Raw genomic sequence first — 57,671 nt, forward strand, 5'->3', positions numbered from 1 at the left:
CTTTGTAAGCATTAATTAAGTTTCGCCTATGTAAAACTGTCCACGTAAGAATTCGCTGTGTTTTACATATGCAGAACAGTCGTCGTATGCGCTATGGATGCTGCTAACCGGCCGATATTAACGCGGGATGAATAATCGCTTGATAGGAGCCGTCACTGCAAAGCTTTCCACCGTCGAGACCGATAAGTACCTTAGAGGCTTCAATCTGCGTATGATTATGGGTAATCACCACCTTATCCGGCTTGATGGCCAGCATGAACTGGGTGTTCCGATTAACGCCCCGGTAAGGCACAAGACGCATCCGGTCCTGCCAAATGAACTCTTCTTCACCCAAACCGCTTATGATTTGGTCAACGTCGGCTGACCGAATCCTTTGAAGCCATTCCACAGGTAGAACATCGCCCCATTCCGATACTTCCATCACCATCACTGGGGTACGTGTTAACGGATCATACAATTGATTTCCAGTATCAATTAGCCCTTTACAAGAGGCTGTATAATCTCCTACATGAATCGTAACCTCTGCTACAAAAGTCGTCAGCACCTCACGCTGCTTCGTACTTTGCAACACTGTTCTGAACCACCAAAGTAAAGGAATAAGTAACAAAAGAACAAAAAGTACACTGCCAATCTGAAATTGGAACATGGCCACTCCGGATTGGGTAAATACAATTCCCTTCATCACATCAGAGGAAGATGCAAGCACATAATGGATGCCAAACATACCGCCTGCGACAGCAAAATTTACTAAGAGGAACGTTCCGAGGTTTCTCAATAAATTTTGTAAAGAGCCGAACCCAAAAGCAGTCATAATCATCCCTATACAAAACATACATTTCACAGAAAATGTAAATAGAAATAAGGGTACCGGCAAGAACATAATGACGACATAGGAGGCTCCTAAGAACGACGAACCTACGATTCTCCACCACTTGAACGGTATTTTCCGTGTTTTGGCCGTTACGATCAGCATGGCCGCATCCATCAGAAAGTTCAGCAGGAAAATGAGATCCGCGTAGACGATCACAATGTCCTCACCTCCGTAATAGATGCCTTTTCAACCATTTTCCTGACGAAACTTTAAGGTTCTAAATCAGTATAGGGCAATCCTAGTTCAAAGTCTGTCTAAACTTGCTAGTAGGCTACTACTTTTTTTGTCAGTTGATGCGGCCTATTACGAACTAGAAAAGCCTTAGGAACAACAAAAAACCGAAGCCGCTACATGATGTAGGACTTCGGTCTCTTTACACATTTCGTGTAATTATTTGTCGTTATTCCGTCCGCGATTGCGCAGGAACGTCGGAATATCTAATTGATCGTTGGATGGCTGTGAGCCAAATGGCTTGAGGTTGTTCAATCGATTGTCCGAAGACACGGAAGACGATGATTGCGGTTGTTCTTGGTGACCGGTAACAGGACGCTTGGCAGGTTGACTCAGATTTGGTGATCTATGCTCGAACCCCGTAGCGATAACCGTTACTAGAATTTCGTCTTTGAGCTTATCATCAATTACCGCTCCGAAAATCATGTTCACTTCGATATCGGAAGCAGATGCCACGATATCCGCCGCTTCATTGACTTCGTACAAGCTTAGGTTCACACCGCCAGTGATGTTCATGAGAACCCCGCGAGCGCCTTCGATGGACGTTTCCAAGAGTGGTGAGGAAATCGCCTTTTTCGCTGCTTCTGCCGCACGGTTTTCGCCTGTTGCCACACCGATCCCCATAAGGGCAGAACCGCGTTCCGTCATGATCGTTTTCACATCGGCGAAGTCCAAGTTAATAAGTCCAGGAACCGCGATCAAGTCAGAGATCCCTTGAACACCTTGACGAAGTACGTTATCCGCCTCACGGAATGCTTCAAGCATTGGCGTCTTTTTATCTACGATTTCCAAAAGTCGATCATTTGGAATAATAATAAGCGTATCCACTTTCTCTTTCAGCGCAGCAATCCCTTGCTCAGCTTGCAGAGAACGTTTGCGTCCTTCAAACGTAAACGGACGTGTAACAACACCGACGGTTAAAGCTCCTACTTCTTTGGCGATTTCCGCAATAACCGGAGCAGCTCCTGTTCCGGTACCGCCACCCATTCCTGCAGTAACGAATACCATGTCAGCGCCGCGAAGCGTGTTCAGAATCATCTCCCTTGACTCTTCTGCCGCTTTCTTCCCTACATCCGGGTTCGCGCCTGCACCAAGACCGCGTGTCAGCTTGTCCCCGATTTGCAGTTTATGTACCGATTTCGCGAGGTGGAGAGCTTGGGCATCCGTATTAACTGTGATAAACTCAACGCCCTTTACGCCATTCTCGATCATTCGATTAACAGCATTACTACCGCCGCCACCAACACCGATGACTTTTATTTGAGCCAACTGTTCCATATCCATATCAAATTCAAACATGTGAGTCATATCCCCCTAACGTTGCGTTCACTATATAAATTCACTGAAAAAACTTTTAACACGTTCCATTAAACCAGGTTTTGTGCTTTCGGAGGATTTTTTTGTTGCAGCTTTTGGTGCCACTTTTTTCGTAAAGCCTGAATTCCGGTTTTTCATGTACTTGGAAACGAATTGAATGATACCAACACCACTTGTATAAGAAGGATCGCGCACACCGATGAAATCAGGAACGGCAATTCTTACAGATGTTGCAAGCTCAGCCTGCGCAATTGAGAGTACACCTGGCATACAAACAGTTCCACCCGTAAGCACATACCCACCGGCTAAATCGCCATATCCAAGACGATGCACTTCGGCACGGATCATTTGGAAAATTTCCTCAACGCGGGGTTCAATAATATTCGCGAGATCGACTTGCGAAAACTCTTTTTCCACATTGCTTCCCATTCTCGTCACCTTAAACATTTGATCGGGGGCTGAGTCTTCTACCGATGCGCAACCGTATTTCAGCTTTATTTTCTCTGCGATTTCGAGCTGAGTACGAAGGCCTATCGAGATATCATTGCTGATATACTCCCCGCCGATTTGAATCGTTGATGTGGCTATCAGATTCCCTTGTTCAAACACAGCGATCGTCGCTGCACCTGCACCTACATCAACCAGAACAGTTCCAACTGCTTTTTCATCCTTGGAAAGAGCCAACTGACCGGATGCAAGCGACATTAAGATGAGACCTGCAACTTTCAGTTCGGATTTTTCCACAACACGGATCAAATTATGTATCCCCGTTTTCGCGCCAGTGATAATCGTCGCTTCAACTTCTAAGCGGACGCCAATCATACCGCGAGGATCGTTAATGCCTTCTTGTCCATCAACTAAGTACTGCTTAGGTACGACTCCAATAATTTCACGCTCGGGAGGTAATGCGATAACTCTTGCCGCTTGAATTACACGATCAATATCCTCTTCCCCGATTTCACGGTCTTCATTGGAGACAGCTACAACACCATGACTCGATTGAAGAGCAATATGATTTCCTGAAATTCCTACGTAAACCTCGGAAATTTGTACGCCCACCATTCGTTCAGCATGATCAACCGCGCTCCGTATGGAATGTACTGTTTGATCAATGTCAACGATGGCGCCTTTACGAATACCCTCTGACTCGGCAGATCCCACACCTATTATATTAATGGTTCCGTTAACAACTTCCCCAATAATAGCTCGAACCTTGGATGTACCGATGTCTAAACTAACAATGATGTCATTGTTGCTCAAGCCCCTGGCACCTCCTATAACTTGGATAATAAAGTGTTTTCATTACAATTACTTAAATACGTATTCCACACAACCGCCATATTCCCTCTTTTTTCAACATTTTTTTTGCCGGCATTAAAGTCGTTTTTTTAAACAGTCAATTTTCATTAGAATACAAATATATCATGTCTAGTAATTGCACTTACATTTCTAGGGTTTAATAGGATTCTATTTAACCATAAAACTAATTTTAACATTAAATTTCATGATTGAGTAGCCCATTAAACCGTTTTTTTATCAGGAAGGACGCGCTGTTTCCTAGGGTGACGGTTTCGTCGTTGCTTTTGGAGTCGGCTTGGCGCCTGCTTTGTTAGGATCGGGCGTTGGACTCGCCGAGCTGTTTCCAGTTTTTTGCCCCGAAGCATTGTTCGTTTCACTGTTTGCATCTTCGTTAGGATCAAACGGAGCGTGATACTCTACTTCTAGCATTTTGATAACACCGCTAGTTATGTGATCCTCTTGTAAGCTTGCTATATAAGCAGGCAAATTGTCAATTTTCTCTGGCAGGTAGGCAATCGTGGTGTACACTTCAAATTGGGATCTCGTGTACAACTTAATTTTGTCGGGATACGGCTCAGACGGATCCGGCTTAATTTCTGAAATATCCGAGAGCGCGCTCTCCGGAATTTCACCCAGCACTTTGCAAAGCGCCGCCTTATTCGGATCGCCGTCCGTCCATCCCGTCAAAATGGGCATATCCAGTGGAATGCTGCTGCCAGCAGGCAATTCGATGACGGCACCGTCGGCAAGCACGGCCTGTTTCTTACCGTCAGCAGCTATTTGGAAGGCAACCTTTGGATATTCCTGTACCGTAATGTGTACAACACCAGGGAAATGCTTCTTCACCACCGCCGACTTAATCATTGGAAGCGAGGTAATACGCTGCTCGATCGACCGGGAACTGAAGGCAAAGAAACGGTCGCCAACAGCGATTTGACTGGCTTGTCCAATTGCTTCTGAGGCCATAAGCTCATTTCCTTCAACTTCAATGGCACTTATGCGGCTAAGCGAAGATTGAAAAAATAAAATGAATAAAATGATGATGAAAAAAATGAACAAAAAAATGAGCAGCTTCCGATTGGTACGCGCTCGTGGCTTTGGTACAGGCGGCAGAGCGGGCACATTGCGGTCGTCAGACAAGATGGGCACCACCTAATAGTTTCGAATGAAGGTTAAAATTTACAAACTTGTATGTAACCAATCAAATGAAACCGTGAATCCCCGCCTGTGTCCAGGAAGGGATGCGCGGCATTCATTTACTTGTTCAGCTTACTCACTTGGGACAGGTGATTGGCGATGCACAGAGGCTCCCAACCTTGACAACATATGTTCAATTCTATCATAGCCTCTATCAATATGATGAATTTGCTCAACGATCGTCGTACCGTGCGCAGCCAGACCGGCGATAACAAGCGCTGCGCCAGCACGTAAATCTGTCGCCTCTACTGTCGCTCCATACAGCCTCGGAACGCCTCGAATAAAGGCTGAACTCATATCCACACGGATATCTGCACCCATACGGGACAGTTCATCTACGTGTTTAAATCTACCTTCAAAGATCGTCTCTTTCATTACGCTCATACCATCTGCTAGAGATAACAGCACCATGACCTGAGATTGAAGATCGGTCGGAAAAGACGGATGCGGCGAAGTCACGATACGTTCCACGGCTTTCGGTCTTGTCGGACAGCTTACATGTATTATATCACCGTCCGTATTGATTTGAACACCTGCACGCTTAAGGACATGAATCACCGAGGTCAAATGGGCAGGGTTAACCTTCTCCAAGGTTATGTTCCCTTTCGTTGCAGCAGCGGCCACCATGAAGGTTCCGGCTACTATTCGATCGGGAATGATACGGTAGGTGCAAGGTGACAGAGTTGCCACACCCCGAATGGTAATGGTATCCGTACCTGCTCCGATAATGTCGGCGCCCATGGCGTTCAGAAAGTTTTGCAAATCCTGAATTTCCGGCTCCCTTGCCGCATTATAAATCGTTGTGATGCCTTCGGCTTTCACAGCAGCCATCATGATATTTTCCGTAGCTCCGACGCTCGGAAAGTCCAGGACGATTTCGCTGCCATGCAGCGATTCTGCTGTGCAAACAATTTTGTTTGCGAATTCTTCGATGCTGGCCCCCAGAGCCTGAAGCCCTTTCAGGTGCAAATCGATTTTACGTTCGCCGATCGCGCAGCCGCCGGGTTGATACACCGTGACACTGCCAAATCTAGCGAGCAGCGGACCCATAAGAAAGATGGAGGAACGCATCTGCCCCATCAATTCTTCAGGAATATGCGAGGAATTAGCTGTGGATGTTGTGATGGATACTGCATCCCCTTGCTGATCGGCACGACAGCCGAGCGCACGAAGAATGCGCAGCATCGTGTCGATATCGAGCAAATTGGGAACATTATGCAGAGTATGAGTGCCGCTAGCCAGCATGCAGGCTGCTAAGATTGGTAATGCGGCGTTTTTAGCGCCGTGTATCTGGATGGCTCCCGTGAGAGGTCTTCCACCTTCGATAACGAGCTTCTCCAAAGTTCCACCTCCGATTTACCTCTCACCCATCACCAAAACTTCCGGTACTAGCGATACTCCGTACTGTTTCTGTACGATCTGCTGTACTTCTGCGATGAGAGTGAGAACGTCCTCGGCTTTAGCATCTCCGGTGTTCACAATGAAATTGGCGTGCAGCGTGGAGATTTCCGCTCCACCAACACGTTTGCCTTTCAGGCCGGCCTCTTCGATGAGCTTTGCGGCGAATCCCCCATTGGGGTTGCGGAATACACTTCCAGCACAAGCTAATTGAAGCGGTTGCGTGCGGAGACGCCGATCCCGGTATGCCGCCATGGCTCCGGCGATTTCTTTACGTTCTCCAACCTGTAATTCAAAGACGGCTTCTGTGACGATGCCGGGTAGAGTGTGCAGAATGGAATGCCTGTAGGCATACTGCAAATCCTCCGCCTGCATCGTGACCAATTCCCCTGTGTCCAAGATGACTTCAGCCTGCTTGAGTATGCGTGACACATCAGACCCGTGAGCCCCTGCATTCATGTAGACGGCGCCTCCCACAGAACCGGGAATGCCCGAAGCAAACTCCAGTCCGGTTAAACCTTCTTTGGCCGCTAATACGGACAATTTAATGAACGAATAGGAGCCGCCGGCATAGACTGTTGCACCTTCAAAACGCAAAGTCTCCAGCGCAGAGCCAAGTTTGATAACTACCCCTCTAATGCCTTTGTCGCTGACAAGTAAGTTTGAGCCTCGACCGATGATCGTCCATGGTACTCCGCGTTGATGCAGGAAACGGATGACAGCAGCAACCTGCTCCTTCGTGTTTGGGAGGATAAGACAATCGGCCGGACCACCGATTTTCCAAGTTGTATAAGGGGCTAGTCGCTCATTCGTTCGAATCTCGCCAATATTTGCTGCACGTAAGTCGGATATTAACTGCTGCATGGGAAAACCTCCTTCACAGAACGTAGGGCGAAATTATTGGAACATCTGTTGAGAGCTCCTTAATTTCAAAAATACGGACCAAATTTGAAGATGGCCGGGCTTCAAGCTTTGGCGCCATATACAGCCTTAGGTGTCTGTCACGGTTATAGTATAGTTTATGTAAAATCGGATAGAGTGTGACAATCGCCTATTCGCTTTCGAAAAACTAACTCGATAAGCTATAGGTTTCAATCAGTTTGACGATCGATGCAACGGCATCGCTGCCGCTCTGCAACCGCATGGTGGTTTTGTAAGCTTCTCTGTTCGCATAGAGTGCCTCCAGTCGGGATAACAGCGTCTCAGCTGTTAGTTCCTCTTCCTGCAGGACATCCGCATAGCCGGCTTTCAGAAACGATTTGGCATTCAGGATTTGGTCGCCACGGCTAGCTTGGAGTGATAATGGAATAAGCAGCATGGGCTTCTCCAATACCAAAAACTCATAAATAGACGTAGCTCCCGCCCGAGATATAACAAGCTCCGTCATCGCGAGCACATCCGGAAGCTCATCATTTAGATACTCGTACTGCTTATATCCGCGCGTCGCTGCAAACTCAGCCGCAATGTTGCCTTTGCCGCATAAATGAACAATTTGAAATTGCTCGAGCAAGCGAGGCAAATTTTCTCTGACTGCTTGGTTGATGACCTGAGAGCCTAAGCTGCCCCCCATGATCAAAATGACTGGCTTCTGCTTATGAAAATCGCAAAGCTGATAGCCACGTAAAGCTTTTCCACTTGTAATATGTTCGCGAATCGGCAGACCTGTGAGAACCGCTTTTTCTTTTTGAACATGCTGTAAAGACTCTGGAAAGGTCACGCAAACCTTCGTTGCCAAAGGAATGGAAATTTTATTCGCCAGTCCAGGCGTCATGTCGGACTCATGAATAATGACAGGCACTTTGTTCATCCGGCTGCCCAAAACGACCGGGACGGAAACGAACCCGCCTTTCGAAAAGACGATGGCGGGCTTCAGACGACGGAGCAATCTATAAGATTCATACACACCTTTTAGTACTCGAAAAGGGTCTTTGAAATTTTTCAGATCAAAATATCGACGTAATTTCCCAGAAGATATCGGGTAAAAAGGAATACCCTCGCGCTCTATAATGTCCTTCTCGATGCCTGTAGCCGAGCCTATGTATTTAATTTCCCAACCTGACTCCTTCAGCTTATGCATGAGAGCAATGTTAGGTGTAACATGTCCTGCGGAGCCTCCTCCGGTAAAGACAATTGTTTTCATTCCCCTGTCACCTCGAATAACGGGATATATTGAGCAGGATGCCGACAGATGTCAGCATAAGCGTCAATGACGAGCCACCTGCACTTATGAATGGCAATGTGATGCCGGTAACCGGAAACATGCCGATTACAACACCGATATTAATAATAACTTGAACAGCAATCATTCCGATAATGCCGACAGCAATAAGACTGGCAAACGTGTCAGGCGCCGTGATGGCCGCACGCATCCCCCGCCATACAAGAATTGTAAACAGCAGAAGCACTAAGGTCCCGCCGATAAAACCAAGCTCTTCCGCAATGATGGAGAAAATGAAGTCGGTTTGCGGCTCAGGCAAATAGCTGTATTTCTGGCGGCTCATGCCTAGACCTAAGCCTACCAAGCCTCCAGGTCCGATCGCATATAGCGATTGAATAGACTGATAACCTGCGCCGAGAGGATCCTGCCAAGGATCTAAAAAAGCAGTAATCCGTTTTAAACGGTAAGGAGCGGCAATGATGAGTCCTATAAAACCAGCAACCCCTATCATACCTAGATATGAGAGATGAAGCAATCTTGCGCCTGAGATAAAGATGATTAATAGCGAAGCGCCAACAAGCACGGCTCCGGTTCCAAGGTCGGGCTGCAGCATAATCAGGCCGAAAGCAAGGCCCATAATCCCTAGAGGAGGCAATAACCCTTTAGAAAACTGGGTAATTTTGGACTGCTGCTCGGACAACATTTTAGCTAAATAAAGAATCATTCCCATCTTCATGAACTCCGACGGCTGAATACCGAAAGCGCCAATCCCTAACCAGCTTCTAGCTCCGCCGCGAACAACCCCGATGCCGGGAATTAACACGATAATCAACATGACGAAACAAATGATCAACGTAATTCGCGCTATCTTTTTCCAAACGAGATAATCGACATTCATCGTAAAAAACATCGCGACAATCCCTAAAACAGCAAAAATCAACTGTCTTTTCAGGTAGTACAGTGAATCGCCGAATTCGCGAAATGCAAGTACACTGCTCGCACTGTAAACCATAATAATGCCAATTGTCAAAAGCAGCAAGGTTGGAATAATAATCCAAATATCAGGAGCAGACCGTGATTTACCCATAACAGACACCTCTTTATGTGTTCTGGGCCACATCCAAAGGATGCTCCGCCAAGCAGGCAACGAAACGTCACCTGCCAGCAAACACATGTGGATAAGCCCTATTTAAAGGTTATGCACGGACTCCTTAAACATGCGTCCCCTGTCCTCATAGGAGGGGAACATATCCCAACTTGCGCAAGCCGGTGAAAGCAGGACGATATCCCCGGGTTCACTCATCTGCCAAGCAAGCTGAACGGCTTTATTAACGGCATCCGCTGCATCCTTAGCAGTATCGACGGTTTGAATGCAGCTAATCCCTGCCAGTTCGGCAATATGTGTAATTTTCTCTTTCGTTTGTCCCAGTGTAACAATGCCCTTAATACGTTCACGGAACGTAGGGAGCAGCTCCATATAGTCAGATCCCCGATCCAATCCTCCTGCGATCAGGACAAGCTTCTGGTCGAATGCTTCGATTGATTTGATGGAAGCCGCAGCATTGGTTGCTTTGGAGTTATTGTAAAAGGTAACACCATTCAGCTCTCTAACGAGCTCCAGACGGTGTTCTACGCCCTGAAAGCTTCTGAGCACATCTGCTATCGCACCAACCTCAACGCCTGCTGTGAGGGCTGCTGCAGCCGCAGCCAGTGCGTTCTCGACGTTGAAGCTGCCCGGAATTCCCATTTCTCTCGCCGGCATAATCGGCACAACTTCACCTTGTCCGTTCGCATAAACAAGCGTCTCTGACGGCTGATCGTAATACACGCCGTACGATAAAGTTTCTTTCATCGAGAACGGAAAAAGTTTCGCCCTCAGCGTAGGGAGGAGTGATTGACATACCGGATCGTCCCAATTGAGTATAGCCGTATCTTCCTCTGTTTGATTTTCAAACAGCTTTGCCTTCGAGGCAATATAGTCATCCATCGAACCATGATAGTCCAGATGAGTTTCATACAAATTTAATAACAGCGCGATTCTCGGACGGAATGATGTCGTTCCTTTCAGTTGAAAGGAGCTTAGCTCCACCACCATCCAATTGTCCGCTGTAACTTCGGGTGCCGCTTCCGTTAAAGCACGCCCGATATTACCCGCCACCACAGGAGACAACCCTGCTGAATCCAACATTAATCCTATAAGTGTCGTCGTTGTCGTCTTTCCGTTTGAACCGGTAATTCCAATAATCGGAGCTTCGCAGAACTGATATGCGACCTCAACCTCAGTAACGACTTCAATCCCTAGTTCCAATGCTTTGCGGATCGGCTCTACCGAGTACGGAATGCCAGGGTTTTTCACAACTAATGCGATGCCCTCATGCACCAAAGACTCCGGGTGAAACCCGCATACAACAGAAATACCCAGAGCCTCCAGTTCGTCGGCTTCAGGGCATGCGCTTCGCTCTTTTTTGTCATTGACTGTGACCAGGGCTCCATTTTGATGAAAAAGCTTAGCCGCAGCGACACCGCTGCGAGCCAAGCCCAGAACGACCACTTCAAGTCCACGATATTCACGCGGATGCTTCATGTTCTACAACACCTCATTCATATATAATCCGAGTACGGCAAGTACGAGACCTACGACCCAGAATGTAATAACGACACGCCACTCCGACCATCCGACCAGCTCAAAATGATGATGAATCGGACTCATTTTGAATACGCGCTTGCCTCTTGTCTTAAAGGATACCACTTGGATGACAACGGAGAGAATTTCGATCAGGAATACTCCGCCTACGACCGCTAAAAGCAGCTCCGCTTTGGTCAAAATCGCAACAGCCACCAAGCCGCCCCCGATACCAAGAGAGCCGGTATCTCCCATAAATACTTTAGCCGGATGCGCATTGAACACGAGGAATCCAAGTACAGCTCCCACCATTGCCGCTGAGAAAATCGCAGCCTCTGGTTGTGTATTGTTCATGGCAATCACCGTATACGCGCCAAAGGCAATCGCACTTGTCCCTGCCAATAAGCCATCCAATCCATCGGTAAAGTTGACCGCATTGGAAGCACCTAACATGAGAATCGCCATTAAAGGGAAATACAGCCAACCAGGATTGAAATGGAATTCCACAAATGGGATGTATAAGTCCGTGCTATGACCTTGCATCACAAGCAAGTAGCAAACAATAGCCGAAATCAAGAGCTGTCCGAACAGCTTTTGTTTGGCCGTAAGCCCTAGTGATCGCTTAAAAATAATTTTAATATAATCGTCCAGAAAACCTACAAGCCCATAGCCAAGTGAGGCGATTAGCAAGATCAATAGATCCGAATTTTTATCGGCAAAACGAAGCGTCGCCAAGGCGAGCGCAAGTAAAATAATGACGCCGCCCATAGTTGGTGTGCCTTGTTTTTTCAAGTGTCCCTGCGGGCCGTCCTCACGGATTTGTTGGCCAAATTTCATGCGCCGCAAAATCGGTATAAAAAGCGGCCCCATAATAAGCGCGAGCACGAATGCAACGCCCATCGTTAATAAAATTGCGTTTTCCACGTCGGTTCCCCCTGCTCGTTTCCGCCATTTCGAAAACGATCTACTGTTTCATAATAATTATTTTCACGCCTATCAGGCGAGTAAGGCATTCACAACTTGCTCAAGACGCATGCCGCGCGAGCCTTTCACGAGCACAAGATCCTCCGCTCGCGCTTCAGCGGCAAGCTCGCTCGCGAGGAGCTCTTTGTCCTCGAAGGCGCGCACGCGATCCTTCGGAAACCGTGCAGCCGCTTCCTCTGCGATGAAGCGGCCTAACCGCCCGAACGTGAAGACGCCGTCTACACGTTCCGGAGAGAGCATCGCGCCAATCTCGCGATGGAACTGCTCTTCGTGCTCGCCAAGCTCCAGCATGTCGCCGAGCACGAGAAACTTCCGACCGAAGCCGCTCAGCTGCTCGGTCAGCGTAATCGCCGCCCGCATCGAGGCCGGGCTGGCGTTATACGCATCGTTCAGCACGGTCAGCCCGGAGGCAGCCGTCAGCTTTTCGATGCGCATGCTTGTCATCTGCAGCGAGCGAAGCCCCGCTGCTACCGCTTCCGGCTGAACGCCGAAGGCTTCGCCGATGGCGATGGCCGCTAACGCGTTGATGACGTTATGCGTGCCGAGCAAGGGAATATACAATTCCGGGTAGCCCGGGGAATTAAGCTCGAAGTGCGCGCCGTCCGCATCCATTCGGATCGCGGTCGGGTACTTGGCATTGCTCTCGCCGTGTCCGAAGCGAAGGCGGTGAAGCCCCTCCGGCAGGCTGCGCTCCGCGAGAGCCTGTTCAATCAACGGCTCGTCGCCGTTGTACACAAGCAGGCTGCCACTCGGCATACCGCTTGCGATCTCCACCTTCGCACGGGCGATTTCTTCCCGAGAGCCCAGCTGGAGCATATGGGACTCACCGATCATGGTGATGATCGAGGCATCCGGCTCGGCCAAATCGCTGAGCAGCTCAATTTCGCCACGGCCGCTCATCCCCATTTCGACTACCGCGAATTCCGTCGTTTCTTCCAGCTGAAGCAGTGTAAGCGGTAATCCGATATGATTATTCAAGTTGCCTTTTGTTTTGTGCACCTTATACGTACTACCCAAAACGGCAGCGACTAAATCTTTGGTCGTCGTTTTCCCGTTACTGCCAGTAATGCCGATGATACGTACAGACAATTGCTGCCTATAGGCCTTGGCCAATTGCTGAAGAGCCGTGAGTGTATCCGTCACTCGGATATGAGGAACACCCGCTGGTGCCACTCCATGGTTATCCTGCCATAAAACAGCCGACGCACCTTTATGATAAGCTTCCTCTGCATACGCATGCCCGTCAAACGTTTCTCCAATCAGCGGGACAAAAAGACTGCCTGCCGGTATCGAGCGAGTATCCGTCGACACGCCTGCTATGCTCCCAGTGCCTTCTATCCCTAATACTTCACTCCCCAACATTTCGGCAATTTGTTGTAATGTTCGCTGGATCATCGTGTTCTCCCCTTTATCGCAGCCTTAGCCACCAAACGGTCGTCGAAATCATGCTTGACCCCCATGATATCCTGATACGTTTCGTGGCCTTTTCCCGCTATCAATATTACATCTTTGGGGCCTGCCCCATCAATAGCCTTTTGTATCGCTTTTTTGCGATCCGGGATCAATTCATACTTTTCCTCCGGATATTTGACCTCTGCCAGTCCGGGAACAATGTCCTGAAGAATCGCATCCGGATTCTCTGTACGAGGATTATCGGAAGTTACATATAGATGATCGCTATAGGCGGCCGTTACTTTTCCCATCAAAGGACGCTTCGTTCTGTCGCGATCCCCGCCGCAGCCAAACACAGTGATCACTTTACCTTCGGCAAACTCGCGGATCGTCGATAGTGCGTTCTCTAATCCATCCGGCGTGTGGGCATAGTCAACCAGAACCAAATAATCCTGGCCCTCGTCCACAACCTCCATCCGTCCGTCTACAACGGCTATACTCTCTAAGCTGCTCTGTATAGCCTGAAGCGGAATTCCTTCCGCCAAGGCTGCCGCGATAGACCCAAGAGCGTTGTAGACATTGAATTTCCCGACCAATTTCATCTGGAAGTACGCTTCGCCGGCAAAAGAAACCAGCTTGAACGCGGTACCTTTCGCTGTAATGCGAATGTCGATCGCCCGAACATCGCAAGCTTGCTCAATGCCGTATGTAATCACCTGTGCAGCCGTAAGTTTGTTGAACGTCTCCGATGCTGCATCATCCGCATTCAGGATCGCATATTGACGCTCCTTTGAATCACCGGAAAACCCGTTCCCCAACCTGGAGAAAAGGAGTCCTTTTGCAGCTGCATAAGCTTCCATCGTTTTGTGATAATCCAAATGATCCTGGGACAGGTTCGTAAAAATGCCCGAACGGAAATGAATTCCCTTCACCCGGCCAAGCTCCAACGCATGGCTGGACACTTCCATGATGCAATAATCCGTACCTGCCTCGCACATGCTGCGAAAGCTGCGCTGAAGATCGACGGATTCTTGGGTCGTCCGTTCCATCTCGGTATACGTATCCCCGATTTTCATTTGGATCGTCCCCATAAGACCTGTCGTAAACCCATGGTCACGCAATATTTTTTCTAGCAGATAAGTCGATGTCGTCTTGCCGTTGGTACCTGTAATTCCGATCAGCTTCAGTTCTTTGCTTGGATAACCATAGAAATGAGCAGACAACGCTGCCATCGCATATCTGGCATCCTTCACTACCAACTGCGGGACAGGCAAATCCAGCACTCTTTCAGTAACTAGCGCAGAAGCCCCAAGCGCAATCGCTTTTGGGGCGTAATCGTGACCGTCAACTGTAAGACCAGGGATGCACAAAAACAAATCACCTGGCTTTATTTTACGAGAGTCTGCTTCAATCCCCGTAATCTCTGTATTCGCATTTCCTTGTATATGGGTAATGAGCAGTGCGGAAGCAAGCTCCTGCAGTTTCATGAGCAACCCTCTCCTTAACATTTTTCCTATCTATTATGGACAATTTTATGCATATGGAAAAGCTAAACATGTCTTATTTGCTAATCTTTTTTTAAAGAGGATCGCAAATCCTCTACTGCGGCGGCTCATTGTTCGATAAAAAAATACGAATCGTTGAACCTTGATCGACCCGAGTGCCTGCTTTAGGCGCCTGGCTAATCACATATTTGCCATTGCCGGACTTTGCCAGCTTAAAATTCATGTTCAGATCTTCTAATATATCATCAACTGACGCTCCAACCAAGTCCGGCACCTCAACAACCGGCGTTTCCCCATACCGGTACTCTTTGTCGAGCTGCTGTTTATTCGGTTCCACCTTCATATAGCGCAAAGCGTCAGCCATCATATTCTTAACTAAAGGCGCTGCGATCAAGCCGCCGAATTGAATCCCTTTGGGATCATCCACAGCTGCGTAAATCACAATCTTCGGATTATCCGCCGGAGCAAAACCAATGAATGACACGATATGCTCATCCGGAGAATAACGGCCGTTGATTACTTTCTGAGCCGTTCCCGTTTTACCGCCGACCCTGTAGCCGTCAATAAAGGCATTGCGCCCTGTTCCTAACGCTACTACGCTTTCCAGCGCTTCGCGAACCTGTTTCGAGGTTCCTTCAGAAATAACGTTGCGTACCAATTCTGGCTGGGTCACGTTCACGACTTCTCCCGTGTCCGGATTCGAGAATGATTTGGCCACGTAGGGCTTAAACAGTTTACCGCCGTTGATCGCTGCGGATACAGCCGTAATTTGTTGAATCGGCGTCACCGATACCCCTTGACCGAACGCTGTCGTCGCCAGCTCCACCGGTCCAACCTGAGACGGCTTGAACATAATCCCGTTCTCTTCCCCGCCAAGGTCAATGCCTGTCTTTTTCCCAAAGCCAAACTTGGAAATATAATCAAAAAGCTTCTCCTTGCCAAGACGTTGGCCCATTACGACGAAACCGGGGTTACAGGAGTTTTGAACAACTTGGAGCATGGTTTCGCTACCATGACCGCCGCGCTTCCAGCAGCGCAATCTGGCTCCGCCAACCTCGATAAACCCTGGGTCATAGAAGGGTTCGTTCTTGAGATCAACTTTTTTCTCTTCCAGGGCTGCTGCCAGCGTGATGATTTTGAACGTCGAACCTGGCTCGTACGTCTTCCAAATCGGCAGATTCCGGTTGTACGTCTCAGCCGGAAAATTTTTATAGTTGCCTGGCTCATAGGTCGGTCTGCTGCCCATGGCCAAAATTTCTCCATTGTTCGGATCCATCATAATCGCAACGACATTTTGCGCTTGATACTGAACCATCGCTTGATCCAGTTCTCTTTCCATCACAGACTGCAGGTGACTGTCAATCGTCAGCTTTACGTTCAAACCATCCTTAGGACTCGTATACTTATCCGTCGTCCCTTTTAGCGGTCTGCCTGCTGCATCCGTCATATACGAGATATTGCCGGGAATGCCGGTCAATTGACTGTCGTATTTCGCTTCAATCCCTGTTAAGCCTTTATCTATGCCAGCAAAGCCTAGGATGTGTGCCGCTAAACTGCCGAACGGATAGTATCGTTTATTATCTTCCGCGACAACGACGCCCGGCAGATGCAGATTGCGGACTTCCTGAGCTTTTTCAATCGTTATTTTACGTCCGGACGGCTTGATATCGACTTGGGAAGTTTTTTTCGTAATTTGTTTATAAATATCATCTGCATTTCCTTGAAGCACTTCCGCAAGCTTCGCCGCTGTACTTTGAGGATCTTGAATTTGCACAGGAATCGCCACGATCGTAGGCGTGCTCATACTGTAAGTCAACGTGATCCCGTTGCGATCCTGTATTTCTCCTCTTTTCGGCGCAAACTCAATCTGTCTCCTCCAGCTATCCTCCGCTTTATTCGCCAAGTCTTGTCCAATCCATAGCTGGACGTAGGCTAATCGGAGAATAAGAGCAGTAAATATGACCGTGCCAGTGATGAGCGCAGTAAACAATCTGCGGCGAACAGTAACGTTAGAAGCACGCATGAACGTTCAATCTCCCTTCCCAAATAAGTCAGTCTCATTCCTAACATGACTATTCGGGACAAACAGGGGTTAGAACAAGCCCTTTGCTTATGGCGACTTTTTGGCTGTAGTTCGTTGTGTATCCGTCTTCCCATTCGGGGTTGACGTCGCAGCATCTGACGCTGACTGTGTTTGACCGCCAGCTGCAACGGCTTTATCGCTTAACGGCTTAAGCTGCAATGTCACGCTGCGTCCTTCACCTTCTCCGGTTGTCGCCTGATCGGAGACATAGCCTTCGCCAGTGGTTTGGCAATCCACTTTAAAAAAGGAACACGCTTCTACGGCATCCCGCAACGATCGACCTACTAAATTCGGAAGCGGCATATCGCTCACGTTTTGCATCGCAACATATATTCGTTGTGAGGACAAAATTTCAGTACCCGCTTTCGGGAATTGATCCACGACCTTCTCCCCTTTACCGAATACTTCCAAAGACAAACCGCTTTCTTTGGCCGCCGCTCTCGCGCTCTCTGCGGTGGTATCCACGAAATTAGGAACTTTTAACTTATTCGCTTCTTTGGTTACCATCTGCGTTTGCTTGCTTGATTTAACGCCCATATACTGCAGGGATTCACCGACAATATCTTTAAAAGCCGGCGCTAGCACCTGTCCGCCCAAATGATAGTTGCCGCCAAGATCCGGCTGATCGGCGATCAATGTAACGAGAATTTTAGGGTCTTCTACAGGTGCGTACCCGATGAATGAAATAACCCATGAATCGGTCGAATACGTTTTTTCTCCAGGAAGTACCAAGTTCGCTGTCCCCGTCTTACCGGCTACTCGGTAGTCCTCCATATAAGCCAGCTTACCTGTTCCAATGTCTTGGTCTGAAACAACTTGCTCCAAGTAGCCGCTAACTGTTTCTGCCGTCTTCTCACTAACGACTTGTCTGATCACTTGCGGTGCAAACGATTGAATCGTCTTCCCTGTTTTGGGATCGACGATATCCTTCACGATATGCGGCCACATTAATTTGCCGCCATTCGCCATTGCTGCGTAGGCTGCCGTTTGCTGAATGGCTGTAACTACGACTTTCCCTTGGCCATACGTTGCAGTAGCAAACTCAGACGGGTATTTCATATCTATGAGTCCCGATACTTCATTCGGCATATCGATATTCGTTTTTTCATTGAATCCAAATTTTTCAATATAACTCTTGAGCTTAGGTTGTGTGAGCTTCTCTAATCCTAGTTTCACGAAAGCTACGTTACTAGACCGCTTAAGTCCATCCAGGTAAGAAATTTTGCCCCAACCCACGCGATTGTGGTCATGAAGTTCTCTATCCTGTACGCGAATCATACCTGATTGGTACATCTCATTCGGATTGAATAAACCTTCTTCTACCGTTCCCGCTAATGTGACAATCTTAAACGTCGAACCTGGCTCATAGCGGGAGGCCACAGCATTATTTTTAAAATCACTTTGATCTTTGATGTTCCAGTACGTATTTGGATTAAAAGTCGGCGTATTCGCCATGCCTAATATTTCCATCGTTTTTGGGTCGACCGCTATCGCCGTTAAGCTTTTCGGGTGCCACTTATCATTCACTTTCGCCAGCGCGCTCTCCAGGTAAAATTGAATGTTCTTATCGATGGTCAGACGGACATTGCTCCCATCCTCCGCCGGTTTAAAATTGACTTTCGCGTCCGGAAGCTCCACTCCCTTGCCGTCCTTCTCATAGCTCAACATGCCAGGAACGCCTTTTAGCGTGTCATCCAGCTTCAACTCTAAGCCAAGCGCTGCTTTGCCTTCTTTGTTCGTATATCCGAGAATATGCGAAGCCAGCGTTTCTCCCGGATAATATCGTTTCTTTTCATCAACAATGCCTACTCCGATGTTCGTTTTGGACGATTTATTCAGCCTCGTTTGCATCGTCGCAATGAAATCGCGAACTTGATCCGCTTTTTCCTTGTCAATTTTCCAGCCCTCGTTGCGAATCTCAACATTGACGGCAAAATCACTACCATCCGGCTTCTTTCTAGTGGCGAGCTCACGAATCTTAGTTTCTAGCGCCGGTTTGGTCGCATCGGACTCTTTCAAAATATCGGCCAAACCTCGGGCGACATCATCAGCAACACGCAGTCCATCAATCATTTTGGGATTCAGCGTGACCGTGTAAGCAGTCCCTTCAACGGCTAGAACCTTATCATTACGGTCCATAATGGTCCCACGAACAGGTGCGATGACTCTGTCAGTCTCCCATTTTTTCTCGGCTTGCTCTAGCAACCACGATGCATCCACCACTTGAATCCAATAGACTTTAACCAAGAGGACAACAAAAAGAAGGGTAAAGAACCCTCCAATGAGTAAAGATCTCAGCTTAATTTTTTTTGTCATATCGATACCTGCCCGTTACGGTTTAGAAGCAACTTTAGTATTTTTACTGCTGTTCGTGCCTGTCTTGGCTTTTCCCGGAGCTACTAGACTTACCTGCTTCTCGTCTTGTAAATTAAACCCTAGGCGCACAGCTTCCTCTTTTAAACGATCTGGGCTTTGCAGTTTTTCTACTTCCTGCTTTAAAGCGCTGTTCTGAGCTTGAATCTCGCGAATTTCCCCCTGCATTTTCAAAATACTTGCATTCATTTGGTAGATTGACGCATATCGCCAAATAATCACACCTGCAACTATGACACAGAGGAGAACTGTAAACAGATACAGCATTTTCTCTTGGGCCGGCAGCGATTTGTTGCGATAAACAACCTTGGTTGTCTCTTTAATCTTCACCTTAGCTTTAGCCGCTGGAACAGAACGTTTCTGATCAAGAGCCAAATTCCCCTGGATATAAGATGGCATATCAATTTCCTCCTTTTGTGTCAAAGCTTTTCTGCAATACGCAGTTTGGCGGATCTTGCTCTCTGGTTCACCTCTAACTCGTGCTCACTTGGCATAATCGGTTTACGTGTTACTAACTTAAGATCACCGGATTTGTTGCAGACACACATTGGAAAAGCTGGCGGACATGTGCATTTTTCCACATTTTTGACGAAAAACTGCTTGCAGATGCGATCTTCCAAGGAATGGAAGGTGATAACCGCAACTCTGCCCTCCGGAGCCAGGCATCTCACTGATTGCTCCAGCGCCTCTTCAAAAGCGCCCAATTCATCATTAACGGCAATTCTTAATGCTTGAAAGCTTCTCTTAGCGGGGTGACCGCCTGTTCTTCTTGCTGCTGCAGGAATCCCTTCCTTAATCAACTCCACAAGTTCTCCCGTGGTTTCAATCGGACCTTTGGTACGAGCTTCAGCAATAACACCAGCAATTCGGCGCGAAAACTTCTCTTCCCCATATTCAAACAAAATTTTGGCGATTCGTTCAGGAGGCCACTCATTCACGATCGTTTTGGCGGTTAATTCCGTCGTACGATCCATTCTCATATCGAGCTCCGCATCTTGATGATACGAGAAGCCTCTTTCGCCGTCATCCAACTGTGGGGATGATACGCCAAGATCGAAGAGAATTCCGTCTACCTGCGGCTTCCCATCGCGTAGTGCTCTCGGCTCATTCATGAGTACATGCTCCAAATCTCTGAAATTGCTTTTCACGATTTTCACGCGATCCAGGTAAGGAGCCAATACGGTTTGAGCATTTGCTAGAGCGACATCGTCCTGGTCAAGTGCAATCAGTAGCCCATTAGCACCTAATTTAGATGCGATCAGGGAACTATGCCCCGCACCTCCCATCGTACAATCCACGTATACGCCATCCGGTTTTATATGTAAACCTTCAACTGATTCTTCCTTAAGTACCGTCACATGATGAAACATCTTGGTGTCCTCCTAAGAGCTTTGCTTTAGCAAAGCTTTCTTCGTAAGCATAGTCTTAGTTTTGCCTTGGCAAAACTGTCTTCGTAAGCAATCTATAAATCAAAATTAAAGTCGACGAGTTTCTCAGCTATTTCATTGAATGACTGTTCCGATTCATTGGCATAGCTTTCCCAAATTTGCTTGCTCCAAATCTCTACCCGGTTAGAAACACCGATAACCACACAATCTTTTTCAAGCTTGGCATGATCGACGAGATTGCCTGGAATGTTCGCTCGACCTTGCTTATCGAGGTCGCACTCCGTTGCCCCGGAGAAGAAAAAGCGAGTGAATGCGCGCGCATCTGATTTCATCAATGGCAGTGCTTTAAGCTTTTGTTCGAGTATCGCCCATTCGGAACGCGGATATACGAACAAGCACTGATCCAGACCGCGAGTGATAACGAAGGATTCGCCTAGGGCTTCACGAAATTTGGCCGGGATGATCATACGGCCCTTTTCGTCTATGCTATGTTGATATTCCCCCATGAACATAGCATGGTGCCCCCTTTCCCTCCACTTCCTACCACTTTTCACCACTTTTTAATGTTAATTCGCCAAAAACGAAATAAATCCTGCTTCTTGAGCAGGATTTGTGAAAAATTTTTCAATTATAGGTCTATTCTGCGTCTATTGTTCCTTGTTTCTCTTCATCAAGTGAGTTCAAAGAAGCATTTTGTTCTTTGATTTGATTTCTCATAGTCAGTAGTTGTTTGTTTCTCTTGCGCCTGTATACCCAAATAGGAACGCCGATTAACATAGCAATGACGATAACCGGGAAAGCTGCAGCCAGGAAAACAAGAACGCCTTGCAGGACAGCTACTAGTACATTTAGGCTAGAGTTCCACGCTTTCTGAAGCCGCTCACCTAGTGACAATTTACTCGGATCCGATAGAAGCGGCTTTTTATCCGTTTGTTGGTACATGCGAACTTCAACCGTGGAGTAAGCCACATTTTGATCCAAATACCTCATTCGGCCTTTGATCTGTTCGATCGCCTCCTGTACTTTGGATAACTCATTGGAGAAAGCAAGCAAATCGTCCGTCTTAGAGGCCTTCTCCATAAAGCCGAGCAATCTGGTTTCAACTAACTGCTTCGCTTTCAAACGCGAGCTGAGGTCCACATACTCCTCCGTCACATCCTGACCTTGAACGTTCCTTTGCAGCGATGGACTGATTTTCTCTAATCCGTCTAACAACGAAACAAAACCGTTCGCAGCCACTTTGATCGTATAGGTGCCGCCACGTTCCCCGGTATTGGCACTTTCCGAAAACTGCAGGATGTAAGCTCCGCTCAAGGCCACAAGATCGCGGAGCGCCGTTTGCGCCTTGCTGTAATCATCAACAGGCATGACTAAGTTAGCGCGATAAATGAGCTTCCGGTTAAAACCGGCCGCCTCATCGCTTCCTGTAGCCGGCATCACGGTCATCGTGGCATCCTTGCCATCTGCCGGCGTTTGAACAGTTGCGGAGCTAGCCTCTTTCCCTTTGGCATCACTAGATGCCTGTGCCTGAATCGCAGGAGCTGCCGCAGTCTGTCCATCAGCGCGAGTCGCATCCATCTTTGCGGTGTCGCTGGTTGTGCTCATTTTCAACTCGGAAGACGCACCCATTTCGCCTTTGGATGAGCTGCAGCCTGCCATGATGCAGCCCGCCACCATACATACAGCAAGCAGCAACGATACCTTTAGCACCCACTTTTTGACCCCCATCTCGCCATCCCCTTCGCTACCAAATATAGGTTATACATCCTATAAACGGAGGTCGCGAATGGAAAGTTGCAGGAAATGGGCCAAAACAAAAAAAGCCTACCGAACCACCAAAAGTGGTCCGATAGGCTTCTGATTCTTAATGCTCTGCCCAGCTGTCGAGGTATAGCTTTTGCTCTTCCGTTAATGCATCAATGCTAGTACCAAGTGATTCTAATTTGAATCTGGCTACTTGCTCATCCAATACGTAAGGCACATTAACAACGGTTTTACCTAATTTTTTGTATTCATCGTTCACATATTTCAGAGACATAGCTTGAAGTGCAAACGTCATATCCATAATTTCAGCCGGATGACCATCCCCAGCTGCCAGGTTGACAAGTCGGCCTTCAGCCAGCACATAAATTTTGCGACCATCCGTCAGTTGGTATTCTTCAATGTTGCGACGAACCGTGCGTTTGGATACGGATTGCGCTTCAAGCTCAGGCTTGTTGACTTCGACATCGAAATGTCCTGCATTCGAAAGAATTGCGCCATCTTTCATTACTTTGTAGTGCTCGCCGCGAATAACATCTCGGTTCCCCGTTACTGTCACGAAGAAGTCGCCTAATTTCGCCGCTTCAACCATCGGCATCACGGCAAAGCCATCCATGTACGCCTCAACGCCTTTGATCGCGTCAATTTCCGTAACAATAACATTTGCACCCAAGCCTTTGGCACGCATCGCTACACCTTTACCGCACCAGCCGTAGCCGACCACGACGACCGTTTTACCGGCAACAACCAAGTTCGTTGTACGGTTAATACCGTCCCAAACGGATTGGCCTGTACCGTAACGATTGTCAAACAAGTATTTGCAGAATGCATCATTCACAGCAACCATCGGGAATTCCAGTTTCCCTTCTTTTTCCATCGCTTTCAAACGAAGGATACCGGTTGTCGTTTCTTCTGCGCCGCCGCGAACTTGAACAGCCAGATCCTTACGCTCGGAGTGAAGAATGGATACCAAATCGCCGCCATCATCAATGATGAGATCAGGCTTAGTTTCAAGCGCTTTAATCAACAGTTCTTTGTATTCTTCCGGACTTGGATTGTATTTCGCAAAAACCGTAATGCCGTCTTCTACAAGCGCAGCACATACATCATCCTGGGTAGACAACGGATTACTGCCTGTAATTGTAACTTCCGCTCCACCAGCTTTCACTACTTTGGCCAGATAGGCTGTTTTTGCTTCAAGGTGCAACGAGATTGTTACTTTCAGTCCTTTAAAAGGCTGTTCCTTCTCAAATTGCTCGCGAATACGGTTCAAAACAGGCATATGCGCCTGGACCCAATCAATTTTCAAATGACCTTCAGGTGCCAATGCGATATCGGCAACAATACTTTTTTCTACAGTTGTCATGTCCAATTCCTCCTACAAATAATAAACACGGTGCAAACCATCAACAGGAATCGAATTCTCTAAAAGATCTTTCATCCAATCATTCCCATAACGATTCATATAAGCACACCCATTATACACTCTTTCCTGCGGCTTTGCTAACGGTAATATCGTTAGACGAATGCGTTCCAACTGCCTTAATGTCGCATCAAACTGTGTCTTATACGCATCTGATGCTTTATGCTGCAGAAATTCGATCTGCTCTAAAATTTTCACCAAGTTCGTATCGCCGAGCTTTCTTACCCCTGGATTGATCGCGGCCAACGATTCCACAAGCGGCGTATAGCTGTCACGGAACTCGGATTTCACTTGATCAAAGCGTTCATTTAACCGTAGTGTATCCTGGGAATCCAGCCAATCCTGCTTCTTTTGTTCAAACCGATAGAGGACATCTTCAAATGTAAAATCATACTTGTTCATTTGCTTCTTAACGGTGCCCTCGATTAAAGTAAACTCCAGGCGTGGCGCCACTATCGGCATTTTCATACCAAACTGGGCGAAAGCGTGCTTAGTGAGAGCCCAATAAGCAATTTCGCCGGCTCCTAAAACGGTAGCCAACACGGGGAACAAGAACTCCTGCATGAGCGGGCGCGACATGACGTTGTTGCTTAGCTGCGCCGGGCTCGTTACCGCCAAATCATGCAGCTGCTCTTTGGTGAATTGATATTCCTTTTTCTTATCGGTAAAATACTCGCCTTCGCGGTGCAGGAGCAATCTGTGTCCGCCCGCATATACGAACAGATTAGCCCCATCTTTCGTCACTTCCGCTTGAGGGCTATATCCTGCTTGCATTACCTCGTCCTGATTCTTTAACAAAGAAGCTGCAAAAGCTTCATTTTGTAAAACCAGCTGTTCGAACATTCCCGATTCTATGGCGCGAAGCGAAGGTTCATCAGAATCAATCAAAACAAGACCGTATTCACCGAACAAGACCGCCATCCAGCGAGCAAAAGCATCGGAAAGCGTTGCATCGCCTTCTGTTGCCTTTTCTAATTTCGCCATCAAAGAAGCTTTGAACTCGGTATCCATCAAAGACTGATCCAACTCAGACAAGGCTTCTTTCCAAGCTACAGCACCAAGAGGCAGCTTACTGACGGACGTACGCTGTCCTGTCGGATGGTCAACCTTTATTTTGTCTATCTGCTGCGTATTCGACAGTGTATACATATGATTGACTTCGTCGAAATCGTGATCCTCGCCAGCAATCCAGAAGACGGGAACGACAGGCCGATTTAATTTGCCGCTCCATTCTCTTGCTAACTGAATAATGGATATTGCTTTGTATAGAACCAGTAGCGAACCCCCGAACAATCCCGCCTGCTGCCCGCCAACAATAGCAAGCGCCTCCTTGCTGGCAAGGGCGGCAATCTGATCAAATGCGGCTGGGGCATTACCAATCTTCTTATTATATGCTTGCAGTACTTCCACCAAGCGTCCGCGATCAACCGAGCGTGCGGATTGCCCTTCATCCAGCCACTTTACGCGGGACTGCCAATCTTCCTGATTTCCAAAATGATATGGAAATAAATCAGCAGCTTGTGCTGTTTGATGAATATAATCTTCAGCTAATCCCTGATTTTTTTTCCAATGAAAAGTTTCCATTTGCATATGCGACTACTGTCCCCTCTTCATACCAAATAAAACAACTATTCTTTGATTGTACACGGTAGGCAAGCAATCGTCAAAACTGTATTTCAAATAATTACAATTGAAATAAAAGAACGCCAAAAAGCCGCCCCAATCGGGACGGCCGAACAAACTTAATACAAATGACAAGCTACGAAGTGATTCGGTTCCACTTCTTTGCTTGGCGGCATAGATTCCGCACATTGCGGCATCGCTTGCGGACAGCGCGTACGGAACGGACAACCGCTTGGCGGATTGAGCGGGCTCGGTACGTCTCCCTGCAGGATGATGCGCTCACGCGTACGTTCGATTTCCGGATCCGGAATCGGAATCGCAGACAATAGCGACTGTGTGTACGGGTGCAGCGGTTTCGCATATAGGTCGTCTGATGTTGTAACTTCAACCAGATTACCTAGGTACATTACCCCAATACGGTCAGAAATGTGCTTAACCATTGCCAAGTCATGTGCAATGAACAAGTAAGTCAAGCCCATTTCTTTCTGCAATCTTTTGAACAAGTTCACAACCTGAGCTTGAACGGAAACGTCCAATGCCGAGATCGGTTCGTCCGCAATAATGAATTTCGGCTCAATCGCAAGCGCGCGGGCAATCCCGATACGTTGACGCTGACCGCCGGAAAACTCATGCGGAAAACGGTTCGCGTGCTCATCGTTCAGACCAACAGCGCGAAGCAGCTCCATTACGCGTTCTCTACGTTTAGCGCCGCTGTATAATCCATGAATATCAATACCTTCGGCAATGATATTCCCTACTGTCATACGCGGATTCAACGATGCGTAAGGATCTTGGAATACCATTTGCATATTCCGGTTAAATTCTTTCAGCTTTTTGCCCTTGAGTTTATGGACATCCTCGCCGTCAAAAATGACTTCACCTTCAGTCGCATCATACAGCTTAATGATTGTTCTGCCTGCGGTAGATTTACCACAACCGGATTCCCCTACGAGACCGAATGTTTCACCGCGGTTGATTTCGATTGAAAAATTGTCAACGGCTTTCAACACTTTGCCGTTGCCAAGATTAAAATGCTTCTTCATATTGCGAATTTGCAAAATTGGTTTATTGGCATTAGACATGTTGATGACCTCCCACTCCTACAGGACGTTCAACTTTCGGCGCATCTGGATGCAACAGCCAGCAAGCAGAACTATGCGTCTCGGAGAGCGTCGTATGTTCCGGATCTACTTCCAAGCATTGGTTCATCGCGTATGGACATCTTGCTGCAAAAGCACACCCTTTTGGAGGTGCAAATAGATCTGGCGGCGTACCTGGAATCGGTACAAGTTCTTCATTCGCATTTGTATCCAAGCGCGGTACCGAACGAAGCAAGCCCCATGTATATGGATGCTGTGGATTGTAGAAAATCTCGTCTACTGTTCCTTGCTCGATAATTTTACCTGCGTACATAACCACCACGCGCTGCGCCATATCGGCTACAACACCAAGGTCATGCGTAATTAGAATAATGGATGAGTCCGTCTTCACGGAAATTGTTTTCATCAAATCAATGATTTGAGCTTGAATCGTAACATCAAGAGCCGTTGTTGGCTCATCGGCAATTAGAAGCTTAGGCGAGCAAGCAAGCGCGATCGCAATCATGACACGTTGACGCATACCACCGGAAAGCTCATGAGGATATTGATGAATACGGCCTTCAGGCGAGTTGATGCCTACAAGCTTTAGAATCTCAATTGCTTTCTCCGTTGCAGCTTTCTTGCTTAATCCTTCGTGCTTTATAAGACCCTCAGTAATTTGATCGCCGATTTTCATCGTCGGATTGAGGGATGTCATCGGATCCTGGAAAATCATACCGATTTCGGATCCGCGAATTTTTTCCATTTGTTTGTTGGAAAGTTTGGTAATATCCATTTTCCCATCAAACATGATAGAGCCGCTTTTTATATAACTAGGCGGAGTAGGAATTAAACGCATGAGCGTTTGTGCCGTAACGGATTTACCGCAGCCGGATTCACCTACAATCGCCAACACTTCACCTTTTTTCAAAGAAAAAGATACGCCGCGAACAGCTTGAACTTCCCCCGCATACGTACGGAAAGAAACTCGCAAATCTTTTACCTCAAGCAAATTGTTTTTGGTGCTCATCATTATTCACCCCTTCTTACTTGCGCATTTTTGGATCAAGCGCATCACGAAGCCCATCGCCGAGCAAATTGAAGCTTAACAAGATTAAGCTGAAAATGATTGTCGGGAAAATTAGGCGATGCGGATATAACCGGATATAGTTGGCGCCGTCAGACAGCAAGTTACCAAGCGATGCAAGCGGCGGCTTAACACCAAGACCGATGAAGCTTAAGAAGGCTTCTGTAAAAATTGCGGATGGAACAACGAAAGTGATTTGTACAATGATAATCCCAAGCGCATTAGGAATCAAGCTGCGCAAAATGATTCTCATTGGCGATGCGCCAAGCGTACGGGAAGCCAAGACGAATTCTTGTTCTTTCAGCGTGAGCATTTGACCGCGCACCAAGCGCGCCATAGGAACCCAGCCCGTTATTGCCATGGCCAAAATAATAGAAGAAATACCGGAACCGATAACCATAATGAGCAGAATCGCGATCAGCAAGAAAGGAATCGCATAAACGATTTCAATCGCACGCTGCATGACTTCATCGACTTTCCCACCATAGTAAGCGGAAATACCGCCATAGATAACACCGACAACTAAGTCAATTAGTGCGGCAATAATCCCGATGAACAACGAGATACGGGTTCCCCACCATACGCGGGTCCATACATCACGGCCAAAGTCATCCGTACCGAACCAATGCTGGGCGTTAGGGGACACGTTCTTTATTTTAAGATCCTGCGTCTGATAATCGTAGCTTGAAACAAAAGGCACGATAATCGCTAGTACGATTAAAGCAACCAATATAATTAAGCCAGCCATAGCCAGTCTATTTTTCTTAAGTCGTCTCCAAGCGTCCTGCCAATAATTGAGCGAAGGTCTTACAATTCTTTCGCCAGTCAATGTTTCTTTTGCAACGGGAGCAAACTTGTAGCTATTCTCTGTTGCGTTATTCGGAGTTTGCATGTATTATTTCCCGCCTTTCCCAAGACGAATTCTAGGGTCTACAAAACCATACACGATGTCTGTGATAAAGATAACCAAAATGAGAATGGCTGAATAGAAAATCGTTAATCCAGAAATCATGGTGTAATCGTTGGAATAAACCGATGAAACGAAGTGTTTACCTAAGCCTGGCACTGAGAAAATTTGTTCAACTACAAGGGTACCTGTAATAACGTTTACAAATATTGGGCCGATAATCGTAATAACTGGTAAAATCGCATTTCGAATCGTATGCTTCACAACAACCGTAAAGTTGGACAAACCTTTGGATTTAGCCGTTTTAATGTAATCTTGATTCAGAACGTCCAGCATCGAAGTACGCATCAAGCGTGCCAGGATGGCGATGGTTCCAAATGAAAGAGCAATCGCTGGTAATATACGATAGCTTGGCCCTTTCCACAAACCAGCAGGAAGAATTCCCCATTTAACACCAATGTAGTACGAAAGCAATGGACCTAGAACAAATGATGGGATGGAAACACCCAAAATTGCGATAAACATAGCGGTATAATCGCCTGCTTTATTATGCTTGAGCGCTGCAATAATCCCTAGTGTAAGACCTGCAATAATCGCAATAGCGATTGAGATCAAACCAAGTTCAAGTGAAGACGGAAACGCTTGTTTGATAATATCTGTAACTTTGTGAGCAGGGAATTGAAAGGAAGCTCCTAGATCGCCATGGATGATATTGTTCAAGAATGTCAAATACTGTTCCCACAACGGCTTATCTAATCCGTATTGCTTAAGCAGCATATCTCTCGTAGCTTTAGGAATCTTTTCAGCGCCTTCTCCTAGTGGATTCCCTGGTAAGTTTTTCATCAATACGAATGTAAATGATGCGATCAGCCATAACGTGATAAGCGCATATAAGAAACGGCGAAGAATGAACTTGACCATATTGCTCCTCCTTTATTAATTTAAAGCTCTAAGAAATTTAGAAGAGGCCGCTCCCACGAGGTGCGAACGGCCCCTTCCTTTAATACACAAAACTATAGGTCAAAAAATTATTTAACAGAAGCCCATTTCAATTCCCACTCTTGACCGAAGGAAGGAAGGATCAAACCATCAATACCCGGTTTTTTCAAGTAAGCGCGAGTACGGAAGTAAAGTGGAGCTACACCTTGATCATCCATTAGGATTTTCTCAGCATCAACCAAATTTTTCGCACGTTTGGTTGGATCAACTTCAGTTTGAGCTGCTTTAACTAGTTTGTCGTACTCTGGGTTGCTGTAGTCGCCTTCATCAAATTCTCCGCCAGTTACCCACATATCCAAGAATGTCATTGGATCGTTGTAATCTGCGCCCCATAGAGATAGAACGATATCGAAGTCATGTTTGGAGGACAATTCGATACGCAGTGCGTGCGGAACTGGGTTCGCTTCTGCTTCGTATCCAAGGTTTTGTTTCCATTGTGCAAGGATGAACTCAAGTGATTTTTTCGCAGTTTCTGTATCGTCTGCGTTCACTTTCATTTTTGGAAGAGCTGTTAGGCCAGCTTCTTTCAAACCTTCAGCAAGCAATTGTTTAGCTTTAGCTGCATCGAACTTCGGTTGCGTATCGCCAGCAGATTTACGGAAGTCGCCGCCAGCACCGTCAGATGTACCGCCAGGTACTAGACCTGTGGAAGCTACGGAACCGTTAGCAAGAACGGTATCAACGTAAGCTTGACGATCGATGGCCATACCTAGAGCTTGACGGATTTTTTTGTTAGCCAAAGCTGGAACTTTTTTAGTTTGGTACATCAAGTAAGAGTTAGTCAACTCTGGTTTAGGCAGGTTGTCCGGCTTACCAGCGTAAAGTTTCAATTGATCGCGGTTGATTTCAGTCAAATCAGCAGCATCAGTTTCATATAGGTTAAGACCAGTATTGGAATCTTTTACAATGTTAACTGTCGCTTTCGTAATTTTAACGTTAGCAGCATCCCAGTACTTTTCATTTTTAACAAGTTCAAGCGTTTGGCCATGATCCCATTTGCTAAGGATGAACGGACCTGCACCGATTACTTTGTCAGCTTCTGCTCCATATTTATCGCCAGCTTTTGTAACGAAATCTTCACGTTGTGGCAAGAAAGTTCCGAACGCAAGCATTTGTGTAAAGAATGTAACTGGTTTCTCAAGCGTGATTTCTAGCTGTTTGTCGTTAATTGCTTTAACGCCAAGAGCATCTTGAGCTTTTTTAACTTCTTCAGGAGTTTTCGCTTTTGTTACAGCTTCTCCACCTTTAATCCAAGCTACTACGAAACTATATTGTCCTTTTGTAGCAGGATCCAATGTACGTTTGAAGGAGTATACGAAATCTTGTGCTTTAACCGGTTGACCATCAGACCAGTTCGCATTGTCGCGAATGTCGATCGTGTAAGTCAAACCATCAGCAGAGATTTTAGGGAAATCTTTAGCAAGTCCAGGAGTTGCTTTGCCGTCTTTGTCTGTACGGTACAGACCTTCGTTAAATGCGCTAATGAATGTAAAAGCAGCATTTGCTGTTGCTTTGGAGCTATCCATTACCGGTGGCTCAGCTGTAAAGTTAATTTTAATTTCTTGCGGTTTGTTGGAAGCTGGTGCTGTAGTACCTTTCGTATCACCGGATGGGGATGCGGAAGGAGTTCCCTCACTCTTTGCGCAACCAATTGCTACGCTGCCCATAAGCGTTAATGCTACTGCTGTTGTAACCCACTTTGTCGCTTTCATAAAACGCCTCCTCTAAAATTATGTATGTCTAGAATATCTATGGCTAGGTGTTTGATAGTTTTCTTGACATAAACACTACACCTTTAACCCAAAAATAAATGAAACCGCTTCAGAGATGTCATATTATCTCACTTGAACCTCTGGTAAAAAAAATTACTAGACTCTACGCAAGGAATTATAACATAATACCAAGCTTTGTCCAGACTTAATTTACCTAAGTAAGAATATTTACAAAAAACGATGGAGGAGTAAGTGTCTCACGGATTCTAATTATACAACCATCGGTCAATAAAATCTAGACGATTTTCATTGTTATTTTCTACAAATCTTAATTAAAATATTACAAAGACTTTCGAAAAGTCACTTCATTCGCATGACTTCAACAAAAATCGCCTCGTTTCATGTCGAAAAGATGTAATTTTTCCCAATATTCAAAAAGAACAGCAAAATATACAGCGTGGATAGACCCAAAAAGCTGAGTCTCCAAACCACCCTGCCTACCCGTAACAAATCTGTTTGGCCTTTCAAATGTGTTTGATAGCCGCCAATAATTCCAAATGCTATGAGCACAATGAGCGTAATTAACCAGAACCCAAAGTTTGTATGAAATAATTGATTCCACATCAAAGAAACTGACCCCAGAAGGAAAATAGTCGTAACATCCATGGTCAGTCTAGTCGTCATTTTCTTATCACGAAGAAAAAAATACACCAGAAACCATAATAAAACAAATGTAATAAACGGCGCTACAGCCAGAACCGCATAAAGTGTGGAAATCCAACTTATCAGTACATCCATCATCATCAACCACCTATTTATTCTATGGCTTTCACTAATTGGTACACTGTGAGATGTGTTGGAAGCTCAAGGTTCAGTTCTTTGGCCATCTGTAAAATGCTTCCGTTTATTCGATCTATTTCTGTGTTTCTGGATTGCTCGATATCTTGCAGCATGGATGAATGATTCCCACTGGTAGCTTCACAAACCATTAAAATGGTTTGCCATAAATCGTCAGGCACTTGGATACCTTTTGCATTTGCGATTATGCAAGCTTCCTGGTAGAGCGCTAGCATTAAAGATTTTGTCCATACTGAATTCAGAAGTTCCCCGTTTTTTACACGCAAAATAGCTGTAAGTGGGTTGATCACCGCATTGATAATCAATTTGTCCCAAATCCTTACCACCATGTTTTTCGACATCTTCGTCTGAAATCCTGCCTTCTCCAGCAAGTTTACTAACAAAAAGTGCATAGAATTTTCATCATCTTCAGTTTGATCAACACTCCCTATGTAGGTAACGCCATGCCCCGTGTGAAAGACCGTCGTGAGCCCCTCTCGTTTAGCGCCTTCTGTTGTTACCGCAAGCAAGAGTTTAGCCCTTCCAACTCCTTGACTTAGCATCGATTCATGGCCGATTCCATTTTGAAAGCTAACCAAGTAAGTATTCGGTGAACTTTGTGCTTGTATATACTGTACAAGTTCTTGCGTAATAGCCGGTTGTTTTACCATGAGAAAAATATAGTCGTATGCCTGTACCGAACCATTAGTCGCTCCTGCTGCTGCCTGATAATGCCCAAAATCTATAGAACCCTTACATGTTGTCCTATGAAGTTCTGATGTACTGCCTAGTAAAATACCTTCCTGTGCAAGCTGGTCAGCCTGCTCTATGGTCCGTGCAATAACCGTCATATGCTCACAAAAAGAGGACAGCTTGGCAGCAAATAAAAGCCCCAAGGAACCCGCCCCTATTATCATAATTCGCATCTTAATTCCCCCACACTTATAGCTTTCGTCATCATTATACAACAAAAAAGCCTCAGTCCAAGGTTCCTCCTTGATCTGAAGCTTTTTCATCTATGGGAGCAGAAGTTCAAATCATTCTACTCTCTCTAAATTGCCGTTTGCATCCATCTTGAACCGCGGCTTCTCTTCTTCCTCTTCTTCCACTAAAAAGGCCATCTTCCGCGCCCGGTCCATTATTTGGATCAGCGCTTTGTAATCATCATTGACAACGCGGTAATCCGTTTCCACTTCGTTTACTTGTTTATTGAGCTTATTATTTTCTCTGCCCAGTCTATCTAGTTCGTCTTCCTTGTCTTGCAGTTCTTTTTCCAAGTTTTTAATATGACGATTCATATCTTGATACGTATTTCTCCATTGTCTCAGGAAACGAATCACCGCATCGATAGATAGTGTTTCTTCCGTAAACGATTCCGTTTTGCCCGTTGACAGTTCAGGCGCATCCAATAGGCCAACGGAAGAAGAACCTGAGATGGATACAGCCGCATGTTTCTTGAGCTGCGTTCTTTTTTGACGCTGTGCTTTTGCAATCTGGATGGCTGCTTCATATTTTTTTCTCACAAAACTGTTCCATCGAAATCCGCATGCAGCCGCAGTTCGCCCAATCCGTTCCCCAACTTCTTCAAACGCCGATAATTGCGTGCTGCCCTCTCTAATGTGACGCAGAGTCACTTCCGCTAAGATCAGATCGTCTTCATCGCTCCAAGCATCTTGTCTTATAGCCGACATAAGGTTAAACCTCCTAACATAATGTACAGATGCAACTTACCGGGAGAGGAAGCCCCTTATTACGCTGGCCTCTTCCAGTATGAATAAAGAAGAATCAATTTGCAGGTACCGATGTATAAATTGATTCGCGCCATTATTACTATTTCTATGCCCGTACTAGAGTTCATAGAATCTATTTGATACTAAATGGTATTGCCAAATTTTTTGACACTCATACATGGGATTCCGATAAAAAGACATACTACATCTATATGATGAAATGTTTGCAATTTCGTCACCGTTTGACGGTTTACACTGCTCACTTCAAAAGGTATAATGTGTTGTAGTTAAAGTGCAACGTGGTACGAGAGGGGGATGTAACGAGAATGGATCGCATGTTTCGGGTTCTAGGTTTTTGGACACTTGTTATCGCACTGATGAGTTTAGCCGGCGATATGATACCTATGTCTCTGATTTTCTTTTTCCAAACAGCCGTATTCGTCATTCTAGGCTATATGCGCTTGTCAGAACGAACTTACATATTGTTGTTCTGGGGATATATGATTATTTCCTTCAGTGGGTTTACGTACTGGTCATTTTTCAAAATGTCTATTTAGTACAAGCACAAACAACAACGAACAAAAAGGTGAGCCGAAGGTTATCCGTCGGCTCACCTTTTTTCATTTGACAGCAATGAACACTTTGAACAGCTCACTCATTTGATCGCTCAGCAGCAGCTGCCGAATGGCCCGATTACGCTTGGAGACTTCACTGAACGGATTCGGATCGTAATGGTTCTGCAACCTCTCCAAAATGCCCTGTTCCACCAGGAACTCCCTTTGAGTCTGCAGCTTACAGTACGGAAATCCACTCTGCCTTGCAGCTATTTCCAATGCACTGAAGTTTACATGAGATGTTACATCCTGTTCCCCCACATATATCCATGGATTATCGTGGGCCTGATGTTTTCGATAACACATTAATGTCCCTTGGTAGCGATGTGCGGCATACAGCTCGTCTTCGACATCACCGTAATCAATAATTATGCAGCTCCCGCTCTTCATTCGCTGAGACACGCATGAGATCCATGACTCACTGCCTAGGTTAAGCTCACCGATTTGACCTTCCAACCATTGAACCTTCGATCGAGCTAATGTGTCTAATAGATGTTTGGAGAGATTCGGAAGCCAAATTTCCGCGAACGTTTGATCTTGTTCCTGCCAAGTGACATAGGATTCCTCAAAACAATCTGCATTATAGCGAATTCGGTGCACTGGAAATGCATCCAATAGTTCGTTAGCAACGATAAACATATGATCTTGGGGCTCCTGAGCCATCCATTCCTGCTCACTAGCAAACTGAATAAGCTGTGTATGTGCCTCTAAAGCAGTTTGCTGAAGCGCACGATGAAACCCGCTTGATTCAATAATCGTATAGGATAATCGATCGTAAACGGCTGGAAAGCTTCTTTTTAATTCATCTAATAGATGAAGCGCCATTCGCCCGTTTCCTCCCCCCCACTCAACGAGATGAAGGGGTTCTGTGCCAGACAGCTCCGTCTGCTGCTGCATTTGACCACTTATGAAGGATGCTATCATTTCACCCATCACAGATCCAATGGAAGAGCTAGTATAAAAATCTCCTTCTTTGCCTATCTTGAGGTTCTCGTTTCGATAATAACCAAAAGGCTCGCTATAAAGACATAACTCCATATAGTCGCGGAATGAAATCGCTTTTTTTCCTGCGGATTGTATAGCTTGAATGATGGATGCAACAACTTCCGGATGTCCAAGTTGAACATTCAAAGAAACCCCTCCAATTCTTTACTTAAAGACAAAGCTGTATGAAACCATTATAATGAATATGGATCATGGAAGGAGAGACAAAACTCGCATGTCAAAGAAGTGGATCACCCTTACAGCGGTAGCGGCAATCAGCCTGTTATCGTTGACAGCTTGTACGGATAATACGAAAGTAAAAGAAGCTTTTGAGCAATCTCTAAGTAAACAAAATGAAATGAAATCTTACACATTTGAAGGCAGCACAACGCTTTCCATCAGTGACGGCTTGTTAAAAACATCAAACCCCTTAACAAATGGGCTTGTGTCTTTGGTCAAAGAAAGCACCATGGATTGGAAGGGGATTAGCAATGTAGACCCACTCGAATTCCAAACGGATTTGAAAATAACCCCAAAAGGCTCTACGTCACCTTTTGAAATTCCAATTCTCATTAAAGATAGCAAATTGTATTTTAATATGCCAGCTTTAAATAAGACGCCTGACGAGTTCTACGCCGTTGATTTGCAGCAAATGAGCCAAAACAGCAAGAGTGCTTTAACGCTGGACACATTGAAAAACACATCCCAGCTGTCGACTGCGCTTGGCAATCTCGTTTTTAATGGCATTGATCCAAAGTGGTATAAAGAGGACAAAGCACCCGTTAAACTTAAGGACGGATCATCCGCCAAATCCATCAGCGTAGAACTCACAAGCAAAAACGAAAAAGATATCAATACCATATTCCAAACAAAGCTGCCAGAGTTTTACGGGTACTTGCAAAACAACGGTTTCCTCTCCGCAGACAAAGCGGAACTGTTAAAAAAAGGCCAGCCTTCTGCCATTCAGCTAAAAGCGCCGAGCAAGATGGTTGTCGCAATTGATGACAGCGGCTTTATCCGAGAGCAAACCTTTGATATTGCTTTTCAAATGACCGTCGACGGCAAGGTTCAGGATAATCATATCGTGCTTCACCAAACCTACGACGCTATCAATAAAGCGACACCTGTAACGAAGGAAGTACCGAAGAATGTCAAAAACTTTGATGACATCCTAAAGCTTATAGCACCGGCTAAAAAATAGACATCGTGCGAAATACTTACTTCTTCCCCCGAGGTAAGTATTTTTTTGTGCTTCATTTAATAGAAATATGATAATCTGTTCATAGGGGGAGAATACGTTCAATGAAATATAAATTCGTAGCTATGATGACATCCATGCTCTTGCTCATACAACTCACTCTGCCGCTCTACACAGTGACAGCAGAAGAAAATAATCCGGGAGCCGATGAAACCAAAGAACTCGTCCAAAAAGGACTTACCATTTTTGAAATCGATAAAGAAGTAAACCGGCTGAATGCGCAAGATGCCAATATCGTCTTACAAATCAAGCAAAATGAACAAGATATTACGAAACAGAGCAGCAATGTTGACAGCTCGCGAAAGCATGCAGGCCAAGTAATGAGGGCTTACTACACAGGAGACCGTGATTCGATCTGGATGCTGCTGTTTTCCGTTAATTCCTTTGCGGATGCCTTGCGCATGTTTGAATATCTGCAGATGATCATTTCGAATGATCATCGCGCATTAGCAGCTTTTACAGATTCGTTTAACAAATTAAAAAGCTTACAAAGTGAACTGCAAGCATCCCGTGCCCAGCTTCAGAAGACAAAAGATAAATATCTTGAGCAGCGGGAAAGACTTGTGAAGCTGCAAGATGAGTTGGACAAACAACTAGCCGTCAGCGCCCAGGCTTCAGTCATAGAGAACCAAATCAAGAGTTTAAACGAACAATGGAAACAAGTAGGTGTTCCCTTATTCCGTGAGTACTTGAATAATTTGTCCGCGGCGTTCCGCGATCTTCCGCAATATGTTACAAAAGAAAGTAAATTTATGGACTTATCCTCAATTAAAAATCCGGTAATTACAATCAGCGATACTGATTTTAACGCATATCTGCATGGCAAAAACGAGCTTCTGCAAAATTTGAATTTCCAATTCGCTGACGATTCCATTATCGCCAAGGGTCAAAAGGATCAGGTGCAGATATCAATCACAGGCAAATTCCTATTGAAGGAGAATCCGGACATGAATGAAGTCCGTTTTGTCGTGGATAAGTTGGAGTTTAACGGTTTCCAACTGCCGGATACCACCATTGAAGATTTCTCAAAGGAATTTCAACTTGGCTTTGTACCGAAAAAAATCGTCAGCTATCTGGATGTCGTTAGTGTTGAAACGAAAAATGGCACCGCAGTTGTGAAACTCAAATTATCCTTGTAAACTAGCTATGGATAATTAAATAAAGCGAGGACTTACGATGGAAACGAAAATTGGATTATTAATGGATGTACCGGATGGAAAATTGATTAATTTTTATACCCAGATCGAGAAAGCGCTGGCAGGCAAAGCGGAGATTTTCGACCGCGACAACGAAATGTTAATTGTCAGCAATGAGGCGCAGAAGTTTGCTGTGCTTGAGGTAATGGCTCAGCATAACGTAGATACGGACCAAATGGCCTTATGCTTGCTGCCAGAAGACGCAGAGTTGACTGATCTTTTCAGCGACTATGGGTTTACAAGCGAAGGCGAGAACAACTACTTATACGAGAAATTGGTTGTCCCCTTTCGATTTACCGAGGACAGCCAGCAAGCGGATGTCGATCAGGCGTCGCTTCAAATCGAAGAACATCTGCTAGCTCTGTACAAAGATCATCATCGCGATGTCTATGTCGTAGATCGCCAGCTCGAAGAGCTTATGCAAGGCATTGCCAAGGCTTATCGATGCCGCATTGAAATCCTTGCTTGAAACCAATAAACCCCTCATTCCCACTTTGATGTGGAATGAGGGGTTTTTGATTAGAGCAGATCAGCCGCTAACTGCGCAAGATGCGAGCGTTCTCCTCGCTCGAGCGTAATATGCCCGCTTATGCCCTCCTGCTTGAATCGTTCCACCACATAAGTTAATCCGTTACTTGAAGCATCAAGATAAGGATGGTCAATTTGATCTGGATCACCTAACAAGACAATTTTACTGCCTTCGCCTACACGTGAAACGATCGTTTTGATCTCGTGCTTGGATAAATTTTGCGCTTCATCAATAATGATGAATTGCCCTGGGATGGAACGTCCACGAATGTACGTGAGCGCTTCGACTTGAATGCTGCCGAGGCCGGCAAGCACTTTCTCAATGTCGCCTGGTTTCTTCGTATCGAACAAATACTCAAGATTATCATAGATCGGCTGCATCCAAGGGCGCAGCTTTTCCTCTTTTTCACCAGGCAAATAACCGATATCCTTGCCCATAGGTACAACAGGCCGAGCAATAAGCAATTTCTTGTATTTCCGGTCATCTTCAATTTTCATAAGGCCCGCAGCCAGCGTTAGCAGTGTCTTACCTGTACCCGCTTTCCCAGTGAGGGTGACGAGCGGGATATCGTCATTGAGCAGAAGCTCAAGAGCCATGCGCTGCTGCGCATTTCGCGCGGCAATTCCCCAGATGGGATCGTTACTCATAAAGAGCGGCTCAAGTTTTTTGGCATCTGTCGTGACTTTCAATAAAGCTGATTTGGAAGAGCCTAGTTCGTCACGCAATATAACAAATTCATGGGGATGAAGCATGTACCCTAAATTCAATGAAGTCACAGTCAAGAAACGGTATGAATAGAACTCGTCAATCACAGACGGGTGAACGTACAATGTGATGCAACCTGTGTACATATCTGTCTGAGCTACGATTCGGTCAGTTAAATAATCCTGCGCGGGAATGCCAAGCACATCCGCCTTGATCCGTACCAGCGTATCTTTACTTACGATAACAACAGGTCTCGGAAAATCATTGGCCTGCTCTTCTAGATGGTAATTGAGGGCTACGGCCAGGATTCGGTTATCATTTGTTAGTTCAGAAAAAGTATCTTGCAGTTTAGCGAAGCTTCGGTGGTTAAGCTCAACTTTGATGCTTCCGCCTCGTTCCAGCGTGATGCCATCGGATAACGTACCCTTGGTTCTTAAACCATCGAGTAACCGTGAAACATGTCTTGCATTTCGGCCTATTTCATCCGCATTTCGTTTCTTAGAATCGATCTCCTCCAACACCACGGCGGGTATGACTACTTCATTATCTTCGAACGCGAATAAGGCATTTGGATCCTGAAGCAGTACATTGGTATCTAACACGTAAATTTTTTTCATTGGTGTGTCCCCTCCCAGATTTGGCGTCAGATCATTGGTTATATTTATTACATACAACCTAACTGCACAGGACAAACTAAACGCGAGATTCAAGGAAAGGATCGATTCTAGTGAGACTATTGTGCGTATTATCGTTGGTACTAACCCTCGCGGTTGGCTGTAGTCAAGCGCCGAAAAGCGGAGCCCCCTCTCAAGATACAAATCAAAGACAAGTAAAGGTTCAACAAATTGCTCCGCAAAAGCCGGAAATCAAAGATTCTAAAGCTGTTGCAGAACGTTTGGAAAGCCTAGCCACCAGTATCCCACAAGTTGAAAGCGCGCATTGTGTCGTGTTCGGCAATACCGCCGTGGTTGGCATCAATCTCAGAAAAGATATGGACAGAGCGAAAGTCGGCACCGTCAAATATTCGGTTGCAGAAGCTCTGAAGAAAGATCCATACGGTGTGAATGCCATCGTGACAGCAGATCTAGATTTAGATCAGCGGCTGCGCAACATTCGGGATAACATCAAGGCAGGAAGGCCGATTACTGGGTTCGCTGAGCAAATGGCGGATATCATGGGCCGGGCCATACCACAACTGCCGCGTGATATTCGCAATCCCCAAGACAACACAGGACCTAATGACGCGAACCAGGCCGGGAATCCAAATCCATAATTCGCGGAAAGATAACAAAAAGCCTGACTGCACACAGCAGATCTAGGCTTTTTTTATCGCATCAAAAACTTGGCCGGGTGGCTTAACAGTTACTCGGCACGCAAAAGTTTTCTCATATTCAACTGTTGTCATCAATAGGGCGCGGTCAATCATTTGCTCCAGTAAAGCTGTGATGTGTTCAGCCATATCGCTAGCGCCTCCTACAAGGGTGGTTGAAAACGCTCCTTACACTAACAGTATAGCATAGCCGGTGGCAAGCGTTCCACCATTATGTATCTATTTTCAGATCATGCGAACACTCCTTTTTCACCCAGATATACCTTATTGTACGTCGGATTGAAAAAGTTATGTCGCTTAAATATCCTGCTTATTGATTATTGTAAATCGGATTGGCGTTAATATCATCCAGCAGCTTCTCCGCGGCTTCGCGGTCAAAACTCTGTTTGCTCTTGATCCCCTCACGCTCATAAGAAATATGAATTTTCATCGGATCGGCTTCATCCACAAGTTCGATTTGGCTGACCCCATGGTCTTCATGCAAAATCATGGCGAAGAAATCCAGCGTTTCTTTAGCAGCCTCATCACTGGGTCTAGCTTCGCTAACAATGTGCATTTGCAGCCAGTTGAAAAACGTATCCTGGAGATTCATGTTAATTAATGCCCATCCTCTCTAAGTAAAATAACGTCGCAGCCGGACTCCAGCCAACGCAGCCATTGATTTTTCCATCTGATCGACTCCGCATTCAAATCGCCTTCATTCAAGGATGAGACTAATTGCATCGCTTCGTCGCGCGTGAGAAGACGGTCCAGAAAGGCCTCTGCACAATGCGAGAGGTGAAACGGGTCACCATCAAAACGAATCGCATCCGAATGCCCTAAATCGAATTCTACAAGCTCTGAACCGCATAACTCCTCGTCCTCGCTCAAAAGGAGGCTGGATTTAAACATAGCAAGCAATCTGGGATGTCCCCCACTCGCCAGCTCACGGAACTTTTCCAACGCATTCAGCGGCGTACAGTTGATCCTGTCAGCACCAAGCACCAGTGGCGAGTAGCTCACAATCGGAGTTAACCAGAATCGCGTCATTCCGGGTTACCGCTTCCAGTTCTTTTCTCGATAAAATAACGAATTCGAACCAGAAACATTAAAGAAATGGCTACTGTCAAGCATAATACTATCGGTAAGCCTACAAGTTGAAAACCAAGCAGCATAATCGATCCGATCGCCATTAGCACGTAAACGATGGCCGTTTTGAGAATCGGCAATTTGCGAGTGCGAAAAACTTTGTTATACACGTAGGACATGAATATAAAGATTAACAAATAAGTGATGTAAATGTGATTACCAAACCACTCGTTCAAAGCCGTCAACACCATACACTCCATTTCGCTAAAAAAAGTAATGTCAACTCTCATTATCGCTCAATTGCGCAAATAAATAAAGGGAAATGCAACCGGATGGCTGACATTTCCCCTATTAAGAACACTTTGTGAACTAAACGTTCGCTTCAGCCATTTTACGTTGTTTCTCAGCACGTTCACGTTCGCTTTTGTTCAAGAGCTTCTTACGAATACGAACGGATTTTGGCGTAATTTCGCAATATTCATCATCGTTCAAATACTCAAGTGCTTGCTCCAAAGAGAATAAGCGCGGAGTTTTCATTTTCACGGTTTCTTCTTTGTTCGCGGAACGGATGTTGTTTACCGCTTTTTCTTTACAAATGTTTACGATGATGTCGTTGTCGCGTGTATGTTCACCAACAACCATTCCTTCATAAACTTCTGTTTGCGGATGTACAAACAAGATACCGCGATCTTCTACGGAAAGGATTCCGTAAAGCGTGGATACGCCGGATTCGCTGGAAACGAGTACGCCTTCATGACGTCCGCCTACGCCTGCTCCTTGGTATGGACCATAGCTGTCGAAAGCATGGTTCATAATTCCGTAACCGCGAGTTAACGTCAAGAAGTTCGTTCTGTAACCGATCAGACCACGTGCAGGAATCAAGAACTCAAGACGAACGTTTCCGCTGCCGTTGTTGATCATGTTGACCATTTCGGCTTTACGGGAACCTAAGCTCTCCATAACGGAACCCATGCTGTCTTCTGGAACATCGATGATCAAGCGCTCGATCGGCTCCATTTTTTGACCGTCGATTTGACGGATGATAACTTCCGGCTTGGAAACTTGCAATTCAAAGCCTTCACGGCGCATGTTTTCAATCAAAATACCTAAGTGAAGCTCGCCGCGGCCTGATACGATAAAGGCATCGGGACTGTCTGTATCCTCAACGCGTAAACTTACATCTGTTTCAAGCTCTTTGTAAAGACGCTCGCGGATTTTACGGGAAGTAACCCATTTTCCTTCGCGACCGGCGAATGGCGAGTTATTGACGATAAATGTCATTTGAAGCGTCGGCTCATCGATTTTCAAGACTGGCAAAGCTTCCGGATTCGCTGGATCAGCTACCGTTTCACCAATGTTGATATCTTTGATACCGGCAATTGCAATAATGTCCCCTGCAGCTGCTTCTTCAATTTCAATACGTTTCAAGCCTGTGAAACCGAAAAGCTTCTCGATTCTGGCTTGCTTTTGTCCGCCTTCGCGTGTCATAACAGCAACTGTTTGACCTTGACGAATTTTACCGCGGTTTACACGTCCTACGCCGATACGGCCTAGGTACTCGTTGTAATCCATAAGAGTAACAAGGAATTGAAGTGGTTGGTCAACATCTTCGGTTGGAGAAGGGATGTGAGTAACGATCGTTTCATAGATAGCTTCCATGTTCTGATCTTGTTTATCTGGATCAAGACTTGAAGTACCTTGCAAAGCAGAAGCATATACCACGTGGAAATCAAGCTGTTCATCCGTCGCGCCAAGTTCAATGAACAAGTCTAATACTTCATCCACAACTTCAGCTGGACGAGCATTCGGACGGTCGATTTTGTTAACAACAACAACAGGCTTAAGGTTACTTTCTAGCGCTTTACGAAGAACGAACTTCGTTTGTGGCATTGTACCTTCGAAGGCATCAACTACAAGCAAAACACCATCAACCATTTTCATGATACGCTCTACTTCACCGCCAAAGTCGGCGTGTCCAGGTGTATCTACAATGTTAATAAGGTAGTCTTTATAATTAATAGCAGTATTTTTAGCAAGAATGGTGATACCGCGTTCTCTCTCGAGATCGTTGGAGTCCATCGCTCTTTCTTGGACCGCTTCATTGTCGCGGAATGTACCGGATTGCTGAAGTAATTTATCTACGAGTGTTGTTTTGCCGTGGTCAACGTGAGCGATAATTGCAATATTGCGAATCTTTTCTCTTGCTTGCATGAATGTCAAACCCTCTCTACCCTATAATTTTCGTCTCTGTTCATAAAACAAGCGTCGGACAAAAGCGCCGACGCTTGACATTTATGTTTATTATACGCAGTTTATCGACATTATGCAAGGAAAATGACGATCAACATAAAACTTTTACATAAAACATAAATCAATTACCACACATTTTTCCTGCGGAAAATCATAAGAAGTCCAGCTGCAACAAGGATCAAAGCGATTACATATATCCCTAATTTAACAAGCAGCGTGATCCCAAATAGGACGGCTGAAATGATTCCCAGCACTAAGGCGCCAATCCAAACCCCCCGGTCACTACCGCGATCGAACAAATGAAGCTCATATAATCCGATGGCGACGCCGAGAATGAATCCTGGCCACAAATAACTCATAGATCCCCAACCGAAAATATTGCAGAAGAAAAACATCAAGCCGTACGTCGTCAAAATGCCTCCAGGGACAAGGACGCCTGCCGGCCATGTGCGATTAAAGTACAAAATGTGGAAAAGCAGTCCCGGAGCAAGTAAAACAAGAGGCCAGAAAAAGGATAAAATAAAGTGAAAAACGCCTAATTTCCCGAGTAGCAATAAAACGGCCAGGCCAATTAACAGGATACCGATGGAGTAGCTATTTCTAGCCATGCGAATTCCCTCCTATTTCACTTGTCAATGCGGTGTCCTTTCGACACCATTCAACAAGTAGTTTATCGCAACTGGCCCAAAATTGCTAGCCTGCAGCCTATTTGCGGCCTATTTGCGGCCTCGCCGTTTCGCTTCCAGCAAACGGCTCATGCTGTCCGGCGGCGTGTCGTTTGCCGCAGGAGGAGCAGGCTGCGGCGCAGGCCGCTCCGGCTCCGGCCGCGGCGCAGCCAGTGGAGCGCCGCCTGCGGCCCGGCGCTCACGCTGCAGCTTGTGCTCCGCAAGCTGCTTCCGCTCGCGGAGACGCGCCAGCGGCGTCACCGTTGAGGGCGGACCCACCGGGGCGGCCCGCAGGCGAAGCGCCCGCGCCCACAGGCCGGGCGGCAGTGCAATGCGGCGCGCTGCGATGTCCGTCAGCAGCAGCGCGAGCGCAGCCATCAGCAGGTACTCGCTGATGGGGGTGTATCGCTTCTGCGCCGCAGAAGCGAAGGCGAAAGCGTCCTCCGGATGCTCTAGCGAGAGCATCCGGCCGCCGGTAAGCTCAGCCAGCTGCTGAAGCTTGCTGAGCCCGGAACCGTCCGTGATCCGGTATTCCGGGGAATACGGGATCACGAAGCCTGTCACCCGGCTGCCGATGACGCGCTTCTCGGCCCCATCCTGCTCGCTGGCGGGAGCAAGCAGTTCGGTTTTCGCTAAGTAAACGCCTGACTTATCCACAGATAACTGTGCTGAATAATCGCCCGGAGCAGTAGACGTAAAAGAGACCTCATTGGTCCCCATGGCTTCATCCGTCACTGTAGCCCGAAGCTCTCCTTGTCCTTTAGAGCTGCCCAGATCAGCATCTCCGACTTTGGCTTGCAGAGTCAGCTCATCACCCGATAAATGTCCCTTCAATTCAAGCGGGGAAGATTGAAATTGCGGGAACGTCCATTTGACCATACGCGTCAGCAGCGGCGCAAAGGATGGCCAGGTTACCCAATTCGCAGACCAAGCACCTGTCACATCGCTTGTCCAGGCGACAGACCGGCCCGAGCCATATTGCCACCTGGCTAAAACCGGATCAGGCTCAGAGCTGGACAGCACCACTTCCGCTGCCTCCTTTGGCGTGGTCGCGATATAGCCTTTCAGCTGCGGCAGACCTCCTCCCAAGAGTCCAGCCCAATCCGAACCGCCCGTTACGGCTGGCACAAAGGGCTGATTAACGACATAGGTGCGGGAGATGAGCACTGCCTCCCGGCTAAAAATCGCCGGAATCGTTGTTTGGTCCACCGCAGCGTAATACCTGCCCTTCGCCAGTTCAGCCAGTTTGCTTAACAAGGCTTGATCCGCGTCCGTACCAATGGCCACCGTTGACATCGTAATATTTTCCTTTTGCATATCAGCGGTCAAAGCTTCATAACTCTGAGTCGTCGCGGACTGACCATCCGTTAGCAAAATCATATGCTTCCGCTGCGCATCGACCTTCGATAGCTTCTTAAACGCCTCTTCGACCGCCGTATAGATTTCAGTTCCGCCATCGGCTGGAATGGCATTGATCTTTTGAATGACGTCTTGCTTCTGACTTAGCTTTTGGGGCTCCACGTACCAATTGGGAGAGGAATCAAAGCCAAGCACCCCAAGCGTATCTTTGTCCCTGAGAAGATCCACGGTACGTGAGGCTGCTTCTTGCGCCAGCTTCATTTTGTCCCCTGACATGCTGCCGGATTTATCCATTACGAGCACAATACCCAAAGACGGAATTTCTCGTTTCCCGCGCAAATCCATGTAAACAGGCAGAGCACGCTCAATCGGTGTTTTGAAATATCCGCCAAGCCCGTAGCTGTTATCTCCTCCGAGCATGACGAGCCCAACGCCATAATCACGGACGACTGCCTCAATCATTTCCATTTTGAGCTGAGATATCTGGGTTGCCGCCACATTGTTAAGAATAATGCTCTCAAATCCGGTATATGTTACGAAATCATTAGAAAGAAGCTCTGGTTGGATCGTTTCATAAGGAATTAAAGCCGCTTGCAGTGCTCCCTCCACATTTTGAGAAATGCCGGCTTTCCCTTCTACAATGAGTACCTTCGGAGGCCCCTGCACCTTGCTGAAAGCATAGTCTGTATTGTTTGCAGAGAGCTCGTCACCGTCCATATACACTTCAGCTCGATATCGATGAAAGCCAGGTTCTTTGGCTAACGACTGCACCGCAAAACGATTCTCCCCCTTACTAAGCTCTAGGGATTGCGCCGTCATCTCCCGATTGTCTTCAAATACCCGCAATTGAGCCGGCCCTGAAGTCGTAGAACGAATGACAACTTCGATGGTATAGGCTTCCGCTTGATAGAGTTTTTCAGGAACGCGCACAGCTTCTACCGCGGCATCTGTACGCTCTTTACCAGCGAAGGGAACGACATCTACCTGAATCCCGCGATCTCGAAGCAGCTTGCCTTGGCGCAGCATGTCTCCAACATTTTCTTCACCGTCGGACATGACAATGATACGTCCTCCATTTTCCTTCGCAAGCAGACCGGATGCCAATTGCAAGCCTGAGGCTACATTAGAAAACTGCGGATTCGATTGGGCGGTGAATTCAAAACCATCCATTTCCCTGGCATCAACCGGTTTCTCAATCGCAGCTTGAAGCGCAAGAGAAACGACGCCGGCCTCGTCCTGTTCAGAGGTGCGTGCGCCTACAGCGTCGCGTATCCACTGCGCTTCTGTGGCTTCTTCCTTCACACTGTCTGAGCGATCAACAGCAAATACAAGGCTTTTGTGATTAGAGTTTGTAAACAGTTGAGCACCGGCCAGGGCCAAAACCAGTAGAACCAGCACTGCGGCTCGCAGCGTCATGACGACCTTTTTTCTTGACCCTTGAAGTCGATGGAGTGTTCTCCATATCCACCATAAGTAAGCAGGCAGAAGCAGAAGCGAGAATAGTGCAATCGAATGCTCAAACTGAATGCCCACGCCGGTACACCTCCCATTCGATCACAAGCAGCATGAGTAAAATCATGACGAGCCAAGGCATTAACGATGTGAAGCCTACGCTTGGATCATTCCCCTTATTCTGCAAAGTCTGTTCAGAAATTGGCTTGAAGCTTAACTTGCTTGCATTAAATGTATTCACATCGGACTCTCTTGCATCCATCACGACTTCCAGCAAACGCGCCTGAAGCTCACGTCCTTCTTCGTCGAACTCCTTGAACATATACAATCCCGGTAGGTTGGGAACCGTTTGCCTTGCGGCTAATCCTTTTCCATTACGCTCTGCCTGTTCCTCGGATGCACCCTCTTTGTCCGCCGTCCAAACCGCTTTAGCGGCCTGAGTGTGCAGCGGCATGTCGATCCGTTCCCCTGCAGTAGCGCGGCCAAGATTCCCTCCCTGATGCTGGGTTAACCAAGCGACTGCATTTTGCACAAGAATGGGAAATTCCGTCCGAAGAGCCAAATCCGATTGTTCCAGTGGAAAAGTAAACGATAACCTTGCAGCGCCTTCCTCCGTGCCTGCCAAGAGCAGCGGAACGCCATCGGAGGAAACGATGGCCTTCTCCCACGGGAGAGCGACTCTAATCTGTACGTGTGCAACGTTGACATCTTGCAGACGAATATAACGCATGACCGGATGTTCCTCGATCGTAAAAGGGGCTTTGGGCACCATCGCCTTCGTCGACTCTGCGGAAGAGGCAAACCGCCATACGGGTTTAGAGACAAGGATCTTCTGCCATCCGTTCGTCTTCAAGCTCGATTCATCCACACCGTCAAGTAGGATGAGATCTGGTGCCTGCCCTATTGGGGCCGGATAGATGCCATCCTTGCTCTTTTGGATGTGAAGAACGTCCGCTTTGGCCAACAGAAGTGCCTTTTGAAGAAAAAGATTCCCTTCCCCCACATAGGCAATTTGAGTTCGGCCCGTCCCTTCCGGAAAAGCATAGCTCGTATTGTCCGCTTCCAATGCATCTTTCGTAACAAGCTGAAGCTTGTACACATTGGCACTAGCCAGCTTTTCCATAAAGATCGACTTTTGCTCACCAGCCTTTAACTGTACAGAATCGGTGCGGACGATTTGCGTATCCGCAAAAAGTTTTGTTTCGACAACGGTGTTTACAGTGCTCCAATTTTTCAACACAGCAACAGCTCGCACGTCAGTCTCATTATTTTTTACACCGAATTGGGATATGGACACATTAATAGCAGCATCCTCTGGGGGTAGAGCCGCTTCTACACTGCCTTGTACACTAACTACCTGGACAGGTACTGAAAAAATGATTTCATCCGCTTTCTCAGCCCACTGTCTATCCGTGTAGATGCGAACTTCCCCATCGGACTCTTCACGGGTTAATGCGGAAGCCAAGGAGAGGGATTCCTGCACATTTGTTTTGCCGTAAAAAGGGGCCACCTTATCCAGCGCACCCCGAAGTGCAGAAACGTCCGATTCTTTTTGCAAAATCAGCTCTGGCTGATCTTTGATAACCATGAGCGAATAAGTGCGGTTTGGGGCTTCCTCTTTTACATAAGACAGAATGCCTTGCTTCGCTTGCTCCAATCTAGTTAACCCTTGATGGGTTGTCGTCTGCATGCTTGCTGACGCGTCAAGGACAAAAAAGATATGTGATTTAGCCGTCTGCTGCTCCCGGATCAAGGGCTGCATCAAGGCTAGCACAAGCAAGGAGGCGGCCAGCAGTTGAAGCAGCAGCAATAATTGGCGTTTTAGGCGCTGCCACGGCTGGTTGGCCTCCTGCTCACGGAGTATGCGCCGCCAAAGCATGTGGCTGGATATTTCGGTGTCGATATAACGCCGTTTTAACATATAGAGCAGCAAGATGAAAGGTATGGAAAGCGAGAACCAAAGCCCGCTTAATGTCGCGAAATGCATAAATACCCACCTTTCCGAAAGCGATAATCGTCTGCTAACCGCCTGCGTTCAATTGCTATCCTTTGGGCATACTTAAAGGCGTGCGGCCCGATTTTCCCCTGGCTAACAGCTTTGCCTATGTTCAACTTGGGAGGTAACATGAAATCTTTATCTGGAAGTGAAAAGAAAAAAAGGAAACCGCTTTGGACCAAAGCTTTTCTCATCACGTCATTGTCTAATTTGCTGCTTTTTTTCAGTTTTCAAATGCTGATCCCAACCATCCCTACACACATCTCGGAGTTAGGGGGAAATGATCTGCAAGTCGGCCTCGTTATCGGGATATTTACGATTTCGTCGCTGCTCACCCGTCCTTTTGCCGGACGAGCGCTTGACCTGCTGGGGCGAAAGCATGTACTCCTAGTGGGATTAGCTATTTGTACGCTTACGATTGCCGGTTATTCGTATATGGCTGTGATTACACTCATTCTTGCCGCCCGCTTCGTCCATGGCATCGGTTGGGGCATATCCACAACGTCTTTAGGAACGGTAATCGCAGATATCATTCCACCTGAACGCCGCGGGGAAGGAATGGGCTATTACGGATTATCCAACACATTTGCCATGGCTCTCGCTCCGCTTACCGGATTATGGCTCATGCAGCAGTATGGATTTCATCGCGTGCTGTTGAGCTCAACCATTTTGGCTCTGCTATCTTTGTTCAGCTCTCTCTTTATTCCTTATGCCAAACCTGCACGTTCAGAAAAATCGGCTCAACGTCCGAAGCTGTTAGACCGTTTATGGGAACGAACGGCCCTGCTCCCTTCCGCATTACTGCTGTTTACAGCGATATGTTACGGAGGGATTGTAACTTTTATTACCCTATTCGGCCATGAAGCCGGTATTTCGAATGTCGGTTGGTTTTTTCTTTGCAATGCTTCAATGGTTCTTATTGTAAGACCCATAACAGGAGTGCTTTTTGATCGGAAAGGACCTGAATGGGTGCTGTTACCCGGCGCGGTATTCACAATAACCGGACTACTCTTGCTTTCATTTGCGCACTCCGAGCTTAGCCTGGCCGTTGCTGCCCTGTGTTATGGCATCGGCTTCGGCTCCATTCAGCCTGCTTTGCAGGCGTGGACGATTGCGCGTGCAGCCCCAAACCGCCGAGGTGCGGCGAGCGGAACCTTTTTTTCAGCCAATGACTTAGGCATTGGACTCGGGGCCATGGTGCTCGGAGCACTCGCGAATTTTAGCGGAAGTTATGCACTTATGTACCGCTTCTCGACGGTGCTTATTATTTTGTTTCTGCTTATATATGGGTGGAGTTTTTGGCACGTTCGGCGCAATGTTCAGTTGGCACAGCGGTAAGGAACTTAGCGGGCCAAACCGCTGCGCCGTAGCTCTCCGAGCAGAAAATCACCCGGGGACATATGTGTAACAGCCAGCAAATACGTAATTCCGCGCTCATGACAAAAAGCCCTCAGCATTTGCGTATGCTGCACCGCAGCCTCCTTGTAGGTTTGCAGTACTTTACTGCTAAGCGCCACTTCCCTCGCTTCTTTGGACTCACTATCAATGAGCCGCAACTCTCCTGAGAGCTTTGGATCCAGTTCCTCGGGAGCAAGCACTTGAACGACAACTACTTCCTGTTTGGCCGCTTGTATATATTTTAAGGCTTCCTGAATACCTTCCTCATACAAAAAGTCGGAAAACACCCAAGTCATTCCTGCTTGTCGCGGTAAAATAGCTGGATTCCGAAACACCGCCCCCATATCGCCTGCTCCGGACGGGTGGCAGCTCTCAAGGAATTCAAATAGCCGGTGAGAGCTTCCTTTACCGCGGAGTAGCTTCAACTGCTGTGTCATTTGATTCGTAAAAGCAGCAGCGCTTACGCGGTCGTAGCGATTCAAAGACAAGTAGCCGATACCGGCAGCCAATTGCCTGGCGTACTCCCATTTGGAAAGAAGAGGAGAGTCCGGACCTTCTCTCCGGCCAAAATCCATCGATGCGGACGCATCTAACCACAGGTTAACCTGAAGTTCCTGCTCATCCATAAAAAGCTTGATGAAGGGCTTGCCGGTTCTGCCGTAGGCATGCCAATCCAATTGGCGCGTATCATCTCCAGGTGAATATAGCCGGTAATCTGCAAATTCAAGCGATGTCCCTAAGTCTCTTGAACGCCTTCTCCCCTGCATCGTTCCCTTGATTCGGCTTTTTGCGGCAATGCTCATTTGATCCAAACGGCGCATTAGCGCAGGATCTAGCAGATGCTGCCCACCGCTGCTCATCGGTTCTGCTCCACGGAGCCAATAATCGCTGCAACGATGCTATCGGGCGATATGCCCATCGCTTGTCCCTCGAAATTCAGGAACAAACGATGCCTTAATGCCGGTACGGCTACTGCATGAAGGTCTTGTTTGGAAACATGAAAACGCCCTGCCAGAAACGCACGTACCTTCGCCACCGCGATCATCGCTTGAACCCCGCGCGGTCCTGAACCAAAGCGCACATATTGCTTGACCGCCTCAGGGGCCGTCGACTCTTCCGGATGCGTGTTCATTAGAATCTGCACCGCATAATCCAATATGTCCTCCGAAAGTAATATTTCTTTCAAGCCCTGCTGAATATCTTGAATCAAAGCGCCGTCCGCCACTTTCTCCGCTTGGGAGCTGTGGGCCGAAGTCGTGCGCAGCACAATTTGTTTAAGTTCATTTTTTGTTGGATACGTAACATGAATTTTAAGTAAAAACCGGTCCAACTGCGCTTCCGGCAGCGGGTACGTCCCCTCCTGCTCTAACGGATTTTGCGTAGCTAGCACAAAAAACGGAGAGGGCAAACGGTACGTTTCCGAACCCACGGTAATTGTCTTCTCCTGCATCGCTTCCAGCAAAGCACTCTGTGTCTTGGGCGTTGCACGGTTGATCTCGTCGGCAAGTACGACATGACCGAATAAAGGACCTCTTTGAAATTTATACGAGGTCTCTCCTTGTGCCCCGAATTGTATGACATTCGTTCCTGTAATATCTGCAGGCATCAAATCAGGCGTGAATTGAATCCGCATAAAACTAAGGTCAACCGTATCTGCGATTGTTTTCACGAGCATCGTTTTACCGAGACCCGGTATCCCCTCTAACAGTGCATGACCTCCGGCAAATATACACCAAAGCAGCTGCTCAACAACCTCTTCCTGTCCAACGATGACACGGCCAATTTGCTCCTTCATTCGGGAGACTGCCGCTCCCCATTCTTCTAACTGCCCTTTCGATTGGACCATCCGCTCCACTCTCCTCCAGAATCCCTAACATCAATTACCGCTGAGGCTGAATTTCAAGAAAATAATCACGAACCAAGTTCTGCATATGCTGCGGCAGCTCGGAACGGTTCAACGCACTCGAAGCTTCTGCGGCATAATCGGCATAGACATCCTCGTAGGGGCGCGAAGCCCCGTCCATAGCGGGTGCTGAGCCGCCTTTACTCACTTCACCGCCACTGCCGACCGTAGGACCTCCGTCGATGAACGTCCCTCCGCTGCCCGACCGTTCACGCGGCGTCGCCACAAGCCCGCGCGAGCCCGCTCCGGTGCCCCCTTGCGTACCGCCTGTTCCGCCGCCAGCGCCGGTACCTCCGCCAGCTCCGCTGCCAGTACCGCCGCTCCCCTGCGTGCCGCTTGCCCCGCCCGCCGCTTCGCCAGCGGCGCCCGCGCCCGCTCCCGTGCTTGCTGCTGCGCCGCTCTGGCCCTGGCCCGCTGCGCCTGCGTTCGGCGCTGCGCTAGCACTCCCGGCCGCGGCCAACTGCTCCGCGCGGCCGCCGGGCGCCCACGCCTGCCCGGGCTGCGCCCCGCTCGCGGCAAGCTCGCGTGCCTGCGGCAGCGCACCGGCGGCAAGGCTCGCAGCCGCTTCCGCGGCTTGCGCCTGCTGCTGCGCCAGAGCTTGCTGCGCTGCGCTGGCAGCCGTCAGGCCAGCCTGCAGCTGGCTCAGCTGCGCCGCAGCGTCCTCGCCGCTGCGAATCGCGCTGGCGGCCTGCTGAAGCTGCTCGCGAAGGAGCTGCTCCGCTTCCGGCGTCGCCGCTGCTGCGGAGGCGGCAAGCCGTTCAAGCTCGCTGGCAAGGAGCTGCTTCTGCTCCGGTGTCAGCTTCTGCACTTGCTCGCTCAGCTTCGCTCCCTCGCGCTGAATGCTCTCCGGGCTTCGCTGCTGAAGCGCCTTGCCCAGCTCGCGAAGCGCCTGTGTCCGCTGCATCGACTCCGCCCACTGCTCGGAGCGCTGATTTTGTTTTTCCAGCTCGCCCATGGAAGCTTCCATTTTTTTTAGCGTTTTTTCCAATTCATCCAAAGCTCCAGCCGCCGTTGGGGTTTGCCCCAGTTTGCGCTCCAGTTCCTTTAAATCTTCCGTCATTCGCTTGATTGCTGGAAGCGGAGAAGGCTTGGCTTGCAATTGGGTCAAGAGCTCACCAACCTGTTCCTTCTCTTCCTGCACCCAAGCTTTATCCTTTCCGGCTTGCTGAAGTATCGCATCATTCGTATTCGGAACAAGCAGCAATATCATCAATACGGCAAACAGACTTATGCCAACGGACAACTGCTTTTTTGAGAACCGCGGCGAAATAATCAGCTGTAACTGAGTTTCTACAAAGTAAGTTCCCTTCTCAAGCGCATCCTGCCTTTGCAGCTCAGCCATCAGTGAAGCTTGCTCTTTATGCAAAAGCGCTGTCGTCATACGATCTTCCAAGCCATTTTCATCAAGCGCTCTTGCTGCATCAAGCAGGTTAGGTCGACGGATGTACAGCCAAATGCCACCGGCGGCAAGCGCTGCGGCCAAGCTCAACATCGCACCAAACCGATAACCGTTTAATAGAAACAAGCGTCCCAGCCCCATCCATAAACAGGCAAGCCCTAGCCCTGCGATCAAACTGCGCTGAAAAAAATCCAGTCCTTTTATTTGCAACAAACGCTTTTTGACCGGGAGCAGCAGCTCTTCGAGCGATGAGAATTTCATAGGGGGACAGCTCCTTTCTTAGTCTCGTTATTTCTTTCTTTTCATAATTGGGCGTAAATATCTTACGCTTAGCCAAATCAGGATGATGGAGAGCAGTGTATAGAAGGCAATGAATATATGCCACATTTGCAAGTAGGCATGCCCTTTGAACAATTGTTTGGCAAAATCAGGAACCATAAGAGAAACAAGGACCGCCATGGGGTTAAAACTCAAAAAATAACCAAGTACTTCTTCGTTCATCCCAGTTCTCCCGATATTGCCGAAAAATAAACCTGCCAGCGCAGTAAATCCAAAAACAAACAGCACAAACCCGTAAGTTGCAATGACGGAAATCACGGTTTTCTTCAATATCGTAGAAAAGAAGATCCCAACTGCACCAAAGAGCACCATCACGAAAACATAAAAGATAAACACCGCAAAAACTTGTTTAGGCGAAACGCCGCCGTAGAGGAAAACAATACTGTAAAGAGGCATAGTGGACACGACCGTCAACAGCATAAAACTAAGCGAAGCGATCAGCTTGCTAAGAATAATCGTTCCCGAACTTTGCTGCGTCGTGAGCAGCATGTTTAAAGTTTGCTTTTCACGTTCTCCGCTTACAACCCCAGCCGTCAGGCCAGGTGTCATAAACGCGATCAGCACTAATTGCGTGCCACTGAGAAAATAAAATAATTCACTGCTTCTTTCCGTACTCAGCACTCCCGCTTGCTGATGGCTCATGTTAATATAAGCAAACCCAAGTGCAATCAGGCCGATCGCCAGGAGATATACCAGAATTGAGAGCGGTGAGCGAAAGGTCCGCATGCGCAGCCTGAACTCTTTTTCCATTACGGGATTAATCCAATTTAACTTGCTGTTCATCGTGTGCGCCGCCTCCTTTCGTAATTTCCAGGAACACATCTTCCAAATTCGTCAATGCTTCACTGAACGAAAGGAGCGAAAATCCGTTTCCTACCAAACGGGCAAGCAGCTCAGACTGATCTTCGTCCGCCCCTCCATAATGAACATGCAGCCCCTTCTCATCCTGCAGCACCATCGTTACATGCGGCTGCTGCTGCAGGTAAATCAAAGCCTCTTCCATTCTGTTCATCATGCGGATTTGCAGCACGCGATTAGCTTTCATACGATTCTGGATATCCGATACTTTCCCCTTGGCGATCAGCTTGCCATACTCAATGACCCCAATTTCATCCACCATCTCGGCCAGTTCCGGTAAAATGTGCGAGGAAATAATAATCGTTTTCCCCATCGCCTTGAGCTCTTTCAAAATTTCTCTCATTTCGATCCGTGCTCGCGGGTCTAGTCCCGATGCCGGTTCATCCAGAATCAGCACCTCCGGTTCGTGCACCAAGCACCTAGCTAAACAAAGGCGCTGCTTCATGCCCCGAGATAATGAATCCACATAGAAGTCGGCTTTCTCCGTTAAATTGACAAGGTCCAGCAGTTGAGGAATCAGCTTTAGCCTATGAGCTCTTGGAATTCCATAGCTCGCTCCGTAAAAATCCAAATACTCTGTTGTTTTGAAATTGTCATACACACCAAAAAAGTCAGGCATATAGCCAATCAGTTTACGTACCTCTTTCGGTTTCTCAGTAACGTCATAGCCACCGACCCTGGCTGTACCCGAAGTTGGGCTTAACAGGGTAGCAAGAATGGACATCGTCGTCGACTTGCCTGCTCCGTTCGGACCAACAAATCCAAAGACCGTCCCTTTGTCAATATCCATAGTCAGTGAATCGAGAGCCGTAAAGTTCCCGTACTTTTTCGTCAACTCCGTAATGGAAATCATCGTTTCACAGCCCCTTCCAAAGAAACGGCGGGCATTCGGAACATGGTGTTATTTTGAACCGTCGTCACTTTCATGCGAATTGATTTTCCTTCAATGAGAAAAGGCTGCAGTTTTTCTCCCTCCCAAGATTGGAATGATTGCAACGTGATTGCTTCCCATGCTTTCGTCTCCGAGTTCCATAACTCTGTTGTCACATCGGGGTTAGGATCGGCGGTCATTTCCATCGTTTGATAGCTCGCTCCCGCAAGGTTTGGAAGTTGATAGTCTAGAGTTACATCGCCGCTTCCCATTTGCATGAAAGGACCATTCTGAAATTGAATCGAACTCATTCTCAAATGATTATCGATTAAAGCCGGTATGAGCGCGGTACTTGGAATAACGATTTTACCCTCTGGTGTCACGTAGTTGAACTTCATATCTTGAGAAACTAGTGTCAATTGCTCAATCGGTATACTGCCGCCCGATGTTAGTGTGATGGACGATTGATCTTTCATCCAACCAATCACCATTGGCGTTATCCCCCCTGAGTAGTTCCCCTTTCTATTCAAATAGCTGCTAAGCAAGGATCGCTGATGTAAATTAGTATCCAAGCTGTTGTTCGTCGGATAAGGAAAGGCAAGTTGGGGAACATCAAACCCGTTCGTCATACCGATTCCGCCTGTCGTATCAAAATTCGCTGAAGCGCCTGCTGGAATATCGCCGATTTTGACATACGATTGATTGATTACTACAGCTGCATCTGTTAAATCTTTGGTCGTGTTATTCGTTACCTGACCTTTAGCACCTTTGGCGGATAGCTCGGAAATCGTGTAATCGATCTTTCCAATGGAAACTAATTGCTCTTCTCCTAAGGCAAGCTTGCTGATGGAAGAATAAGGAATACCCTGCAGCCGAACTAACGTCGCTTCCGGTTCCTTGCTGACAACCAGCTCACTTTGATCATGCAGCTGCAGCCCCGGGTACACATCGGATAGGAGTAGCGGAGAAACAACCGGCTTTCCTGTAAATTTCAGCTCCAGATCTCCGCCCTTTGGCAGAAATACAGATAGCGCGGATTGCTTAATGCCTGATCCGGTGCCGTTAAGTGATACGGTAGACAACGATTGAGCCATCATGCTCCCGCGATTGGTCGCACCGAATTGGAAAACACCGATGCTGGTCAAAATGGCGGCAATCGGAATCACCAGCCAAGCCCATTCTCTGCGATCCAGCTTTCTCAAAACCATATATAGCAGAGGTCCGACAAGAATGGCGTACAACAGTAAGACAAGTGCCAGCATCGGCAGCTTAGGCGGTTGTAAGGACGGGAAAAACTCGAGTGCACGCTCCATCTCCCACATTGGATCGTTCCCAAATTTCATCTGATTCAGATTGAAAGCATGCGCAGCCTCGATCGGTCCAGATAAGATCTGCTCCCATAAACGCGGATTACCGTTCCACGAGGCAAGCGGGTTCAAGGATAAATCGTACGCTGCATAGGTAACGAAGCCGCTCCCGTAGACGCTGCGTGCAATAACGGGAAGCGTCCCTTCTGATAG

The 57,671-nt window shown here is 47.2% G+C and carries 50 protein-coding genes (1 of these 50 cut by a window edge); 6 read left to right on the plus strand and 44 right to left on the minus strand.

Annotated features, from left to right (window positions below):
• Positions 1-103: 103 nt before the first annotated feature.
• From spoIIGA to J2Z65_RS02965, 28 genes are all read right to left on the minus strand, one after another.
• On the minus strand, positions 104-1,027 hold the full coding sequence (spoIIGA, locus tag J2Z65_RS02830; RefSeq protein WP_167063756.1) for a sigma-E processing peptidase SpoIIGA: 924 nt from the start codon (positions 1,025-1,027) through the stop codon (positions 104-106).
• Positions 1,028-1,261: 234 nt separating this feature from the next.
• Positions 1,262-2,401 carry a cell division protein FtsZ gene (gene ftsZ / locus J2Z65_RS02835; RefSeq protein ID WP_167063754.1) on the minus strand — a complete coding sequence of 380 codons (1,140 nt, stop codon included), beginning with the start codon at positions 2,399-2,401 and terminating at the stop codon, positions 1,262-1,264.
• A 30-nt stretch (positions 2,402-2,431) separates the two neighbouring features.
• A complete protein-coding gene (ftsA, locus tag J2Z65_RS02840; RefSeq protein ID WP_167063751.1) occupies positions 2,432-3,679 on the minus strand; it encodes a cell division protein FtsA in 1,248 nt (415 codons plus the stop codon).
• A 297-nt stretch (positions 3,680-3,976) separates the two neighbouring features.
• A complete protein-coding gene (locus J2Z65_RS02845) occupies positions 3,977-4,858 on the minus strand; it encodes a cell division protein FtsQ/DivIB (RefSeq protein WP_167063749.1) in 882 nt (293 codons plus the stop codon).
• 129 nt (positions 4,859-4,987) lie between these two features.
• A complete protein-coding gene (gene murA / locus J2Z65_RS02850; RefSeq protein WP_167063747.1) occupies positions 4,988-6,256 on the minus strand; it encodes a UDP-N-acetylglucosamine 1-carboxyvinyltransferase in 1,269 nt (422 codons plus the stop codon).
• A gap of 15 nt (positions 6,257-6,271) precedes the next feature.
• Positions 6,272-7,177, minus strand: coding sequence for a UDP-N-acetylmuramate dehydrogenase (gene murB, locus J2Z65_RS02855; RefSeq protein ID WP_167063745.1), 906 nt, complete (start codon positions 7,175-7,177; stop codon positions 6,272-6,274).
• Positions 7,178-7,382: 205 nt separating this feature from the next.
• Positions 7,383-8,453 (minus strand): undecaprenyldiphospho-muramoylpentapeptide beta-N-acetylglucosaminyltransferase, encoded by a 1,071-nt coding sequence (locus J2Z65_RS02860; RefSeq protein ID WP_167063742.1) that lies wholly within the window; start codon positions 8,451-8,453, stop codon positions 7,383-7,385.
• Between the two features lie 7 nt (positions 8,454-8,460).
• Positions 8,461-9,558 (minus strand): stage V sporulation protein E, encoded by a 1,098-nt coding sequence (spoVE, locus tag J2Z65_RS02865; protein WP_167063739.1) that lies wholly within the window; start codon positions 9,556-9,558, stop codon positions 8,461-8,463.
• A 102-nt stretch (positions 9,559-9,660) separates the two neighbouring features.
• Entirely contained in the window at positions 9,661-11,055 is a 1,395-nt protein-coding gene (gene murD / locus J2Z65_RS02870; protein WP_167063736.1) for a UDP-N-acetylmuramoyl-L-alanine--D-glutamate ligase, read from the minus strand.
• 3 nt (positions 11,056-11,058) lie between these two features.
• A complete protein-coding gene (gene mraY, locus J2Z65_RS02875) occupies positions 11,059-11,994 on the minus strand; it encodes a phospho-N-acetylmuramoyl-pentapeptide-transferase (RefSeq protein ID WP_167064347.1) in 936 nt (311 codons plus the stop codon).
• 96 nt (positions 11,995-12,090) lie between these two features.
• The gene (locus J2Z65_RS02880; RefSeq protein WP_209855719.1) at positions 12,091-13,473 is read right to left on the minus strand and encodes a UDP-N-acetylmuramoyl-tripeptide--D-alanyl-D-alanine ligase; all 1,383 of its coding nucleotides are present in this window, start codon (positions 13,471-13,473) and stop codon (positions 12,091-12,093) included.
• Positions 13,470-14,957, minus strand: coding sequence for a UDP-N-acetylmuramoyl-L-alanyl-D-glutamate--2,6-diaminopimelate ligase (locus J2Z65_RS02885; RefSeq protein WP_167063733.1), 1,488 nt, complete (start codon positions 14,955-14,957; stop codon positions 13,470-13,472). The genes J2Z65_RS02880 and J2Z65_RS02885 overlap by 4 nt, the downstream gene beginning before the upstream one ends.
• Positions 14,958-15,069: 112 nt before the next feature.
• Complete coding sequence (locus J2Z65_RS02890; protein WP_167063728.1) at positions 15,070-16,998, minus strand: stage V sporulation protein D; 1,929 nt, start codon at positions 16,996-16,998, stop codon at positions 15,070-15,072.
• Between the two features lie 87 nt (positions 16,999-17,085).
• On the minus strand, positions 17,086-19,374 hold the full coding sequence (locus J2Z65_RS02895) for a penicillin-binding transpeptidase domain-containing protein (protein ID WP_167063724.1): 2,289 nt from the start codon (positions 19,372-19,374) through the stop codon (positions 17,086-17,088).
• 15 nt (positions 19,375-19,389) lie between these two features.
• On the minus strand, positions 19,390-19,830 hold the full coding sequence (gene ftsL2 / locus J2Z65_RS02900) for a cell division protein FtsL (RefSeq protein WP_167063721.1): 441 nt from the start codon (positions 19,828-19,830) through the stop codon (positions 19,390-19,392).
• A gap of 20 nt (positions 19,831-19,850) precedes the next feature.
• The gene (rsmH, locus tag J2Z65_RS02905; protein ID WP_167063718.1) at positions 19,851-20,801 is read right to left on the minus strand and encodes a 16S rRNA (cytosine(1402)-N(4))-methyltransferase RsmH; all 951 of its coding nucleotides are present in this window, start codon (positions 20,799-20,801) and stop codon (positions 19,851-19,853) included.
• Positions 20,802-20,893: 92 nt separating this feature from the next.
• Positions 20,894-21,331, minus strand: a complete 438-nt coding sequence (gene mraZ / locus J2Z65_RS02910; RefSeq protein WP_127451955.1) for a division/cell wall cluster transcriptional repressor MraZ — start codon at positions 21,329-21,331, stop codon at positions 20,894-20,896.
• Between the two features lie 124 nt (positions 21,332-21,455).
• Positions 21,456-22,547 carry a DUF4349 domain-containing protein gene (locus J2Z65_RS02915; RefSeq protein ID WP_167063715.1) on the minus strand — a complete coding sequence of 364 codons (1,092 nt, stop codon included), beginning with the start codon at positions 22,545-22,547 and terminating at the stop codon, positions 21,456-21,458.
• Positions 22,548-22,683: 136 nt separating this feature from the next.
• The gene (locus J2Z65_RS02920; protein WP_167063712.1) at positions 22,684-23,946 is read right to left on the minus strand and encodes an adenosylhomocysteinase; all 1,263 of its coding nucleotides are present in this window, start codon (positions 23,944-23,946) and stop codon (positions 22,684-22,686) included.
• 12 nt (positions 23,947-23,958) lie between these two features.
• Positions 23,959-25,593: a bacillithiol biosynthesis cysteine-adding enzyme BshC gene (bshC, locus tag J2Z65_RS02925; RefSeq protein WP_167063709.1), complete on the minus strand. Its 1,635-nt coding sequence runs from the start codon at positions 25,591-25,593 to the stop codon at positions 23,959-23,961.
• A gap of 152 nt (positions 25,594-25,745) precedes the next feature.
• Positions 25,746-26,708, minus strand: coding sequence for an ABC transporter ATP-binding protein (locus J2Z65_RS02930; protein ID WP_167063706.1), 963 nt, complete (start codon positions 26,706-26,708; stop codon positions 25,746-25,748).
• Entirely contained in the window at positions 26,701-27,738 is a 1,038-nt protein-coding gene (locus J2Z65_RS02935) for an ABC transporter ATP-binding protein (protein ID WP_275691061.1), read from the minus strand. Before J2Z65_RS02935 ends, J2Z65_RS02930 begins: the two co-directional genes overlap by 8 nt.
• 13 nt (positions 27,739-27,751) lie before the next feature.
• Positions 27,752-28,684 (minus strand): ABC transporter permease, encoded by a 933-nt coding sequence (locus tag J2Z65_RS02940; protein ID WP_167063704.1) that lies wholly within the window; start codon positions 28,682-28,684, stop codon positions 27,752-27,754.
• A gap of 3 nt (positions 28,685-28,687) precedes the next feature.
• Positions 28,688-29,620 (minus strand): ABC transporter permease, encoded by a 933-nt coding sequence (locus J2Z65_RS02945; RefSeq protein ID WP_167063701.1) that lies wholly within the window; start codon positions 29,618-29,620, stop codon positions 28,688-28,690.
• 107 nt (positions 29,621-29,727) lie between these two features.
• Complete coding sequence (locus J2Z65_RS02950) at positions 29,728-31,410, minus strand: peptide ABC transporter substrate-binding protein (protein ID WP_167063698.1); 1,683 nt, start codon at positions 31,408-31,410, stop codon at positions 29,728-29,730.
• Positions 31,411-31,809: 399 nt separating this feature from the next.
• Positions 31,810-32,208, minus strand: coding sequence for a DUF3397 domain-containing protein (locus J2Z65_RS02955; RefSeq protein WP_240159895.1), 399 nt, complete (start codon positions 32,206-32,208; stop codon positions 31,810-31,812).
• A 17-nt stretch (positions 32,209-32,225) separates the two neighbouring features.
• Complete coding sequence (locus J2Z65_RS02960; RefSeq protein ID WP_167063691.1) at positions 32,226-33,173, minus strand: ketopantoate reductase family protein; 948 nt, start codon at positions 33,171-33,173, stop codon at positions 32,226-32,228.
• Between the two features lie 111 nt (positions 33,174-33,284).
• A complete protein-coding gene (locus tag J2Z65_RS02965; RefSeq protein WP_167063688.1) occupies positions 33,285-33,938 on the minus strand; it encodes an RsfA family transcriptional regulator in 654 nt (217 codons plus the stop codon).
• Between the two features lie 365 nt (positions 33,939-34,303).
• Between J2Z65_RS02965 and J2Z65_RS02970 the strand changes: the two genes are divergently transcribed.
• Complete coding sequence (locus J2Z65_RS02970; protein WP_028558057.1) at positions 34,304-34,534, plus strand: DUF2626 domain-containing protein; 231 nt, start codon at positions 34,304-34,306, stop codon at positions 34,532-34,534.
• A 63-nt stretch (positions 34,535-34,597) separates the two neighbouring features.
• On the opposite strand, the gene J2Z65_RS02975 is transcribed toward J2Z65_RS02970, so the two are convergent.
• Positions 34,598-35,722, minus strand: a complete 1,125-nt coding sequence (locus J2Z65_RS02975; protein WP_167063685.1) for a class I SAM-dependent methyltransferase — start codon at positions 35,720-35,722, stop codon at positions 34,598-34,600.
• Positions 35,723-35,810: 88 nt separating this feature from the next.
• Between J2Z65_RS02975 and J2Z65_RS02980 the strand changes: the two genes are divergently transcribed.
• The 3 genes from J2Z65_RS02980 to J2Z65_RS02990 all read left to right on the plus strand — a co-directional run bounded on the left by J2Z65_RS02980 (position 35,811) and on the right by J2Z65_RS02990 (position 38,498).
• The gene (locus J2Z65_RS02980) at positions 35,811-36,776 is read left to right on the plus strand and encodes a hypothetical protein (RefSeq protein ID WP_167063682.1); all 966 of its coding nucleotides are present in this window, start codon (positions 35,811-35,813) and stop codon (positions 36,774-36,776) included.
• Between the two features lie 101 nt (positions 36,777-36,877).
• Complete coding sequence (locus J2Z65_RS02985) at positions 36,878-37,972, plus strand: hypothetical protein (protein WP_167063679.1); 1,095 nt, start codon at positions 36,878-36,880, stop codon at positions 37,970-37,972.
• Positions 37,973-38,009: 37 nt separating this feature from the next.
• A complete protein-coding gene (locus J2Z65_RS02990; protein ID WP_167063676.1) occupies positions 38,010-38,498 on the plus strand; it encodes a hypothetical protein in 489 nt (162 codons plus the stop codon).
• A 50-nt stretch (positions 38,499-38,548) separates the two neighbouring features.
• On the opposite strand, the gene J2Z65_RS02995 is transcribed toward J2Z65_RS02990, so the two are convergent.
• On the minus strand, positions 38,549-39,880 hold the full coding sequence (locus J2Z65_RS02995; protein ID WP_167063673.1) for a PhoH family protein: 1,332 nt from the start codon (positions 39,878-39,880) through the stop codon (positions 38,549-38,551).
• Positions 39,881-39,990: 110 nt separating this feature from the next.
• Here J2Z65_RS02995 and J2Z65_RS03000 point away from each other — a divergent pair, with 110 nt between their 5' ends.
• Entirely contained in the window at positions 39,991-40,536 is a 546-nt protein-coding gene (locus J2Z65_RS03000) for a YhcN/YlaJ family sporulation lipoprotein (RefSeq protein ID WP_167063670.1), read from the plus strand.
• A gap of 42 nt (positions 40,537-40,578) precedes the next feature.
• Here the strand turns inward: J2Z65_RS03000 and J2Z65_RS03005 are convergent, their stop codons facing one another.
• The 8 genes from J2Z65_RS03005 to J2Z65_RS03040 form a co-directional block, all read right to left on the minus strand.
• On the minus strand, positions 40,579-40,722 hold the full coding sequence (locus J2Z65_RS03005; RefSeq protein WP_167063667.1) for a hypothetical protein: 144 nt from the start codon (positions 40,720-40,722) through the stop codon (positions 40,579-40,581).
• Between the two features lie 181 nt (positions 40,723-40,903).
• Positions 40,904-41,185, minus strand: a complete 282-nt coding sequence (locus J2Z65_RS03010) for a hypothetical protein (RefSeq protein ID WP_167063665.1) — start codon at positions 41,183-41,185, stop codon at positions 40,904-40,906.
• A 5-nt stretch (positions 41,186-41,190) separates the two neighbouring features.
• Complete coding sequence (locus J2Z65_RS03015; protein WP_167063661.1) at positions 41,191-41,622, minus strand: hypothetical protein; 432 nt, start codon at positions 41,620-41,622, stop codon at positions 41,191-41,193.
• Entirely contained in the window at positions 41,619-41,897 is a 279-nt protein-coding gene (locus tag J2Z65_RS03020; protein ID WP_167064341.1) for a YlaH-like family protein, read from the minus strand. The genes J2Z65_RS03015 and J2Z65_RS03020 overlap by 4 nt, the downstream gene beginning before the upstream one ends.
• Positions 41,898-42,030: 133 nt before the next feature.
• The gene (gene typA, locus J2Z65_RS03025) at positions 42,031-43,872 is read right to left on the minus strand and encodes a translational GTPase TypA (RefSeq protein WP_167063659.1); all 1,842 of its coding nucleotides are present in this window, start codon (positions 43,870-43,872) and stop codon (positions 42,031-42,033) included.
• Positions 43,873-44,036: 164 nt separating this feature from the next.
• Positions 44,037-44,519: a LiaI-LiaF-like domain-containing protein gene (locus tag J2Z65_RS03030; protein WP_209855721.1), complete on the minus strand. Its 483-nt coding sequence runs from the start codon at positions 44,517-44,519 to the stop codon at positions 44,037-44,039.
• A 108-nt stretch (positions 44,520-44,627) separates the two neighbouring features.
• Positions 44,628-47,468 carry a VWA domain-containing protein gene (locus J2Z65_RS35835; protein WP_167063656.1) on the minus strand — a complete coding sequence of 947 codons (2,841 nt, stop codon included), beginning with the start codon at positions 47,466-47,468 and terminating at the stop codon, positions 44,628-44,630.
• Positions 47,452-49,374, minus strand: coding sequence for a vWA domain-containing protein (locus J2Z65_RS03040; RefSeq protein ID WP_167063653.1), 1,923 nt, complete (start codon positions 49,372-49,374; stop codon positions 47,452-47,454). Before J2Z65_RS03040 ends, J2Z65_RS35835 begins: the two co-directional genes overlap by 17 nt.
• Before the next feature lie 138 nt (positions 49,375-49,512).
• Here J2Z65_RS03040 and J2Z65_RS03045 point away from each other — a divergent pair, with 138 nt between their 5' ends.
• A complete protein-coding gene (locus J2Z65_RS03045; RefSeq protein ID WP_167063650.1) occupies positions 49,513-50,721 on the plus strand; it encodes an MFS transporter in 1,209 nt (402 codons plus the stop codon).
• 5 nt (positions 50,722-50,726) lie between these two features.
• Here J2Z65_RS03045 and J2Z65_RS03050 read toward each other — a convergent pair whose 3' ends face one another.
• The 6 genes in view from J2Z65_RS03050 to J2Z65_RS03075 are tightly spaced (at most 34 nt apart) and all read right to left on the minus strand, a layout consistent with a single transcriptional unit that may run on beyond the window.
• Positions 50,727-51,641, minus strand: coding sequence for a DUF58 domain-containing protein (locus J2Z65_RS03050; RefSeq protein WP_167063647.1), 915 nt, complete (start codon positions 51,639-51,641; stop codon positions 50,727-50,729).
• Positions 51,638-52,627, minus strand: a complete 990-nt coding sequence (locus J2Z65_RS03055) for an AAA family ATPase (RefSeq protein ID WP_167063644.1) — start codon at positions 52,625-52,627, stop codon at positions 51,638-51,640. Before J2Z65_RS03055 ends, J2Z65_RS03050 begins: the two co-directional genes overlap by 4 nt.
• 34 nt (positions 52,628-52,661) lie before the next feature.
• Positions 52,662-54,344, minus strand: a complete 1,683-nt coding sequence (locus J2Z65_RS03060; protein WP_167063641.1) for a hypothetical protein — start codon at positions 54,342-54,344, stop codon at positions 52,662-52,664.
• A 27-nt stretch (positions 54,345-54,371) separates the two neighbouring features.
• Positions 54,372-55,205: an ABC transporter permease gene (locus J2Z65_RS03065; protein WP_167063638.1), complete on the minus strand. Its 834-nt coding sequence runs from the start codon at positions 55,203-55,205 to the stop codon at positions 54,372-54,374.
• Positions 55,180-56,133 carry an ABC transporter ATP-binding protein gene (locus J2Z65_RS03070; RefSeq protein WP_167063635.1) on the minus strand — a complete coding sequence of 318 codons (954 nt, stop codon included), beginning with the start codon at positions 56,131-56,133 and terminating at the stop codon, positions 55,180-55,182. Before J2Z65_RS03070 ends, J2Z65_RS03065 begins: the two co-directional genes overlap by 26 nt.
• A protein-coding gene (locus J2Z65_RS03075; RefSeq protein ID WP_167063632.1) for a hypothetical protein crosses the window boundary here: on the minus strand, positions 56,130-57,671 show its 3' portion. Its footprint extends 885 nt past the window's final position; the window shows 1,542 of its 2,427 coding nt (coding positions 886-2,427); its start codon lies off the right edge, out of view; its stop codon occupies positions 56,130-56,132. The genes J2Z65_RS03070 and J2Z65_RS03075 overlap by 4 nt, the downstream gene beginning before the upstream one ends.

It is taken from the genome of Paenibacillus aceris, from assembly GCF_017874035.1.
GTDB classification, from domain to species: Bacteria; Bacillota; Bacilli; order Paenibacillales; family NBRC-103111; genus Paenibacillus_E; species Paenibacillus_E aceris.

Coding starts and splice junctions, on each gene's coding strand:
- J2Z65_RS03045 (WP_167063650.1), top strand. CDS start 49,513: ATGAAATCTTTATCTGGAAGTGAAAAGAAAAAAAGGAAACCGCTTTGG.
- J2Z65_RS02920 (WP_167063712.1), bottom strand. CDS start 23,946: ATGACAACTGTAGAAAAAAGTATTGTTGCCGATATCGCATTGGCACCT.
- J2Z65_RS02940 (WP_167063704.1), bottom strand. CDS start 28,684: ATGCAAACTCCGAATAACGCAACAGAGAATAGCTACAAGTTTGCTCCC.
- bshC (WP_167063709.1), bottom strand. CDS start 25,593: ATGCAAATGGAAACTTTTCATTGGAAAAAAAATCAGGGATTAGCTGAA.
- J2Z65_RS02915 (WP_167063715.1), bottom strand. CDS start 22,547: ATGGGGGTCAAAAAGTGGGTGCTAAAGGTATCGTTGCTGCTTGCTGTA.
- J2Z65_RS02970 (WP_028558057.1), top strand. CDS start 34,304: ATGGATCGCATGTTTCGGGTTCTAGGTTTTTGGACACTTGTTATCGCA.
- spoVE (WP_167063739.1), bottom strand. CDS start 9,558: ATGGGTAAATCACGGTCTGCTCCTGATATTTGGATTATTATTCCAACC.
- ftsL2 (WP_167063721.1), bottom strand. CDS start 19,830: ATGCCATCTTATATCCAGGGGAATTTGGCTCTTGATCAGAAACGTTCT.
- J2Z65_RS03050 (WP_167063647.1), bottom strand. CDS start 51,641: ATGAGCAGCGGTGGGCAGCATCTGCTAGATCCTGCGCTAATGCGCCGT.
- typA (WP_167063659.1), bottom strand. CDS start 43,872: ATGCAAGCAAGAGAAAAGATTCGCAATATTGCAATTATCGCTCACGTT.
- J2Z65_RS03030 (WP_209855721.1), bottom strand. CDS start 44,519: ATGGCTAGAAATAGCTACTCCATCGGTATCCTGTTAATTGGCCTGGCC.
- murD (WP_167063736.1), bottom strand. CDS start 11,055: ATGAAGCATCCGCGTGAATATCGTGGACTTGAAGTGGTCGTTCTGGGC.
- J2Z65_RS02980 (WP_167063682.1), top strand. CDS start 35,811: ATGTCAAAGAAGTGGATCACCCTTACAGCGGTAGCGGCAATCAGCCTG.
- rsmH (WP_167063718.1), bottom strand. CDS start 20,801: ATGTTTCATCATGTGACGGTACTTAAGGAAGAATCAGTTGAAGGTTTA.
- J2Z65_RS02985 (WP_167063679.1), top strand. CDS start 36,878: ATGAAATATAAATTCGTAGCTATGATGACATCCATGCTCTTGCTCATA.
- J2Z65_RS02860 (WP_167063742.1), bottom strand. CDS start 8,453: ATGAAAACAATTGTCTTTACCGGAGGAGGCTCCGCAGGACATGTTACA.
- J2Z65_RS03005 (WP_167063667.1), bottom strand. CDS start 40,722: ATGGCTGAACACATCACAGCTTTACTGGAGCAAATGATTGACCGCGCC.
- J2Z65_RS02960 (WP_167063691.1), bottom strand. CDS start 33,173: ATGCGAATTATGATAATAGGGGCGGGTTCCTTGGGGCTTTTATTTGCT.
- J2Z65_RS02890 (WP_167063728.1), bottom strand. CDS start 16,998: ATGCGTGCTTCTAACGTTACTGTTCGCCGCAGATTGTTTACTGCGCTC.
- J2Z65_RS02945 (WP_167063701.1), bottom strand. CDS start 29,620: ATGGTCAAGTTCATTCTTCGCCGTTTCTTATATGCGCTTATCACGTTA.
- J2Z65_RS02965 (WP_167063688.1), bottom strand. CDS start 33,938: ATGTCGGCTATAAGACAAGATGCTTGGAGCGATGAAGACGATCTGATC.
- J2Z65_RS02895 (WP_167063724.1), bottom strand. CDS start 19,374: ATGACAAAAAAAATTAAGCTGAGATCTTTACTCATTGGAGGGTTCTTT.
- ftsZ (WP_167063754.1), bottom strand. CDS start 2,401: ATGTTTGAATTTGATATGGATATGGAACAGTTGGCTCAAATAAAAGTC.
- J2Z65_RS03060 (WP_167063641.1), bottom strand. CDS start 54,344: ATGAAATTCTCATCGCTCGAAGAGCTGCTGCTCCCGGTCAAAAAGCGT.
- J2Z65_RS03010 (WP_167063665.1), bottom strand. CDS start 41,185: ATGAATCTCCAGGATACGTTTTTCAACTGGCTGCAAATGCACATTGTT.
- mraY (WP_167064347.1), bottom strand. CDS start 11,994: ATGGGCGTTGCATTCGTGCTCGCGCTTATTATGGGGCCGCTTTTTATA.
- J2Z65_RS02880 (WP_209855719.1), bottom strand. CDS start 13,473: ATGATCCAGCGAACATTACAACAAATTGCCGAAATGTTGGGGAGTGAA.
- J2Z65_RS02950 (WP_167063698.1), bottom strand. CDS start 31,410: ATGAAAGCGACAAAGTGGGTTACAACAGCAGTAGCATTAACGCTTATG.
- murB (WP_167063745.1), bottom strand. CDS start 7,177: ATGCAGCAGTTAATATCCGACTTACGTGCAGCAAATATTGGCGAGATT.
- mraZ (WP_127451955.1), bottom strand. CDS start 21,331: ATGTTCATGGGGGAATATCAACATAGCATAGACGAAAAGGGCCGTATG.
- J2Z65_RS02885 (WP_167063733.1), bottom strand. CDS start 14,957: ATGAAACTGCAGGAGCTTGCTTCCGCACTGCTCATTACCCATATACAA.
- J2Z65_RS02935 (WP_275691061.1), bottom strand. CDS start 27,738: ATGATGAGCACCAAAAACAATTTGCTTGAGGTAAAAGATTTGCGAGTT.
- J2Z65_RS03040 (WP_167063653.1), bottom strand. CDS start 49,374: ATGCATTTCGCGACATTAAGCGGGCTTTGGTTCTCGCTTTCCATACCT.
- J2Z65_RS02990 (WP_167063676.1), top strand. CDS start 38,010: ATGGAAACGAAAATTGGATTATTAATGGATGTACCGGATGGAAAATTG.
- J2Z65_RS02955 (WP_240159895.1), bottom strand. CDS start 32,208: ATGGATGTACTGATAAGTTGGATTTCCACACTTTATGCGGTTCTGGCT.
- J2Z65_RS03055 (WP_167063644.1), bottom strand. CDS start 52,627: ATGGTCCAATCGAAAGGGCAGTTAGAAGAATGGGGAGCGGCAGTCTCC.
- J2Z65_RS03070 (WP_167063635.1), bottom strand. CDS start 56,133: ATGATTTCCATTACGGAGTTGACGAAAAAGTACGGGAACTTTACGGCT.
- J2Z65_RS03015 (WP_167063661.1), bottom strand. CDS start 41,622: ATGACGCGATTCTGGTTAACTCCGATTGTGAGCTACTCGCCACTGGTG.
- J2Z65_RS02930 (WP_167063706.1), bottom strand. CDS start 26,708: ATGTCTAATGCCAATAAACCAATTTTGCAAATTCGCAATATGAAGAAG.
- J2Z65_RS03065 (WP_167063638.1), bottom strand. CDS start 55,205: ATGAACAGCAAGTTAAATTGGATTAATCCCGTAATGGAAAAAGAGTTC.
- J2Z65_RS02995 (WP_167063673.1), bottom strand. CDS start 39,880: ATGAAAAAAATTTACGTGTTAGATACCAATGTACTGCTTCAGGATCCA.